The organism is Flavobacterium pectinovorum, assembly GCF_006438875.1.
GTDB classification, from domain to species: Bacteria; Bacteroidota; Bacteroidia; order Flavobacteriales; family Flavobacteriaceae; genus Flavobacterium; species Flavobacterium pectinovorum_A.
In genome coordinates, this window is record NZ_RCZH01000024.1 from 1 (window position 1) to 57,671 (window position 57,671).

General features: G+C 33.3%; 53 protein-coding genes, 2 tRNA genes and 1 pseudogene (1 of these 56 running past the window's edge). 24 read left to right on the plus strand and 32 right to left on the minus strand.

From position 1 onward, the window contains the following. Positions 1-232, minus strand: a pseudogene (locus tag EAH81_RS24775) (DDE transposase); the annotation flags it as partial. A 335-nt stretch (positions 233-567) separates the two neighbouring features. Here EAH81_RS24775 and EAH81_RS24780 point away from each other — a divergent pair. The 6 genes from EAH81_RS24780 to EAH81_RS24805 all read left to right on the plus strand — a co-directional run bounded on the left by EAH81_RS24780 (position 568) and on the right by EAH81_RS24805 (position 7,413). Further along, positions 568-641: transfer RNA gene (locus tag EAH81_RS24780), tRNA-Asp, on the plus strand. Positions 642-913: 272 nt separating this feature from the next. Continuing rightward, complete coding sequence (locus EAH81_RS24785) at positions 914-1,735, plus strand: helix-turn-helix transcriptional regulator (protein WP_140511678.1); 822 nt, start codon at positions 914-916, stop codon at positions 1,733-1,735. Positions 1,736-2,405: 670 nt separating this feature from the next. Next, complete coding sequence (locus EAH81_RS24790; RefSeq protein WP_140511679.1) at positions 2,406-3,764, plus strand: TolC family protein; 1,359 nt, start codon at positions 2,406-2,408, stop codon at positions 3,762-3,764. A 100-nt stretch (positions 3,765-3,864) separates the two neighbouring features. Further along, positions 3,865-4,917, plus strand: coding sequence for an HlyD family secretion protein (locus EAH81_RS24795; protein WP_140511680.1), 1,053 nt, complete (start codon positions 3,865-3,867; stop codon positions 4,915-4,917). Position 4,918: 1 nt separating this feature from the next. Then, complete coding sequence (locus EAH81_RS24800; protein ID WP_140511681.1) at positions 4,919-6,502, plus strand: MFS transporter; 1,584 nt, start codon at positions 4,919-4,921, stop codon at positions 6,500-6,502. A 251-nt stretch (positions 6,503-6,753) separates the two neighbouring features. After that, the gene (locus EAH81_RS24805) at positions 6,754-7,413 is read left to right on the plus strand and encodes an HAD family hydrolase (protein WP_140511682.1); all 660 of its coding nucleotides are present in this window, start codon (positions 6,754-6,756) and stop codon (positions 7,411-7,413) included. Positions 7,414-8,096: 683 nt separating this feature from the next. On the opposite strand, the gene EAH81_RS28180 is transcribed toward EAH81_RS24805, so the two are convergent. After that, on the minus strand, positions 8,097-8,258 hold the full coding sequence (locus EAH81_RS28180; protein WP_140511741.1) for a YcxB family protein: 162 nt from the start codon (positions 8,256-8,258) through the stop codon (positions 8,097-8,099). 341 nt (positions 8,259-8,599) lie between these two features. Beyond that, positions 8,600-8,830: a helix-turn-helix domain-containing protein gene (locus EAH81_RS24815; RefSeq protein WP_140511683.1), complete on the minus strand. Its 231-nt coding sequence runs from the start codon at positions 8,828-8,830 to the stop codon at positions 8,600-8,602. A gap of 86 nt (positions 8,831-8,916) precedes the next feature. On the opposite strand from EAH81_RS24815, the gene EAH81_RS24820 reads away from it, so the two are divergent. After that, on the plus strand, positions 8,917-9,150 hold the full coding sequence (locus EAH81_RS24820; protein WP_140511684.1) for a hypothetical protein: 234 nt from the start codon (positions 8,917-8,919) through the stop codon (positions 9,148-9,150). A 27-nt stretch (positions 9,151-9,177) separates the two neighbouring features. Next, on the plus strand, positions 9,178-9,417 hold the full coding sequence (locus EAH81_RS24825) for a hypothetical protein (protein WP_140511685.1): 240 nt from the start codon (positions 9,178-9,180) through the stop codon (positions 9,415-9,417). Positions 9,418-9,713: 296 nt separating this feature from the next. Here EAH81_RS24825 and EAH81_RS24830 read toward each other — a convergent pair whose 3' ends face one another. Together EAH81_RS24830 and EAH81_RS24835 are read right to left on the minus strand one after the other, a co-directional pair. Then, positions 9,714-10,025 (minus strand): hypothetical protein, encoded by a 312-nt coding sequence (locus tag EAH81_RS24830; protein ID WP_140511686.1) that lies wholly within the window; start codon positions 10,023-10,025, stop codon positions 9,714-9,716. Positions 10,026-10,315: 290 nt separating this feature from the next. Further along, a tRNA-Leu gene (locus tag EAH81_RS24835) sits at positions 10,316-10,397 on the minus strand. Between the two features lie 109 nt (positions 10,398-10,506). On the opposite strand from EAH81_RS24835, the gene EAH81_RS24840 reads away from it, so the two are divergent. Next, positions 10,507-11,895, plus strand: a complete 1,389-nt coding sequence (locus tag EAH81_RS24840) for a dipeptidase (protein ID WP_140511687.1) — start codon at positions 10,507-10,509, stop codon at positions 11,893-11,895. Positions 11,896-12,447: 552 nt separating this feature from the next. Next, the gene (locus tag EAH81_RS24845) at positions 12,448-12,867 is read left to right on the plus strand and encodes a hypothetical protein (RefSeq protein ID WP_140511688.1); all 420 of its coding nucleotides are present in this window, start codon (positions 12,448-12,450) and stop codon (positions 12,865-12,867) included. Between the two features lie 82 nt (positions 12,868-12,949). Here the strand turns inward: EAH81_RS24845 and EAH81_RS24850 are convergent, their stop codons facing one another. Then, positions 12,950-14,314, minus strand: coding sequence for a saccharopine dehydrogenase family protein (locus EAH81_RS24850; RefSeq protein ID WP_140511689.1), 1,365 nt, complete (start codon positions 14,312-14,314; stop codon positions 12,950-12,952). Between the two features lie 193 nt (positions 14,315-14,507). Between EAH81_RS24850 and EAH81_RS24855 the strand changes: the two genes are divergently transcribed. From EAH81_RS24855 to EAH81_RS24865, 3 genes are all read left to right on the plus strand, one after another. Beyond that, positions 14,508-14,894: a DUF423 domain-containing protein gene (locus tag EAH81_RS24855; RefSeq protein ID WP_140511690.1), complete on the plus strand. Its 387-nt coding sequence runs from the start codon at positions 14,508-14,510 to the stop codon at positions 14,892-14,894. A 300-nt stretch (positions 14,895-15,194) separates the two neighbouring features. Further along, a complete protein-coding gene (gene pckA / locus EAH81_RS24860) occupies positions 15,195-16,799 on the plus strand; it encodes a phosphoenolpyruvate carboxykinase (ATP) (RefSeq protein ID WP_140511691.1) in 1,605 nt (534 codons plus the stop codon). 190 nt (positions 16,800-16,989) lie between these two features. Further along, positions 16,990-18,090, plus strand: a complete 1,101-nt coding sequence (locus tag EAH81_RS24865) for a DUF4407 domain-containing protein (RefSeq protein ID WP_140511692.1) — start codon at positions 16,990-16,992, stop codon at positions 18,088-18,090. Between the two features lie 112 nt (positions 18,091-18,202). Here EAH81_RS24865 and EAH81_RS24870 read toward each other — a convergent pair whose 3' ends face one another. The 8 genes from EAH81_RS24870 to EAH81_RS24905 form a co-directional block, all read right to left on the minus strand. After that, on the minus strand, positions 18,203-18,907 hold the full coding sequence (locus EAH81_RS24870) for a PH domain-containing protein (protein WP_140511693.1): 705 nt from the start codon (positions 18,905-18,907) through the stop codon (positions 18,203-18,205). A gap of 70 nt (positions 18,908-18,977) precedes the next feature. Continuing rightward, positions 18,978-19,349 (minus strand): MmcQ/YjbR family DNA-binding protein, encoded by a 372-nt coding sequence (locus EAH81_RS24875; RefSeq protein ID WP_140511694.1) that lies wholly within the window; start codon positions 19,347-19,349, stop codon positions 18,978-18,980. An 8-nt stretch (positions 19,350-19,357) separates the two neighbouring features. Continuing rightward, positions 19,358-19,708, minus strand: a complete 351-nt coding sequence (locus EAH81_RS24880) for a DUF4260 domain-containing protein (RefSeq protein ID WP_140511742.1) — start codon at positions 19,706-19,708, stop codon at positions 19,358-19,360. Beyond that, positions 19,708-20,106 carry a GNAT family N-acetyltransferase gene (locus tag EAH81_RS24885; RefSeq protein WP_140511695.1) on the minus strand — a complete coding sequence of 133 codons (399 nt, stop codon included), beginning with the start codon at positions 20,104-20,106 and terminating at the stop codon, positions 19,708-19,710. Before EAH81_RS24885 ends, EAH81_RS24880 begins: the two co-directional genes overlap by 1 nt. Positions 20,107-20,212: 106 nt before the next feature. Continuing rightward, entirely contained in the window at positions 20,213-20,992 is a 780-nt protein-coding gene (locus tag EAH81_RS24890) for a cyclase family protein (RefSeq protein WP_140511696.1), read from the minus strand. Positions 20,993-21,070: 78 nt separating this feature from the next. Further along, entirely contained in the window at positions 21,071-22,207 is a 1,137-nt protein-coding gene (hemW, locus tag EAH81_RS24895) for a radical SAM family heme chaperone HemW (protein WP_140511697.1), read from the minus strand. A 200-nt stretch (positions 22,208-22,407) separates the two neighbouring features. Continuing rightward, positions 22,408-22,962, minus strand: coding sequence for a crossover junction endodeoxyribonuclease RuvC (gene ruvC, locus EAH81_RS24900; protein ID WP_065449180.1), 555 nt, complete (start codon positions 22,960-22,962; stop codon positions 22,408-22,410). A 5-nt stretch (positions 22,963-22,967) separates the two neighbouring features. Next, positions 22,968-24,638: a WG repeat-containing protein gene (locus EAH81_RS24905; RefSeq protein ID WP_161595856.1), complete on the minus strand. Its 1,671-nt coding sequence runs from the start codon at positions 24,636-24,638 to the stop codon at positions 22,968-22,970. Between the two features lie 205 nt (positions 24,639-24,843). Between EAH81_RS24905 and EAH81_RS24910 the strand changes: the two genes are divergently transcribed. Continuing rightward, positions 24,844-25,788: a lysylphosphatidylglycerol synthase domain-containing protein gene (locus EAH81_RS24910; protein WP_140511699.1), complete on the plus strand. Its 945-nt coding sequence runs from the start codon at positions 24,844-24,846 to the stop codon at positions 25,786-25,788. Further along, positions 25,785-26,888, plus strand: coding sequence for a glycosyltransferase family 2 protein (locus tag EAH81_RS24915; protein WP_140511700.1), 1,104 nt, complete (start codon positions 25,785-25,787; stop codon positions 26,886-26,888). The genes EAH81_RS24910 and EAH81_RS24915 overlap by 4 nt, the downstream gene beginning before the upstream one ends. A 258-nt stretch (positions 26,889-27,146) precedes the next feature. On the opposite strand, the gene EAH81_RS24920 is transcribed toward EAH81_RS24915, so the two are convergent. Together EAH81_RS24920 and EAH81_RS24925 are read right to left on the minus strand one after the other, a co-directional pair. Then, the gene (locus EAH81_RS24920) at positions 27,147-27,632 is read right to left on the minus strand and encodes a hypothetical protein (protein ID WP_140511701.1); all 486 of its coding nucleotides are present in this window, start codon (positions 27,630-27,632) and stop codon (positions 27,147-27,149) included. A gap of 49 nt (positions 27,633-27,681) precedes the next feature. Continuing rightward, a complete protein-coding gene (locus tag EAH81_RS24925; RefSeq protein ID WP_140511702.1) occupies positions 27,682-27,912 on the minus strand; it encodes a hypothetical protein in 231 nt (76 codons plus the stop codon). Positions 27,913-28,113: 201 nt separating this feature from the next. Here EAH81_RS24925 and EAH81_RS24930 point away from each other — a divergent pair, with 201 nt between their 5' ends. Next, positions 28,114-28,614 (plus strand): DUF456 domain-containing protein, encoded by a 501-nt coding sequence (locus EAH81_RS24930; protein ID WP_140511703.1) that lies wholly within the window; start codon positions 28,114-28,116, stop codon positions 28,612-28,614. Between the two features lie 271 nt (positions 28,615-28,885). Then, on the plus strand, positions 28,886-29,491 hold the full coding sequence (locus EAH81_RS24935; RefSeq protein WP_140511704.1) for a DUF937 domain-containing protein: 606 nt from the start codon (positions 28,886-28,888) through the stop codon (positions 29,489-29,491). Positions 29,492-29,556: 65 nt separating this feature from the next. Here the strand turns inward: EAH81_RS24935 and EAH81_RS24940 are convergent, their stop codons facing one another. The 7 genes from EAH81_RS24940 to EAH81_RS24970 all read right to left on the minus strand — a co-directional run bounded on the left by EAH81_RS24940 (position 29,557) and on the right by EAH81_RS24970 (position 35,044). Further along, positions 29,557-30,465, minus strand: a complete 909-nt coding sequence (locus tag EAH81_RS24940; protein ID WP_140511705.1) for a pseudouridine synthase — start codon at positions 30,463-30,465, stop codon at positions 29,557-29,559. A gap of 314 nt (positions 30,466-30,779) precedes the next feature. Beyond that, entirely contained in the window at positions 30,780-31,736 is a 957-nt protein-coding gene (locus EAH81_RS24945) for a geranylgeranylglycerol-phosphate geranylgeranyltransferase (RefSeq protein WP_140511706.1), read from the minus strand. A gap of 63 nt (positions 31,737-31,799) precedes the next feature. Beyond that, entirely contained in the window at positions 31,800-32,390 is a 591-nt protein-coding gene (locus EAH81_RS24950) for a DUF502 domain-containing protein (protein ID WP_140511707.1), read from the minus strand. A gap of 73 nt (positions 32,391-32,463) precedes the next feature. Then, entirely contained in the window at positions 32,464-33,402 is a 939-nt protein-coding gene (locus EAH81_RS24955) for a mevalonate kinase (RefSeq protein ID WP_140511708.1), read from the minus strand. A 2-nt stretch (positions 33,403-33,404) separates the two neighbouring features. Further along, on the minus strand, positions 33,405-33,710 hold the full coding sequence (locus EAH81_RS24960; RefSeq protein WP_140511743.1) for a type II toxin-antitoxin system RelE/ParE family toxin: 306 nt from the start codon (positions 33,708-33,710) through the stop codon (positions 33,405-33,407). Further along, on the minus strand, positions 33,710-33,928 hold the full coding sequence (locus tag EAH81_RS24965; protein ID WP_140511709.1) for a hypothetical protein: 219 nt from the start codon (positions 33,926-33,928) through the stop codon (positions 33,710-33,712). The genes EAH81_RS24960 and EAH81_RS24965 overlap by 1 nt, the downstream gene beginning before the upstream one ends. Before the next feature lie 30 nt (positions 33,929-33,958). Then, a complete protein-coding gene (locus EAH81_RS24970; protein ID WP_140511710.1) occupies positions 33,959-35,044 on the minus strand; it encodes a diphosphomevalonate/mevalonate 3,5-bisphosphate decarboxylase family protein in 1,086 nt (361 codons plus the stop codon). Positions 35,045-35,199: 155 nt separating this feature from the next. Between EAH81_RS24970 and EAH81_RS24975 the strand changes: the two genes are divergently transcribed. Next, positions 35,200-35,676, plus strand: coding sequence for a TspO/MBR family protein (locus EAH81_RS24975; RefSeq protein WP_140511744.1), 477 nt, complete (start codon positions 35,200-35,202; stop codon positions 35,674-35,676). Between the two features lie 88 nt (positions 35,677-35,764). Continuing rightward, positions 35,765-36,733 (plus strand): tetratricopeptide repeat protein, encoded by a 969-nt coding sequence (locus EAH81_RS24980; RefSeq protein WP_140511711.1) that lies wholly within the window; start codon positions 35,765-35,767, stop codon positions 36,731-36,733. Between the two features lie 10 nt (positions 36,734-36,743). On the opposite strand, the gene EAH81_RS24985 is transcribed toward EAH81_RS24980, so the two are convergent. Beyond that, on the minus strand, positions 36,744-37,907 hold the full coding sequence (locus tag EAH81_RS24985) for a xylose operon transcription regulator XylR (protein ID WP_140511712.1): 1,164 nt from the start codon (positions 37,905-37,907) through the stop codon (positions 36,744-36,746). A gap of 375 nt (positions 37,908-38,282) precedes the next feature. Between EAH81_RS24985 and EAH81_RS24990 the strand changes: the two genes are divergently transcribed. From EAH81_RS24990 to EAH81_RS25010, 5 genes are all read left to right on the plus strand, one after another. Next, positions 38,283-40,895: a glycosyl hydrolase 2 galactose-binding domain-containing protein gene (locus EAH81_RS24990; RefSeq protein ID WP_140511713.1), complete on the plus strand. Its 2,613-nt coding sequence runs from the start codon at positions 38,283-38,285 to the stop codon at positions 40,893-40,895. A 140-nt stretch (positions 40,896-41,035) separates the two neighbouring features. Continuing rightward, positions 41,036-42,295: an MFS transporter gene (locus EAH81_RS24995; protein WP_140511714.1), complete on the plus strand. Its 1,260-nt coding sequence runs from the start codon at positions 41,036-41,038 to the stop codon at positions 42,293-42,295. 18 nt (positions 42,296-42,313) lie between these two features. Continuing rightward, positions 42,314-43,171, plus strand: a complete 858-nt coding sequence (locus EAH81_RS25000; protein WP_140511715.1) for an ROK family protein — start codon at positions 42,314-42,316, stop codon at positions 43,169-43,171. A 239-nt stretch (positions 43,172-43,410) separates the two neighbouring features. Further along, positions 43,411-46,452, plus strand: coding sequence for a SusC/RagA family TonB-linked outer membrane protein (locus EAH81_RS25005; protein WP_241676654.1), 3,042 nt, complete (start codon positions 43,411-43,413; stop codon positions 46,450-46,452). Positions 46,453-46,463: 11 nt separating this feature from the next. After that, complete coding sequence (locus EAH81_RS25010; protein WP_140511716.1) at positions 46,464-48,023, plus strand: RagB/SusD family nutrient uptake outer membrane protein; 1,560 nt, start codon at positions 46,464-46,466, stop codon at positions 48,021-48,023. 138 nt (positions 48,024-48,161) lie between these two features. Here EAH81_RS25010 and EAH81_RS25015 read toward each other — a convergent pair whose 3' ends face one another. The 8 genes from EAH81_RS25015 to EAH81_RS25050 all read right to left on the minus strand — a co-directional run. Further along, positions 48,162-48,899: a hypothetical protein gene (locus tag EAH81_RS25015; RefSeq protein WP_140511717.1), complete on the minus strand. Its 738-nt coding sequence runs from the start codon at positions 48,897-48,899 to the stop codon at positions 48,162-48,164. Positions 48,900-48,924: 25 nt separating this feature from the next. Then, the gene (locus EAH81_RS25020) at positions 48,925-49,674 is read right to left on the minus strand and encodes a hypothetical protein (protein ID WP_140511718.1); all 750 of its coding nucleotides are present in this window, start codon (positions 49,672-49,674) and stop codon (positions 48,925-48,927) included. Between the two features lie 167 nt (positions 49,675-49,841). After that, positions 49,842-50,504 carry an HAD family hydrolase gene (locus EAH81_RS25025; protein WP_241676655.1) on the minus strand — a complete coding sequence of 221 codons (663 nt, stop codon included), beginning with the start codon at positions 50,502-50,504 and terminating at the stop codon, positions 49,842-49,844. A 4-nt stretch (positions 50,505-50,508) separates the two neighbouring features. Further along, positions 50,509-51,717: an NAD(P)/FAD-dependent oxidoreductase gene (locus EAH81_RS25030; protein WP_140511719.1), complete on the minus strand. Its 1,209-nt coding sequence runs from the start codon at positions 51,715-51,717 to the stop codon at positions 50,509-50,511. Between the two features lie 127 nt (positions 51,718-51,844). Beyond that, complete coding sequence (locus EAH81_RS25035) at positions 51,845-52,522, minus strand: glycerophosphodiester phosphodiesterase (protein WP_140511720.1); 678 nt, start codon at positions 52,520-52,522, stop codon at positions 51,845-51,847. 191 nt (positions 52,523-52,713) lie between these two features. After that, positions 52,714-54,381, minus strand: a complete 1,668-nt coding sequence (locus EAH81_RS25040) for an alpha-amylase family glycosyl hydrolase (RefSeq protein WP_140511721.1) — start codon at positions 54,379-54,381, stop codon at positions 52,714-52,716. A 290-nt stretch (positions 54,382-54,671) separates the two neighbouring features. Continuing rightward, positions 54,672-56,546 (minus strand): glycoside hydrolase family 13 protein, encoded by a 1,875-nt coding sequence (locus EAH81_RS25045; protein ID WP_140511722.1) that lies wholly within the window; start codon positions 56,544-56,546, stop codon positions 54,672-54,674. 153 nt (positions 56,547-56,699) lie between these two features. Continuing rightward, a protein-coding gene (locus tag EAH81_RS25050) for a glycoside hydrolase family 97 protein (RefSeq protein WP_140511723.1) crosses the window boundary here: on the minus strand, positions 56,700-57,671 show its end. It continues 1,143 nt past the right edge of the window; 972 of the gene's 2,115 nt are visible here — the last part of the coding sequence; its start codon lies beyond the right edge, outside the window — the gene reads right to left on this strand; the stop codon is at positions 56,700-56,702.

A 57,671-nucleotide genomic window follows, 5' to 3' on the forward strand; every position in this document is an offset into this window, starting at 1 on the left:
TGATATGCAAATAAACTTGATGTCCACGAATAGGAAAATCCTGAACCGTTATCTCCTCAAAGAATCCTTTTGAACTTAATTTAGATTCTCTGTATTCTTTAGGTATTGAATTAATCTCTTTTAGATAAAGATGAAGTGTTTCACCTTCTTTTTTATAAGACGTGAGTTCAAAGTAGTCTACTATTATTTCAGGTAATAATAACTTAAGAAGGTCGATAAAAGAATCTTGCATTGGGGGTAATTTTAAAATACAAATATCTATATTTTAATATTTCTCCACAACAATATGTTTTGACCCAAGATTTCAACCTTGGGAGATAGATTTTGATGGATGTATTGTGACCCAATGATGGAAACCATTGGCAATGTTTTAAAAGAGTATGTATATATTTATACGAAAAACCTTTGTAAAAGTTCTAAGCTTTGACAAAGGGCGATGGATTCAGTTGGAATTTGGATTTTTAAAAGATTGGAATTTAGCTTTTTAAAAATATTTCAAATTTTATTCGCAAAAAACCTTGCAGAACCCAGTTTCTATTGTATTTTTGCACTCACAATAACGCAGTTGGTTTGGTAGTTCAGTTGGTTAGAATACATGCCTGTCACGCATGGGGTCGCGGGTTCGAGTCCCGTCCAGACCGCAATATTGGAAGAAGCCTTTCTTAACGGAAAGGCTTTTTTGTTTTTAAAGCAATTTGGAATTTACCGCAAAGATCGCTAAGATTTTTTAAAGGTATGGTTTTATAAAAAAAACACACAAAGTTCGCAAAGCTTTGTGTCGATCTAGCTTTGCGAACTTTGTGTTTTTCTATGCATAAAGTAAAATTAAATCTTAGCGATCTTTGCGGTTAAATTTTTACAATCCAGTTTTGGAATTTATTTCTTCTTATATTTATATATCATTATTACTTAAATGGAAGAATTCAATAATAAAATTGAGCAGTATTACGTCAAAAAAGTAGATGCCGATAAAAAAAGTATTTATTGTCATCACGATTTGATGGGCGAATTGTTTACTACAACTCATAAACACGATAAAGCACAACTGCTCTATGCCGAAGGCGATGTTGTTTTTGTAACAACCGAAACTAAAACCTATTTTTTACCAGCAAGACATCTTATTTGGATTCCAAATGGGGTTGTGCACAGTATTCATCCAAAATCTGAAAGTGTGATGATGCGAAATCTGTATTTCCCTGTCGAAAAAGGCGAAGATGCTTTTTATCAGAACGAAGGTATTTATCCCGTGAATAATTTATTGCTCCAAATGATGCTTTTTACCAATCAGTGGAATGGTGATTTAAAGAAAGGTTCTCCAAATTATGTGATTGCAAAAGCCATCAAAGCAATATTACCGCAAATATGTCTGACCAATTTACCTTTAGAATTGCCTTTGCCAAAAGATGTGCGATTAAATAAAATCCTGCGTCATATTGAAAATAATCTGGGAGAAACGATTCTGTTTTCTGATGTGGCACATCAATTTGGTTATAGCGAACGCTCTTTGTATCGCTTGTTTCAAAAAGACCTTAATATGTCATTCATTCAATATTATACCATCAGAAGAATTTTGAAAGCTATCGAACTTCTGCTTGACAGAAAACTTTCCGTTAAAGAAGTTGCACAGGAAGTAGGTTATAGTAGTGTGCCGACATTCAGTAATACTTTCTTTAAAATCCTCGGACAACGACCTTCTGATTACCTAAATGGTGAGAATATTTTAAAAAGCAGATAAAATTATTTCTCTCGCAGATTTTGCAGATTCGGCAGATTTTTTTTTATGTATTTTATGTGCTTGATCTGCTAAATCTGCGAGAGAAAAAAATATTTCACGCAGATTTTGCTGATTTAAGCAGATTCGCGCCAATTTATTTTTTATAATTATCTGCAATATCTGCTTAAATCTTTTTTAAATCTGCGTGAAAAAATAAAAATATAATTGCCCACGGATTTTACTGATATAGACAGGTTTTTTTTAAAATTCTACACGATCTGTTTTAATAGTTTTGAAACTGCTTAATAAAAAAAATATTTCACGAAGATCTGGCAGATTTAAGCAGATTTACGCCGATTTATTTTTATAATTATCTGCAATATCTGCTTTAATCTTTTTAAATCTGCGAGAGAAAAAAAATATTTCACGCAGATTTTGCAGATTTAAGCAGATTCGCGCCGATTTTATTTTATAATTATCTGCTAGACTCTGCTTAAATCCTTTTAAATCTGCGTGAAACCTTTGAATCATGCTGTATTTTTTAATGCACTGCATTCCAGTATTTTAATATAACGTTTTCGGAAAATATAATTTTAACATTTGTCCGAAATGAATATGTTATTGACTTTTTAGAATTATCAGTCACCAAAAAAATGCAGGAACTTTGCACTATTAAAATATTCATATATTCATGTTCCTTAAAATAACAAATTCTACAGAAGATTGTTTTCTCAAAATCGTGTTGATATTCTTAATCATATTGACATTTAATGGGTTACAAGCTCAGGAAATTCATTCGGTTTCTTTGAATGAAGCGGTGAAACTGGCTAAAGAAAACAATAAAAAAATCCTTAGATCTCAATTAGAGACGGCGCTCTCTGAGCAAAACATCAAAGAAAGAAAAGAACTCCGTTTGCCGGATATCGAATTAAACGGCGAATATTCCAGAATTACCAATATTACGGAATTCAAAGGAAATGGTTTTCTAAATGGTAAAGAAGTAACGAAGGCGATTCCGGAGATTTATCAGGTGAATTCTACTTTTAAAATGCCAATTTATGCCGGTAATAAAATCAATAACGCCATCAAAATTGCCAATCAGGAAAATGAAATCGCCAAAATAAAAACTGAAAAGACCGAAAATGATATTGAGCTCGAAGTCGTGGCAAATTATCTGGCGATTTATAAAATGTTGGAACTTCAGAAGATTTTTGAAGAAAACATCAAAGAAGAAAAAAGCCGATTAAAAGAAGTTCAATCACTTCAAAAACACGGAACGGTAACTAAAAATGAAGTTATTAGAGCCGAATTACAGCTTTCGGACCGTGAATTAAACTCGCTGACAAATTCTAAAAATATAAAAATCGCATTACATGATTTAAAAACTTTGATTCAGATTCCTGAAAACGAAGAAGTGGCAATTGATACTATCGCGACTATTGATAAAATGAACAATTTGGATCCTTATAATTTTTATTTGGAAAAAGCTTTTCAGAACGAAGAAATGCGAATCGCAAGTCAGGAATTAAACATCAAAAAAACGGAATTAAAATTGGTTAAAGCAAATTATCTGCCAACGGTAAACTTCTTTGGGAATTATGGTTTTTATTATCCTAACTATAAATTTTTTCCGCCAAATCCGTATTTGTACACTTTAGGGCAAATTGGTATCGAAGCACATTTTGATATTTCGGCTTTGTATAAAAACAAGACCAAAGTGCAACAAGCTACCACACAAATCGAATGGCAAAAAATGCAGTCTGAAATTACAAAAGATGAAATTCAGGATAAGCTGTTTAAAGAACATACGCAATATCAGGAAATCCTTGAAAAATTTGTGGTTGTGGATAAAGCTTTGGATTTAGCCAATGAAAATTACCGAATCGTAAAACTAAAATACCTCAATCAATTGGTTTTGATAACCGAAATGGTCGATGCGGATAATGCTTTATTACAGGCGAAATACAATAAGATTTCTACCCGATTGGATGCTGTTCTTAAACATTATGAATTGTTGCATACCGCGGGGATTATGCCGAATGAGATTTAGAGGTTTTAGAAGAAAGAGGCAAGAAGAAAGATGTTGCGGAAAAGATGTTGGAATCTAGAAAATAGAGTAAAGAAAATAGAAATAAAGAATATAAAATAATATGGTTAAGATAAAAAATGAAACTCGAAGAAACAGAACGTTTCATGTATTAATAACAATTATTGCTTGCGTATTGGTTGCAAGCGGAATCATTTTAGGGATTTGGTTTTATGTGTTCAATAGCAATCACGAAGAAACTAATGATGCACAGGTAGAACAATACGTAACGCCTATTATGTCCAGAATTACAGGATATGTTCAGGAAGTTCGTTTTGATGAAAATCAGTTTGTGCACAAAGGAGATACTTTGGTAATTATTGATAATAGAGAATACAAATCAAAACTGAATGTGGCTCTTGCCGATGTTCAAAGTGCGGAACAAAGCAGCGTTGTTGCCCAGAGAAATGTGGCGACAACAGCAAGTACAACTACAATTGGCGAATCGCAATTGGCGGCGGCAAAAACCAATCTTTGGAAAACGAAATTAGAATACGAACGTTATCAGGCTTTGGTGAAAGACGAAGCGGCAACATCGCAACAATTAGAGAAAGTGCGAGCAGATTACGAATCGGCGCAGGCACATTTTCAGGAAATGCGAGATCGAATTCAGTCTTCAAACTTAAGTACATCTCAGGCGCAGGCAAATGTTCCTACAACGCAAACCAATATCGCGTCAAAACAAGCTGTGGCAGACAATGCGGCATTGTTTCTTTCATACACCATAATTACGGCGCCTTATGACGGTTGGGTTGGTAAAAGAACTTTGCAGCCGGGACAAATGGTCAAAGAAGGACAATCGTTACTTTCTATAGTAAGTAAAGAAAAATGGATTACAGCCAATTTTAAAGAAACGCAATTACAATATTTAACCGTTGGACAGGAAGTTCGCATTCAGGCAGATGCTTTGAGCGGTAAAGAATTTACAGGAATTATTACTTCGTTATCTCCTGCAAGTGGTGCACGATTTTCGTTATTGCCACCGGATAATGCAACAGGAAACTTTGTGAAAATTGAACAAAGAATTCCAGTTAGAATTCAATTGAAAGAAACCAATAAACAAGCTGACTTTTTAAGAGCCGGAATGAATATCACGGTTATTGCAGAGCATAATTAAAATGGAAGATAAAAGTATTTTTAAATCCTGGGTTCCAAAATGGGCAATCATTATTATTTTGTTTGTCTGTCTCTTGCATTCCATGATTTTATTGGGAGTTTATACTTCAAACGTAACATATGCAGCAAGTTTTCTTGACATTGAGCCCGAAGATTTACAGTTTGCGATGTGCGTAACGTATGGAACTTTGTTGGCAACGATTTTGATCGAAAGTAGATTTTCGAGTTTTTTTCCCGCAAAGAATTATCTGATGGCGGTTTATTCCGTAATCGGAATTACGATAATTTCATCGGCATATATTACCAATTTTTATGTCTTTTTATTGCTTAGAGTTGCCGAAGGAATTTTAATGGCGCTTCCGGTAATTACGATCAGACAATTATTGATTGAGCAGTTTAATTCTAAAAATGCCATCATAATAGGTTTCTCCTTTTATTACGGATCATTGTTATTGTCAACGCCTTTTATCATGAATATTGCCGTTTGGTTTCTGGATCATTACGATTGGAAATACATGCTGTATGTTTCGGGCGGACTTCAGGTTTTGAATGTCTTTTTGATATTGGTGACTTTTCGCGGACATAGAATCACAAAGAAAATTCCGTTGTATCAAATCGACTGGATAAGTTATATTTTGGTTCTAACGGCGATTCTCTGCGGCGCATACTTTTTTGTTTATGCCGAAAAAAAATATTGGTTTGAGTCTTCTCATATGGTTTTAATATTGATGACTGCGTTAATTACGGGAGGTTTATTCATATTTAAAGAACTTTTGGTAAAAAGACCAACCTTTAATTTTGAAGTCTTTAAATATGCCAATCTCCGAATTGGGTTTTTATTATTTTTTCTTTTTTATATTAGTAGAGCAACGCTAAGTCTTTGTCATTCGGCGATGTTTTCAATCTGGAATTGGGATCCATCCCGAGTTGCGGGTGTGCAATACATTAACGGATTAGGAAATGTAATAGGATTAATTTTAGCTGCTTATTTCCTGATGAAATCTGTTTCGACCAAGATTATTTTCATGATCGGATTTTCGCTAATTGCGTTATTTCACTTTTGGTTTACGTTTCTTTTTGTTCCTGATGTCGCTTTATCAGATATTATAATTCCGTATGTTTTACAAGGTATTGGCGTTGGATTTTTGTTTGTTCCGTTAATTTTGTTTACTACATCTTCGGTTCCGGCAAAAATGGCGGTTTCTTCTGGTATTGTTGGGGTTTCTGGACGTTTCTGGGGAAGTACAATTGGATTTTGTGTCATGCAGAATGCAATGGTATTTCTGAATAAAAAACACTTCTTGAAGTTAAGTCAGTTCGTAACCGGAGATAATCCGCAAGCTCAGGAAACAATCGCTAAAACCGCCCAAAGTTTCGCAGCAAAAGGATATTCGCTTGACGAATCAAATACATTGGCACTCAAAAAAGTTTTTAGCACCGTTGCAAAACAATCAACTTTACTTGCAGATATGGAAATTTATACCATCGTAGGGTATAGTCTTGTCGTTTTAATTATTCTGATTGCGTGTAATCAGCATTTAAAACAAACGATGACATTGGTTAAAAGTAAGATTTGGATAGGCTGATTTAATCTCGCAAAGACGCGAAGTCGCAAAGTTTTTTTAAGCCACAAATTAGAAGATTAAAAAAGATTTTTTCACGCAGATTTTGCAGATTTAAGCAGATTTATTTTTAATTAATTATAATATTATCTGCGCATATCTGCTTAAATCTTTTTAAATCTGCGTGAAACAAAAAACTTAGCGATTCTCTGTGAAAAACCTCTGTGCAACTCTGCGGAAAAACTTATCTTGCAACCGTTAAAAAATAAAATATAATGAAGCAGCAATGTGTTATTTTTGATATGGATGGCGTGATTTCTCACACAAATCCGCATCATGTAAAGGCTTTCGAGGCATTTTTTGATAAATACCAAGTTCCGTATACAAACGAAGAGTTTGAAGAACATATGTACGGAAAACATAATAGTTATATTATGACGCATTTCTTCAAGCGCCCAATTGCGGGAGAAGAGCTTATAAAACTCGAAGACGAAAAAGAAGCCATGTTCCGTGAGATTTATAAAGACAAAGTCGATACGATTCCGCATTATTTGGAGTTTTTAGGCGAATTGAAATCTCGAGGTTTTAAAACTGCTGTTGCAACATCGGCTCCGCGCGCCAATCTTGATTTGATTATAAGCGCCTTAAATATCGCTGACAAAATGGATTCTATGATGTCAAGCGAAGACGTAACGTTTCATAAACCAAATCCCGAAGTATATCTGGAATCTGCTAGACGTGTTGGAGTTTCTCCGTCTGATTGTGTGGTTTTCGAAGATTCATTTTCGGGAGTTACAGCGGGATTAAATGCGGGAATGAAAGTTGTTGGCGTTTTGAGTACACATACAAAAGAATATTTGCCGCCCTGTAGCTTTTATATCAATGATTACAGCGAAATTAATGTCGATAAGATTTTAGAATTATTAAACAGCTAAAATTTTAAACCATTTAAGAAATATAAGTTCATTTAAGTACGATAGACCTTTGTCAAAGTTTAAAACTTTTACAAAGGTTTTTTTGTGAAATTTTGTGACCACAAAGTTTGTCATTTCGAGGAACGAGAAATCCTCGCAAGTAACTCCGCAACGAGATTCCAATTTTTGTCGAGCTTCTCGCGAGGATTTCTCCCTTCGCTCGAAATGACAAGCTTGGCGGATTTAGCTTATTAAAGTAAATGTGCATAATTTGAATAGCCTTCAGTTTTAACTGGAGGTTTTTTTATGTTTTGAAAGAAAGGCTTTAGGCGAAATTTATTCTAATAACAAGTGTTATAGAACCCCTAATGTGATTAATAATCCCATAATTAAAAAGAAAACGGATGAGCTTAACAGAAACCATAGAATTTTTGGAAGAAGCTTTATTTTTAAACCCCCAATTATTGAAATAGAATTGATAAAAGAAAAAACGACAAGTAATAAACACAAAATTAAAGCACCAAAACTTCCATATTCATATATCCATCGAAATTCCTGAGAAAATCTAAATCTCTCAATATAACGTTTTGTTAAACAGCTCAAAAGAAACAAAACAGGAATTGCAATAGCAAATTTCTGTGTTAGATCAAGATTATAATATTTTTTTAATCTACTGTTTTGCATCACTTTATTATATAGAGAATTTATCTGTTTTTAACTTTCAAAAACACTTCGTTCCTAAACCAATTTTCATCTTCCCGAGTTTCAAAAATTCGTTTTGGAAAAAATAAAGATTGACTTTTTGAAATATATAAAAGATAAAGATCTTTAGTTCGGATGCTTTTATAAAATTCTGTATACCATATGTACTCTCAGATGTTTCTCCTGAATGTGAAATAATTTTATCTGTGAAAATTTCATGTTGTGTTTCACTGAAAAAGATCTCGTTTTCTTTTGAATTTGCAAATCTCCAATATTGAAATAATGTAAGTAGTGGATATATAAAACCAAATATAATTACAAAAATATCAGAAGAATCGTTGTTGTCCTTAAAAAGAATTGCAACAGAAAGCATAAGCATAAATGCATAAAGCCACCATTTCTTTTTTAATAAAATTCTAATAATGAATGACAAGTATTCTTTTTTGGTAAGTTGAAATTTTTTGGTTTTAATCATTGAAGGTTGGTAAAATTGAATTTAAGTTTTTTATTTTAAAGGAAAATCAAGCAATTCTTTAGGTTGAATATCTAAAGCATTTGCAATTTTCACAAGCGTTTTTACGCCAGTATTTATTTTAGCAACTTCTATTCGTGCTATTTGAGATTTTGTAATATTACAGTCATCAGCTAAACCTTGTTGGGATAAGCCTTTCTTTTCACGTAATTGTCGAATGTGAATTCCAAGATTTATAATAAAAGTTTCTTCTGAAATATTCATATTTCAAAAGTCACAAGATTTAATTTGTTCATGTAGGTAAATTTGCCTACAATTTATTATATTTGGCGGATCTAAAAAATAAGACAATGGCTACAGAAGGTTTTTCTAAAGAGATTGAAATCAGAATAAAAGATTTTTTAATTGATGTTATGGATCCTCAAGATCTGGCAAAGTCAATACGAAAAGTAAATTATGTACTCACTTTAGCTGTAATGAGAGAATGTGAAACGGTCGAATCTGAAATAAAAAACATTGAAGATGATTTTTATTGGCTCAACAAATTTGCCGAAGCTTTAGATCCTTATTTGGATGTTGATTAAGATCTTCGGGAATATTATATTTAAATTATGAGCCAGAATAACCTTCCGGAACAAACAGAAAAAAAGCTGCTTTATTTTTTTAATAACGACATAGATCCAGAAAGTTTGGCAAAAGCAATAAAACAATTAAATATCGTAATTGCTTTAAGCAAGGTAATTGAAGATGAAGCGAAATATTCCCAAAAAGAGAATTTAAAACAAGGTTTACATTGGCTAAACGAATTGGCCGAAATTTTAGATCCTTATTTAGAATATAAAAAAGATTAAGATTTGTTTCTTTTGGCGTTTTATTATAGAAATGGCAAATATTGGGTTTATAAAGAGTTCCGGAAGAACGGATCATATTGTAGGGATGGATTTTAATCCATCATTCGCAAAGAATTTTACAAAGATTGGGTTTACGTTGCGTTTCAAGGGATTGATCCCGAAGCTTCGGGACCTAGCTACAAAATAAATCATTCCTTCGGGATTTTATAAAGAGTTCCAGAGGAACGGATCATATTGTAGAGATGGATTTTAATCCGTCCATCGCAAGAAATTCGACAAAGATTGACGATATTGGGCTATTTTGTAGATTTTAGCAACTCGCGCGGAACGTCTAAAAATTCCTGATAGCAAAAACTATTCGGGCAATTCTCATTTAGTTTTGAATGTTCGGCAATTCTAATTCTTATTGTTTTTTCTCCTTTGTCAATTCCTTTGTAGGTATCTCCAACTTTAAAAGTCTTTTCTGTAATGCCAACAGCGCCGCCAACCATTATAGTAGCGGAATATTCTGTGGTAAATTCAAAATTTGCAGGTGAATTTGTGCTCTGTTCAGAGCTGCAAGAGATTATTCCTAAAGCCAGAATAAAAAAACAAATAAATTTTTTCATAAATATCTTTTTTTATTAGATGCCTAATTTTTAAATAAGTTGCGTCAAATTAAGTGATTTTTTAAACAATAAAAAAAGTTGCTTTTGGATAGATTAAACCGCAAAGGCCCCAAGGAATTTATTAAAAATTGTATAGCCATGAATTCACGAATTATTTTTTGATAATCTTTGCAAATAAAAATTCGTGAATTCGTCGCTAAAGAAAGTTTTTTTTGGTTAATTTTTCTTAGTTCAAAAATCCAGAAATATATAAAACAAAAAAGCTTCTGATTTCTCAGAAGCTTTTTCAGTGCGGATAATAGGACTCGAACCTACACGCCTTGCGGCACCAGATCCTAAGTCTGGCATGTCTACCAATTTCACCATATCCGCTCAATTGTGGGTGCAAAGATAAACATAACTTCTAGATTTCAAAACATTTTTTGCAAAAAAATATTAATTCTCTTTTTTGTATTTTTGAATTTCTATAAAAATAATTTAAATGGAAAATATTAAGTCATACGTTCAACAACATAAAGATCGGTTTATCAACGAATTGATCGAATTATTAAAAATTCCGTCGGTAAGTGCTGACACTGCATATTCGCAAGATGTTATCGATACTGCAGAGGCTGTTAAGGAAAGTTTAACAAAAGCAGGCTGCGATTTAGTCGAAATTTGCGACACTCCGGGCTATCCAATCATTTATGGAGAGAAAATAATCGACCCAAATTTACCTACAGTTCTTGTTTACGGACATTATGATGTTCAACCACCAGATCCTATCGAATTATGGACATCGCCACCATTCGAACCCGTAATTAAAAAAACCGAAATTCATCCAGAAGGCGCAATTTTCGCTCGTGGAGCTTGCGACGACAAAGGACAGATGTACATGCACGTAAAAGCGTTGGAGCTTATGGTGCAAACGAATACTTTGCCTTGTAACGTAAAATTCATGATCGAAGGCGAAGAAGAAGTAGGTTCGGCAAGTTTGGCTTGGTTTGTAGAACGCAATCAGGAAAAACTCAAAAACGACGTAATTCTAATTTCAGATACCGGAATGATCTCTAACCAACAACCGTCGATCACGACAGGTTTACGTGGTTTGAGTTATGTAGAAGTTGAGGTTACTGGTCCAAATCGCGATTTGCACTCCGGTTTATACGGAGGAGCAGTGGCGAACCCAATCAATGTTTTGGCAAAAATGATCGCTTCGATGCATGACGAAGACAATCATATTACGATTCCTGGTTTCTACGATAACGTACAGGAATTATCTCTTGAAGAAAGAGCCGAAATGGCAAAAGCGCCTTTCAGCTTAGAAAAATATAAAAAAGCCTTAGACCTAAACGATGTTTATGGCGAAAAAGGATATGTAACCAACGAACGCAACTCGATTCGTCCAACATTAGACGTAAACGGAATTTGGGGCGGATATCAAGGAGAAGGAGCAAAAACGGTTATTGCCAGCAAAGCATTTGCCAAAATCTCAATGCGTTTGGTTCCTAATCAGGATTGGCATGAAATCACAGAACTTTTCACTAAACATTTCATAAGTATTGCACCGGCCGGAGTTACCGTAAAAGTAACGCCACATCACGGAGGGCAAGGTTATGTTACGCCAATTGACAGTATTGGATATCAGGCGGCAAACAAAGCATATACAGAAACTTTTGGCGTTCCTGCAATTCCGGTTCGCTCAGGCGGAAGTATCCCAATTGTGGCTTTGTTCGAAAAAGAACTAAAAAGCAAAACCATTTTGATGGGCTTTGGTTTGGATTCTGATGCAATTCACTCGCCAAACGAACATTTTGGAATCTTCAATTACCTTAAAGGAATCGAAACTATTCCGTTGTTTTACAAATATTTTGTGGAATTAAGTAAGTAAGGTTTTGCCGCGAAGGCACTAAGACACAAGTTATTTAAGGTTTAGATCTTTTTCAAAGTTTAAAACTTTGACAAAGATGAATCTAATAAATATACAAATTCAAAATCCGTTTATTCTTTAAGAGTAAACGGATTTTTTTATGGGCGTTCCCTTCGGGTCGTCCCGATAGCTATCGGGATTCGGCTATATTCCCGATTAACAAAAACTACGGCAAAAATGCCTTGTTTTTCTAAATCGGGAGATACCGCCTCTATCCCTAACGCTTAAAGAAGGTTCAGAGGTGCAGAGGTTCAAAGCGACAAAGGTTTTAGCACCGAAATTAAATAGCCCCTAGCTTTAGCTAGGGGATTTTAGGGAAAAGAAATTGGCTTTAGCCGAATAAATACATTCTAAGAGATTAAAAAAATTTCGGCTAAAGCCAATTCATTCTCATTTATTGTGAACTCCAGCTAAAGCTGGAGCCTGTTTAAAACCTTTGTCGCTTTGAACCTCTGCACCTTTGAACCTAAAAGAAAAAATCCTACGTTTGTAAATCACTTCTAGATAGTACTTATGAAAAAACTTTTTTTATTATTATTTTGTGGAATATTGCTTTTGGGCTGTAAAAGCAAATTGGTTAATCAAAAAATTGATCATAAGAGAGAAGGCGTTTGGATTGACGATTATACTGAAGATGGTATGAATATTAAATCATATGAATATTATAAACACGACAAACCTGTCAAAAAATGGAAAACCTACAATCAGGGAAAAATTTATAAAACAGAAAAATATAAAAACGGAATTTGCATTGTAAAATATTATTATGAAAACGGAAAATTACAATCAAAGGGAAAAACCAGAGTTGAAGTTGATTCAGTTGAAACACATTGGTTTTATTTTGGACAATGGAAATTTTATTCGGATAAAGGAAAATTAACCGAAATCAAGCAGTACGACAATGGTAAATTGATTTCGGAACAAGAAATTTGAAAAAAAAATCCGCTTCTGGATTAAAGAAGCGGATAAATAAAAAACTAAAAAAAAAAATTCTAAAAAACAAACAATCCAAATCTTAGAACAAATCTGGATTGTAACCAAAATAGGGCATAACCTGTTCGTTAAAAACCACCCCATATTCTTCTAACTCCTTCAAAATTGGTTGATACACTTCTTCTTTTATCGGAAGCTGTACACCAGGAGTTGTAATTTTTTTATTCAAAATCAATAATGTCGCCATTGCAACCGGTAATCCAACCGTTTTTGCCATTGCTGTATACGTTTGATCGTCGCCAATACAAACCATTTTTGAGTCTATTTGTTTTTTCTCGCCGTTGAGTTCATAACCAAACTTATGATACATTACAATCATATCTTTATCGTTTGGTTCCAGAGTCCAACTGTCCGAAAGTATTTTTTCTAATATCTGAGCTGGAGTTGCATTAGGCAAATTCACTTTTTTGTCAGGATTAAACAAATCCAGTTCAAGAAGTTTATCCCACATAATATCGTCCTGATCGATTTTTAAAAGCAATCTCATTTTAATTTCTACAGAATCTGTTGGGTGATACGGCAGGAAAGAGTTCACAAACTCGCGATAACTCATTTTTTCTGAACCTTCCATGATATAACTATCATCCGTCATACCCAATTGTACAAACATATTCCAGGCTTTCGAATATCCAACTCTTCTGATAGTTCCTCTATATAAAGTCAGAATATCGTCTAAGCCATAAATCGATCTGTATTTAAGAGAATCGCGATTCGAATAAGCTTCAAACTTGCCATAATCTTCTACTTCTAGAAATTCGGTTCTGCGGAAGACAGTTCCGTATGGAATGTATTTATAAGTTCCTTCCTGAATAAATTTTGCTGCACCGCCCTGACCGGCCAAAACAACGTTTCTAGGCGCCCAGGTAAATTTGTAATTCCATAAATTATTGTCAGATTCCGGAGCGACTAAACCACCACAAAACGATTCAAAAAGTAACATTTTACCGCCTTTTGCTCTAATTTCGTCAATAACTTTCATGGCACTCATATGGTCGATACCTGGATCAAGACCAATTTCGTTCATAAAAATCAAATTGTTTTTCTTCGCTTCTTCATCAAGAGCTTGCATTGCATCACTTATATAAGAGGCAGTAACAAGATGTTTTTTAAATTCAAGACAATCTTTGGCAATTTCAATATGCAAATGTGCCGGCAGCATCGAGATAACTATAGAAGCTTTTTCGATGACAGCCTTTCTTTGGGGAGCATTAAAAATATCTAAAGCTATTGGAGTTGCATTGGGATGTTTCTGAGTCTTTTTTTCGGCTAGGGCCAAAGATAGATCCGCTACAATAAGATGTAGATTTTCAGTCTCAGATTTTGATAACAAATATCGTATTAACGACGATGCAGATCTCCCTGCTCCAATAATTAAAATGCTTCTCATGTTTTAAATTTATAACACAAATATATTAAAATGTTATATATGTAACAATTTTAATTTACTAAAAATACATTATTTTTTATTTTACTATTAAAATGTGGCGGATTTCCTTTTAATGAAAGATTTTTAAAAAGAGAAAAGCTTTTTCAATTCTATTGAAGTATTTTTGTTTGAAAAATAGAAAAGTATAGAAACTATGAAAAGAAGAATTGTTTTAACAGGAGCTTTTATCGGAATGGTAGCTATTATTTTGGGTGCTTTTGGAGCGCATTTATTAAAAAAATATTTATCGTTCGAAGAGTTAAATACTTTTGAAGTTGGAGTTCGTTATCAAATGTATCATGCTTTCTTTTTATTCTTTTTGTCTACCAGAAAAGACATTGCCGAAAAAACCTTAAAAACAATCTATAATTTAGTTGTTGCCGGTGTCGTTCTGTTTAGCGGTTCAATCTATTTATTGGCTACAAAAAACTTCACTTTGTTCGATTTTAAAATTATCGTATTCGCAACACCTTTAGGCGGTTTCTTATTAATTATTGCTTGGGCGTTATTATTTGTTACGATTTTGAGGAGAAAATCATAAAATCCCGAATAAAAAATTCTATCTAAAAATTAATCTTTAATTTTGTCACATAAATAACATATAATCTTGTTTATGTGAATTTATTTTGTTTTTTACTTTAAAAAGAAAAAAATGTAACAAATTCATTTATAAGGTTATAAGAAAACAAATTAAAAGCGGTTATTTTTTTGTTTTATTAATTTTAAAGATCAAATTTTACTTTATTGATATAAATCAAAGTGAAATTGAAATATTTTTAAAGGTTTAATAATAAATTCTATAATTTTGCTTTTTACTAATATCACACACAACTAAAAATTTATGGACAGTCACACAGTTTTCACGCAATCGATTTCGCTAAAGGATTTAGGAATTGAAAATGCAAAAGTTCGCTACCAATTATCTGCAGATGAATTGCATGCGATTACTTTGCAATCAGGCCAAGGTGTTGAGAACTCTACTGGAGCTTTGGCAATTAATACAGGCGAATTTACAGGACGTTCTCCACAAGATCGTTTTATTGTAAAAGACAGTATTACTGAAGACAAAGTTTGGTGGGGAAATGTCAATATTCCGTTTTCAACAGAAGCATTCGAAAAATTATACAATAAAGTAACACAGTTTTTATCAGACAAAGAAGTTTTTGTACGTGATTCTTATGTTTGTTCAGATGCAAACTATAGATTAAATGTTCGCGTTGTTACAGAAACAGCCTGGTCAAACTTGTTTTGCTATAACATGTTTTTAAGACCTGAAGAGTCTGAACTTGCAAACTTTACTCCGGAATGGACCGTGATTTGTGCTCCAAGTTTTATGGCAGATCCTGCTGTAGACGGAACACGTCAGTCTAATTTTGCTATTTTGAATTTTACTAAAAAAGTAGCACTTATTGGTGGAACTGGTTATACCGGAGAAATGAAAAAAGGAATTTTCTCTGCTTTAAATTTCATTCTGCCGGTTTTCGAAAATACTTTACCAATGCATTGTAGTGCAAATGTTGGAGAAGCTGGAGATACTGCAATTTTCTTTGGATTATCAGGAACAGGAAAAACAACTTTATCAGCAGATCCTGCACGTAAGTTAATTGGAGATGATGAACACGGTTGGACTGCCGAAAATACTGTTTTCAACTTTGAAGGTGGTTGTTATGCAAAGGTGATTAACCTGACAGAAGAAAATGAACCGGACATTTTTAGAGCAATCAAAAAAGGAGCGCTTTTAGAAAATGTGGTTTTCAAACCGGGAACAAACGAAGTGGATTATGATGATGTTTCGATCACTCAAAATACTCGTGTAAGTTACCCAATCACACATATTGATAATATTCAGCCGGGATCTATTGGACATAATCCTAAAAATATATTTTTCTTAACGGCAGATTCTTTCGGAATTTTGCCTCCAATTTCAAAATTAACGCCAGGGCAGGCTGCTTACCATTTTATCTCTGGATATACAGCAAAAGTTGCCGGAACAGAAGCGGGAGTTACAGAACCACAACCTAATTTTTCTGCTTGTTTTGGAGCACCATTTATGCCTTTGCATCCAACACGTTACGCTGAAATGCTGACTAAAAAAATGAAAGATGCAGACGTAAAAGTTTGGTTAATCAACACTGGTTGGACAAGTGGAGCATACGGAACAGGAACTCGTATGAAACTAAAATATACTCGTGCGATGATTACTGCTGCATTAAACGGAGAATTGGATAATGTAGAATTCAAAAATCATAAAGTGTTTGGAATCGCAAAACCACAATCTTGCCCGAACGTTCCTAGCGAAATTTTAAATCCTAGAAATACTTGGGAAGATCCTGAATTGTACGATAAAAAAGCAATCGAATTAGCTCAGAAATTCAAAGCTAATTTTGCCAAATTTGAAGAATTTGCTAATGCCGAAATTTTGGCTGGTGCACCGATTATAGAATAAGGAAAGTTACTAATTCAAATTTAAAAAAGCTGTTCAGTGATGAACAGCTTTTTTGTTTTTATGATGTTAGAATAATTAGCATGATGGTTAAATAATATAGACGCAAGTAAAAACAAATCAACTATTTACCTCAGAATTAAATTTTTGGCGCTAAATTTGCCCTATCAATCACAATCAAAAATCATCAATCATGTTAAAACAATTTTTTATCCTATGTTCCGGGACCGATCGAGACCTGCTCGAAGGCTGCTCAGAAGGCGAACAAACCAAATATGTTGGTATTGGCGCCACCGTTTTTTTTACCGCAGTTATGGCTTTTCTTGCCAGTGCTTATGCGCTTTTTACTGTTTTTGACTCTATTTATCCAGCCATAATTTTTGGATTTGTATGGAGTTTACTAATCTTCAATTTAGACCGATTTATTGTTTCGACTATCAAAAAGAGAGATCGTTTTATGGATGAATTTCTGCAAGCGACACCTCGAATAATGTTGGCGATTATAATTGCAATTGTCATTTCGAAACCATTAGAAATTAAAATTTTCGAAAAAGAAATCAATACCGTTTTGTTGAAAGAAAAAAACGAAATGGAATTGGCAAACAAAAAGCAAGTTGGTAATTATTTCAAATCAGATTTAGATAAAAACAAAGCCGAGATTGCAGCTTTGAAAAGCGATATTCAGAAAAAAGAAAAAGAAGTAAACGCCTTATATTCTACTTATATCACAGAAGCGGAAGGAACAACAGGAACTAAAAAACTTGGAAAAGGTCCCGTTTATAAAGAGAAACGCGAAAAACACGATGCCACTTTAAAGGAATTTGAAACTTTAAAAACGACTAACGAAGCTAAGATTGCCGAGAAAGAAAAAACAGGGAAACAACTACAAGCCGATTTAGATAAAAAAGTATCGCAAACGCAACCAATTATCGAAGGCTTTGATGGTTTAATGGCACGTATTAATGCATTGGATAAATTGCCTTGGCTGCCATCATTTTTTATAATGCTGTTGTTTTTGGCGATCGAAACCTCTCCAATTATTGCTAAATTATTAGCTCCAAAAGGCGAATTTGATTTTAAACAAGAAGAAGCCGAAACCGCAATGAAAGCAACTTTGTCACAAAACAAATACCAGCGTGATTTGTTAATTAAAACTAGTGCAGAAATGCACGATAAAGTGTATGCGGATATTGCCGAAGATAAAAGTCTATACGATTTGCAGCGCAAAAACGCAAAAGAGTTATTAGAACTGCAATCCAATAGTTTTGTAGAAAAACAGAAAGCTACATTATAGTCTGAAAGTTTGAAAACCCTTTGAGATTAAATAAAAGTAAAAGCCAGAAATAGAATTCTATTTCTGGCTTTTTTACGTTAAAAACTTTATGACTTTAGACTTTCAGACTAAATTACATATAGCTCAATATTTCTTTTTTATAAGCATCATATTCACCTTGCATGATTAGACCATTGTCAAGTAATTTTTTGTAATTCTGTAACTTATCAAAAAGTTCTTCTTTAGACAATTCACTTAATTTACGATCTCCTGTTGAAGGTTGCGTTTGTTGAATTGGCTCATAAGTTTCGTAAGGAGTTGTTGCAGGCAAAATTTCGGCATAATTTGTTACCTCTTCCGTTTCAACTTCTTCGATTTCAAGATCATCATCTTCTTCAACAGCTTGCGCAGTTTCCACAATTGGCGTTTCAGCAACAACTGGATTTTTAATTAAATCTAACTGTTCTTTAGCGTACGTATAGATTTTTCTAGCCTGAGTTTTCGGAATATAATCTATCGAAATAGTCAAGTCAGTTGTAGTTCCAAAAGAAAATTCAGAACCCAAAATGTTTTCTTTTACAAAAGTGCTTGCAATATCATCCCAAGTATAATCTGTAAAATCCATAGAAAGACCTAAATTCTTAGGTTTGCAAATAATGATACGTTTGTTGGTTAAGATTATGCTATCTGGAAAAACAGTAATTGCCGGTTTTTTTTGAACCGCGATATAACCAATTTCTTCGTTTTTCATCAATAAATCGTTGAGTTTCGAAGTGATTTTTTCAATCGCTTTTGGATCTTGTTCTTCGTTCAGAAATTTTTTAAATTGTTCTTTCATATTCTATAAGTTGCTAAGTTGCAAATTAATTGAGTGGTTAAGTTTATATCTTACGTTGCAAATGTAATGCCTAATTTTCTAATTCGATAATTTCATTCTGAATTTTCTTTGTCAAACTTTTGAAAACCAATTCATACGAGTGATCAATCAATTCTTTGACAAAAGCAGTCGACAAATTTCCGTTTAAAGCAATCGTGTTCCAGTGTACTTTGCTCATATGAAAGCCCGGTTTTATCTCATCATACTCTGCTCGTAATTCCTGAGCGCGTTCCGGATCACATTTTAAATTGACCGAAGGTGCACTTTTTTCCCATTGAGATAAGGAAGATAAAGCAAACATTTTTCCGCCAACTTTAAAAACCAAAGTATCTTCATCAAAAGGAAAATGTTCGCTAACGCCTTTTTTAGAAAGACAATATTCGTAATACGTTTCTAGATTCATATCAATTTTTATTTACCAATTTCACCTAAATGTGTGTATTTAAAACCCTTTTCATATTTCAAACCATAACCAAAAATTCGATCCATTGCTGAATGCGAAAATAAAATAATACCAATAAGCTCAACAATTTCAATTTCTAAGTAGCAGCCAATTATATAAAGCAAAACGGCAATTCCTTTATGATGAAATAAATTGTAGAAAAAAGCACCAGATTTATTACCAAAAGCATAACCAAGCATAGAAAGATCCGGAGCTAAAATCAAAACCAAAAACCACCACCATTGGTAATGTAAAAGGCTGAATAAATAGATTCCGAGAACAAATAAACCTAATTCTTCGAGTTTAATAACTGTTTTCATCATAGTTTTTTTTCCATTAATTTTTCAGGATGTTCCAATTGGGTAAAACCAAATTTACGATATAAAAAGTGAGCATCAGTCGTTGCCAATCTCCAAATTTTAATGTCTTTCAAAATAGGTTCATTCATCATATTTTCAATTAAAATAGAGGAATATCCTTTGCCTCGATGTTCTTCTGTGATAAAAACATCCATTACATATCCAAAAACAACATAATCAGTAATCACTCTGGCAAAGCCAATTTGTTGGTCGTTTAAGTAAATTCCGAAACAAACCGAAGCATCAATTGTAGTTTGAACTTCTTCGATCGTTCGTCCGGCGGCCCAATAAATATCCTTTAAAAAGTGCTGAATAAATGGAACATCAAGTTTAGTTTTATCAGTAGAAACAGTTATCATAGGTTGTTTGTTTTTTCGCCACGAATTTCACGAATTTGCACTAATTTTTTTATAACTGGCTTGCAAAATATTAATTCGCGAAAATTTGTGAAATTCGTGGCGAACTTTAAATTTTATATAGAATTGGTTTTGATGGACTTGCGTCGTTTTCAAACGAAGTAATTTGTAAATTTAGTATATAATTGCCATCCTGAATTTCATCAGAAACAAAAATCATTTCCGTAATTGTTGCATTCAATCTCGCATCAGAATTTAAGTTTAAAGTATCTTTTACATTCCAAAAGGCTTTGTGTGCCAATAGTTTTCCTTCATCATGTTCTTTGTCGACACTTGGTAAATCGATTAATAAATGCTGAATTTCGCTTTCACGGATGAAAATCGCAGCTTCTTCAGACAAATAAGGCGGATTTGTATTGGAGTATTTTCGGGACTTTTTGTCTTTTTGATTTGGAAGCGTTCTTATAATTAAAGCTTCGGTTGTCACATTGAGCGATCCCGAGACTTTGGGAGAAGTGCGCATTGCTTTTTCAACTTGACTTTTCGTAATCACCAAATCATCACCAACTTTTTCAGGCTCAATCGTAATCAGTTTTGCAAAAAAGAAAAACTGTTTTAAACATTGATTGATGCTGTAAAAATCATTCGTAATATGTCCCAAACATTCTGTATGAGTTCCGTGTCCATGCGGATTGAAGAAAATATTATTGAAATTAGTCGAGGATTTCCCTTCAGAAACTTTGCCGATCCATTCTCCAAAAACTACAGGTTCAATTACAGGTTTTTCAATATACCAGGCAATCGGGTTTTCGTCTGTATTCGTTAAAGGAATTGAAATATCAATGGGTATTGATAAGTCAATTTCGAAGTTGTTGATTTTTGCTAACACAAATTAGGTTTTTATGCCGCAAAGTCGCTAAGTCACAAAGTTTAGATAATTTGCGCCTTCGTGCCTTCGTGGCTAATTTTATTCTTCCAAATTTAAATAAAATAAATCTGAAGCAATTCCATCCGTTAAAAATTTTCCTTTTGTGGTTGGTTTTAATATATTGTTTTCAATTGAAAGTAAATCATCATCTAAAAATTTCTGGATTTGTTTTTTTAGATAATTCAAATATTCCAAACCAAACTCGGTTTCTATTCTTTCTAGCGAAACACCCCAAATTGTTCTCAAACCCGTCATAATATATTCATTATAACGATCCGACTTTGAGAGAATTTCGGTTTCCATAGGAAGAATATTATCTTGAATTGATTTGAGGTAAAGAGAATTATTGGCGATATTCCAGCCTCTTTTTTCGCCATCATAACTATGTGCCGAAGGGCCAATTCCGATGTATTTTTTACCTAACCAATACGCCGAATTGTTTTTGGAGAAATAGTTCTCTTTCCCGAAATTGGATAATTCGTAATGTATAAAACCATTTTTTTGAAGTGTATCAACCAAAATCATAAAATGGTTCGAAGCGACTTCGTCTTGCGGTTCGGCAATTTTTCCCGTATCGATTAATTTTCTTAAAGTTGTTTTAGGTTCAACAGTCAAAGCATAACTGGAAATATGCGGAATACCAAATGACAACGCTGTTTCAATATTTTTCTTCCACATCTCATCCGTCAATCCCGGGATTCCGTAAATCAAATCAAGCGAAATATTATCAAAATATTTAGTGGCTTCTGTCAAACAATTTATGGCTTCCGCCGAATTATGAGCACGATTCATCATCTTTAAATGTTCTTCATAAAAAGACTGAATTCCAATGCTTAAACGGTTTATTGGACTTTTTGATAATTCAATAATTCGTTCTGTAGATAAATCATCAGGATTTGCTTCGAGCGTAATTTCAGGGTTTTCTACAACTTTATAATTTTTATAAACTTCTGAAATTAAAAAGTTTATTTCTTTATTTGACAATACAGAAGGAGTTCCGCCGCCAAAGTATATTGTTTCTACAACATCATCTTTAAACTCACTTTTGCGCATGATAATTTCTTTGGCTAAAGCCAAAACCATAACGTCTTTCTTTTTCATTGAAGTAGAAAAATGAAAGTCGCAATAATGGCAAGCTTGCTTGCAGAATGGTATGTGAATGTATATTCCGGACATTTTTTTAATTAGATAATTTGTCAATTAGAAAATTAGATAATGTTATCGTTGACTAAATAAGAGAATAGAGAAATTAGAAAAAAATATGCGCAATACGAGAATTATCTAATTGACTAATTATCTCATTGCCTCATTTTTTTAGTATTCAGTCTCAGTTTTTCAGTCTCAGTTTTACTGTAAACTGCCACTGCGACTGAAAACTATTTTTTTACGCGTTCCTCATTTTGTTTCACAAAAGCATCCCAGCCGGTATAACTTTTTCCGGCAACGATTTTTCCAGAGTTGAAAAAGTGGCAAACTGCCGCTGCCAAACCATCTGTTGAATCGAGGTTTTTAGGTAATTCTTTTAAGCCTAAAAGCTGTTGAAGCATTTTGGCAACTTGTTCTTTGCTGGCATTTCCGTTTCCGGTAATCGCCATTTTTATCTTTTTTGGTTCATATTCTGTAATGGGAATATCTCTGGAAAGTCCCGCTGCCATTGCAACGCCTTGCGCGCGACCTAATTTCAGCATCGATTGTACATTTTTACCAAAGAAAGGCGCTTCAATCGCAATTTCGTCTGGATGATGTGTTTCGATTAACTCGATCGTACGTTCAAAAATGATCTTTAGTTTTTGGTAATGATTGTCGTATTTGGAAAGTTGCAATTCGTTCAATTGCAAAAATTCCATTTTTTTATTGATGACCTTAATCAATCCAAAACCCATAATCGTCGTTCCGGGGTCAATACCTAATATGATGCGTTCTTTTGTCAATTTCTTTAATTTAAATAAGAGAATTTATCTTCCACTTCTTTCTTAGAGAGATTCGCTTTAATTATTTTGTTTTTATTGTCTACAATGAAATACTTTCCGTTTTTTAAAACATAAAATTCATTTGCGTTCCTATCTGGTACAAAGGCTAAATCGCTGTATATTTTTTCATATTCAAAAGGAATTACATTTTTATTATGAATGGTTACGACGCCATATTTGCCATTTTTAGAGAGAATAATTGTGTTGTCATCGTTGTAAAATAAAGAATCGTAGATAGCCGGAATGACAATTTTCCCTTCTTTAGTTATCAAGCCATTTTTATTGTTTTTGATTACAAAGTGATAATTCGAACCAGGACCATATTCTACCCAATTTGACATTTCACTATACTCAAAAGGAATAATTGTTCGTCCTAATCTGTCTATAACACCATATTTATTATCTTTTTTTGCAATAAAACGATTTTTATCATAAAAACAAGGTGACAAATCCTGATAGTCAAATTTTAGAATTGATTTTAGATTTTTATCAATAATTCCAACAGTGTTATTCTTATTTATAATATAATAGTCTAAATCCTTCCATGTCGTTATTGATTCACATTCAATAGGATAAACAATTTTATTATCAGAGTTGACTAAGCCAAATTTCTTTTTGAGTTTAACTATTGTATTTACTGTTCCGTTAAAATCCTGAATTTCATCATAAATAAAAGGAATTATTACTTTTCCTTCACCATCAACTACACCGCATTGGTTTTTTAAATTCCGAATGATATAAACCCTTTTAACTGTATTTCCCAGACGACTAAAATCAAAAGTATAACCTTTTATTTTATCGTAAATTTTGTTTCCATGTTTATCCAGTAAAGTGATATAATTTTTATTCTTTCCTTCAAAGATTTCAGATTCATGATAATCTTCTTCGGGATGTTCCAAAGTGTCATATTCAGGTTTAAGGATTTCTTTTCCAAATTCATTTATGATCCCATATTTATGATTTTTAGAAATAATTGCAATTCTATTTTGATTGAATTTTTCTCCTGAGTCATATTTTCCAAAAGGAATTGCTTCTTTTAAATTTTTATCTAAATATCCGGTTTGATCATTTTTTCGAACTAAAATTAATCCATTTTTCCAAAAAGTATCTCCCTCTATTCCTTTTAAATTAATATCGGTTAAAGCAATTTCATCGTATATAAAATCTGTTTTTTGTTTTCCAAAAGAATCATAGAAAGCCCATTTTTGATTTTTACACAAAATGACCAGACTGTCAAAAGTGGTATTGTGTGCATTTTGATAAATTATCGGAATTATTTCTTTCCCTTTTTTATTAATAAAACCTTGGAGATTTCTCTTTTTAACTAGTGCCAATCCTGTTTTTTGAAAATAACTCTCGTTGTCAAATTGAGTTGGAATTATAATTTCGCCATTTCTGTTAATATATCCGTATTTGTTGTTTTTCTTTGCAAAAGCTAGTTCTTCAGAAAAAATACCTAAAGCATCATACTCAAAAGGGATAACTATATTTTCATGAATGTCAATATAACCATATTTAGTGCCTTTTTGTGCATAAATCATTCCTTTCTCATCAATTAGATTTAGAAATTTATATTTTCCTAAAGGGATAATAGAATTCCCTTTCTCATCATTATATCCCCAGGAATTTTCCCCCATGATTCTGATGTACAGTTTTGGTGAGTCAGTGTTAATCTTATTGCAAGCAGCCATCAGCAAAAGTAGAAAGTACAATATGATGCGTTCTTTTGTCAAAGTTTTTGTTTCAAGTTTGAGGTTTCAAGTTTAGAAAATTAACTCATTTTCTAATTTTCTAATTGGCACATTTTCATTGCCACATTTTGAAATTGATTACTTTTGCGGCATGATTTCAATTCCTCACAAAGCTAAACAATTCCTAGTTCTTCTGGTCAAACTTTTGATTGTAGGTGGTGCATTTTATTTTATTTATGATCAATTGGCGCACAACGACAAACTTGATTGGCAAAAGTTCCTCACATTGTTTCGTAAAAATCAATCGGTTTTAGGGATTGGGTTTATATTGCTTTTGAGTGTTTTGAACCGTTATTTTGAGATTTTGAAATGGCAGAATCTGGCTAAAGTTATTCATGAAATTTCTTTAGGCGAAGCTACAAAACAAGTTCTGGCAGCACTTACAGCGGGAATCTTCACGCCAAACGGAGTAGGCGAGTATGCTGGAAAAGCATTGTATTATCCCAAATCTGAAGCTAAAAAAGTGGTTTTCCTAAACTTAATCTGCAACGGAATCCAGATGATTCTAACAGTGATTTTCGGAATTTTCGGATTGTTGTATTTCAATGCGCAACATGAAGTAATAACGGCACAAACGGTTACAATTTTATTCGGAGTTTTTGTGTTGCTTTTTGTTATTTTATTCTCTTTAAAGAAGATAAAAATCAAAGGATATTCAATCGAAAAATTGTTGCATAAGATCAATGAGATTTCAAAACCAATTCATCGTAAAAATATTCTTTTAGGGACTTTACGTTATTTGGTTTTCTCACATCAATATTATTTTTTGTTTTTGGCTTTTGATGTTGATTTACCTTATTTTACTTTGATTGCTACGATTGCAGTAGTTTACTTTTTAGCGTCATCATTACCTACTTTCCAGTTTTTGGACTTTGCCGTAAAAGGAAGTGTTGCCATTTATTTCTTCGGAAAGTTAGGCGTAAACGAATGGATTGTGGTTTTTATAAGCACTTTAATGTGGTTTCTAAATGTGGTTTTACCAGTAATTATAGGGGCTTATTATGTGCTGAATTTTAAAACGAAAACAGTAGAATGATTTTGGTTTTATTTCTCATATTGATCCTTTATATCTTTAGTATTTCTTTACTTATTTATGGTTTTGCCAAAGTCAAAAAATATCAGATAATAGACTTAAAACCTCAAACAAGTTTTACCATTATAGTTCCGTTCCGAAATGAAGCGGAGAATTTACCAAACCTTTTGAAGAGTTTCTCACAACTCAATTATCCGGATGATTTGTTCGAAGTGATTTTGGTTGATGACAATTCTAGTGAAAAATTCCAAATTTTAAATTCCAAATTCCAAATTTCGATAATAGATAATATTCGGGTTTCGAATTCTCCTAAAAAAGACGCTATTTCAACAGCAATGCAACAGGTAAAAAACAATTGGGTAATTACAACAGATGCAGATTGTGTTGTGCCTGAAAATTGGCTTTTAGCGTTTGATAATTATATTCAGCAAAATGCTGTTTCGATGCTTGCCGGTGCAGTTACTTATGAATGTGAGAATTCTTTTTTGCATCATTTTCAGCAATTAGATTTAACAAGCTTACAAGGCGCAACAATTGGTAGTTTTGGGCTTAAAAAAGCTTTTATGTGTAATGGAGCCAATTTTGCTTACACAAAATCATTGTTCGAAAAACTAAACGGATTTGATGGAAATAATAAAATTGCCAGCGGCGATGATGTTTTTCTATTGCAAAAAGCAGCTAATTTATTTTCTGATGAAGTTCATTATCTAAAATCTGATGAAGCAATTGTTGTGACAAAACCAACTGAAAACTGGAAATCTTTGTTTTATCAGCGAGTCCGTTGGGCGGCAAAAACAAGTTTGTATCAAAGTGGTTTCGGAAAAATTTTAGGTATAATTGTCTTCTTTGGGAACCTGAGTTTTGTTGTTGGTTTTTTCTTTTTAGTTTCCAATATTTTACCTTATCCATTTTTCGTTTTGTTTGCTTTTTTAAAATTTACAGTTGATTTTGTTTTACTTTATATTACAAATCGATTTTTGACTAAAACGAGAATTAAGAGTTTGCTTTTAAGTAGTTTGCTTTATCCTTTTTTCAGTTCGGCCGTGGCTTTATACAGTTTGTTTGGTTCTTATGAATGGAAGGGGAGAAGGTTTAAGATCTAAATTCTAAATTTTTAAGTCCTAAAATATTAGGAACGTTAATATGTTACGCGGATGACGCTGATTTGCCTTGCAAAGACACAGATTTAAGCGAATTTTTTCCATTGTTTTTCTTTACAATCTACTATTCTCAGGGTGACATAAAATGAGAATAATAATCTGCGTAAATCCGTTAAATCCTTAAAATCTGCGTGCCATAAAAACAACAATTGACAGGGTAATTTAAATGAACTTATATCACTTAAATGGTAAAAAAAACTACTATTCTTTACCTTTTGCTTTAAGTATAACTGGTAAAATAAATTGCGTTTTTACGGGAAGTCCGCGTTTAAGAGCAGGATTTATTTTTGGAAAATCTACCAAACGAGCATGCAAAATACTGTCGATTTTGATCGTGTCATATGCAACAGAATCTTTAGGAAATTGCGGTTCGAATTTCATGGTTGCATTTGGGAAAACGGTTACTTTTACTTCGATTGTATCCAATTCCGGATATAATATTGAAAGGGTATCAATGTCTAATTTCTCCTGAATAAGTTGCGACATTACAGAAAAAAAACATTGCTGACGTTGCTTTTTGTCGGCGATTTTTTCACAATTGGCAACGGATGGATATTCATCAACTTCTTTCCAGTTGATTGTTTTTAGTTCTTTTTGAAGTAATTCTTTTTCAGACGGAACCTGCTTATCAATATATTGACAAGAATGAAAGGCCAAAAAAGCTAAAAAAAGGAAAGACTGCTTCAAGATTATGAATTTGAATTGGGTAAACTAAATTATTGGTATAAAAATACGATTATTTTTTTTGAGAAGCTTTGAATTCTAAATATTCTTCATAGCTTTCTGAGAGCCATTGCTCTTTATTTTTTGCTGCAACTTCCTTTTGCTCAGGATATAATTTTGCAAGGCGATCAGAAAAAGTGGCAATTTGAACTGTATAGTTATAAAACTCCGTCTTTGTTAAAACAATATTTGGATCATTTTTGCGCTTAAAATATTCAAAGAAAAGTACATCAAATTCTTTCATAGAGAAATTTAGTACTTTTTTCTTATTACTTTTATAAATACTGTCTTGTAATAATTGATCGTCGATCGAAAGTTTTTTAGATTGCGCGTGCATTGTATCACTGATCTGGAAGGTCAGGAATAAAAAGAATATAAGTTTAAAAAAAACTACACATTTACTAGCTTTACTAAATGATTTGTAGGTACAAATTTACAAAAATATATGGATCTATTACTGTTTACGCTTGGTTTTGTATGTATGATTATTGGTGTTTTTGGTAGTTTTCTTCCGGTTTTACCTGGTTTGTCCAGTTGTTGGGTAGGTTTATTGTTGTTGTATTTAACGAAAGCGGTAGAGAATAATTACTGGATTTTGGGCATCACACTTTTGCTGACTATAATTATTACCGTTCTTGATTATGTAATTCCAGCCAAAGGAACTAAGAAATTTGGTGGAAGTTCGTACGGAATTTGGGGAACCAATATTGGTTTAATAATTGGTATTTTGGCACCTATACCTTTTGGAGTTATAATTGGTCCTTTTCTTGGAGCATTTGTTGGGGAGCTAATTTACGATTCAAAAAATCATAAACGCGCGTTAAAAGCTGCAACGGGATCGCTACTTGGTTTTTTGGCTTCAAGTTTTATTAATTTCCTTTTCTGCATCATTTATTTGGGTATTTTTCTGAGTATAACATGGAAATATCGAACAATATTATTTTAATTGTGTAACATACATTTAAGCTTTTTCTTATGTTTTTAAAATTTTAGGAAAACAATGAAAATTTTACGAAAAAACTTTTTTGTATCTTTTGATAACTAAGGGGTTATGTTTACTGGTAATTTTAGATTTTCACCTTTAACAACTGTTAATTTCGTTGTTATTATTTTAACTTCTTTTTTGGAAATGTTAAAATATTTTATATTTTTATCCTGATAAACGATAAAAAGCCTCACTTTATCGGTTATTTTGAACTAATTTAAATAGTAAATTTATGACTCCAAACCTACAAATTGAACTTAGACGTTTTATTTCTTCTAATGTTGTCTCAAAATTGAATAAATTTTATTTTGAAAATGATGCTCTTTTAATCAAGGGAATTGATGTTTCAATAGGAACAATTTTAATGGGATTGTATAATAGGGCGGAGGAGTCGGGTTTTTACAAAGAAATTACTTCATTAATAACAGACGATTCAACATTTTATCAGGAAGTTGATTTTACTTCCGGAAGGATTTTATCAGTCGATGACTGTTACAGGTTAGAAGGAAACGCAATACTAAAAGAAATTTTTACCACAAAAAAAGGCAGAATTTCTGAAATGATTTCTAACGAAGTCGGAATCAAAAGCGAAACGGCAAGAGAAATCCTTAACTTCTCAGCACTACTGGTCGTTTCTTACTTAAAGAACAATATCCAATTATTAGACAGTTTAAAATTATTGCTTGAAGAGCAAAAACGAGATATTTTAAACAGCATTCATCCCGGAATCAAAATTATATTAGGTTTCTCTTGTTATGAATCATCAGTCGAAGATAAAAACCAATCCATCGGAAGATCAATTTTCACACTTTTCGGTCATAACTTTTTCAGTTTTTAGATAAAAAAAATCCTATCTTACAAAAGTAAAACAGGATTTATATTTAAGTCTGATTTGAAGTGTTTTTAAACGTTCTTCAAATTGATAATTTCTTGCTCGGTCAAAAAGCGCCAGTTACCTCTAGGTAAATTCTTTTTGGTCAAACCAGCAAATGATACACGGTCTATACGTAAAACATCGTATTCAAAGTTTTCGAAAATTGCACGAACAACTTTTACATTCGATGAGCGTAATTTAAGACCTACCTCGCTTTTTGCTTCTTTTTCAATATAACTTATTTCTTCAACAAAAACGCGGTGTCCGTCAAGAACTAAACCTTTACTAATTTTTTCAAGATCCTCAAATTTCAAGTTTTTATCTAACGAAACCTGATAGATTTTTGACGATTTCTGACTTGGTAAAGTAAACTTACGAATCATATCAGTATCATTCGTAAACAATAATAAACCAGTAGTGTTTTTGTCCATTCTGCCAATCGGAGCAATTTTTGCCGTTGTAGAACCACGAACAAGTTCCAGAACGTTACGGTATTCCTGACCTTCGTCAAGAGCAGTCGTAAAGTTTTTTGGTTTGTTCAACAAGATATATTCTTTCTTTTCAGGAGTCAAAACAACACCATCAAAGTTCACAACATCATTCAATTTTACTAAATAACCCATTTCAGTTACCGGAACGCCATTTACTTTTACGTTTCCAGACTGAATGTATATATCGGCATCACGACGTGAACAAACACCAGAATTAGAGATGTATTTGTTCAAACGAATTTCGTCTGCGGCTTTTTGTCTTTTTGGAGCCTGATTCTGTTTTTTGATTTTTTCAGCCTTTTCTTCTTCGGCAGCCTTAACAGCAGGTTTCACTTTTTTTGGCCCTTGAGCGCGCTTCGCCATAGGAGGTTTTGGCTTGTTAGAGTTTGGCCTAGAGCTATTTGGTCTAGATCCGCCTCTTTTATTATTGCCTTCCTTATTGTTCATAAATTCTGTAATTTGTGCAAAGATAGTTTATTCTTGCTAAATAATCCTAAGTTCATTGTTCTTAGATTAATAGCTATTAATTTTTGAGGTTATAGAAGCATCATAATTGGCTTTTTTTCAGACATAATTTCCCGCTTTCGGCTTTATCTTGTTCCGTAAACTACACAAGGATATCACCTCTATCGGGGCTAGATTCAAACAATTGGCTTTTTTTAAATATTTCGAGAAAAAAATATTAAATACTGAGATTCACAAAATTTAGAAGTAAAAAATCTGCAAGAATCTGCCTAAATCTTTGTCATCTGCGTGCAATCTTAAACCTTTAAAAGTAAATTTTTGCCGTGCCATAAAACACTTGGATTAATCAGGACGATGCAAAAAACGCCCGAAACAATAAGAAATTTCAAAACATTATGAAGTATTAAATATTGTTCCTTCGAATTTGATTTCCATAAATAAAGCAAGAAAAACAAAAGAAAAATAAAACAAACATAAAAGTAAATATCCATATAACCCACATCATAAATGTCGATTAAGATATAAACCGGAATCACCGTTAAGAATGTTAGAATCGTAATTATTTGCTTAGAAACCGTTTCGTTATAACGAATGGGAATTGTTTTGTAATCATTGGCTAAATCTCCTTTTAAGTTTTCTAAATCCTTTATCATTTCCCGAATCAGCAATAATAAAAACAAGAAAACTGCATGTGCCGAAATAACTGCAAAATGACTCATATGATCTTCAATTTCTTCAAACGAAATCTTGTTGTAGAAATACAACAGAATCGCAAAAAAAGGCAAAACTGCCAGAAATGCAGCAGTTAGATTGCCAACAATTGGATATTTTTTTATTTTATGAGAGTAAAACCAAATCAGAAAAATATAAGCCGAAAAAAACAAAAATGCACGCCAGGAAACAATCAAGGCCATTAATGCTGCAATGAAATTAAGCGTAAAATAAACCGAAAGTTTTGTTTTCTGACTTACCAATCGATCCAGCATCGATTTGTTTGGACGATTTATTAAATCTTTCTGGCTGTCGTAAAAATTATTAATAATATATCCAGAAGCAATTGTAATAGCCGATGCAAAGACAATCAAAAATAAATTGAAATCGAGTAAAATATCGAGGGCCCTTTTTTCAGGAGCCAATATAAAAATGGCTGATAAATATTGTGCCAAAACAATAATCGGAATGTTGTAACCTCTTACCACAGAGAACAAACTGACAATTTTCATCACTAAAAGTTTGTGCTGTCTGCTTAACATTTTTTAATTATAATTTTTGAAGTTGAGGCGAAATTTAAGGTTTTTTGTTGAAGGAACCTCAAATTAAAGTTTATTTTTTAGTAATTCCTTAGCGCCAAAGCCTAATTTGCGGATACAAGCCAAAGCTTGTTTTTGAGTCATACCAACTTCTTTGATGTCTTTTTTCTCTACAAAAACAACAGAACCACTCCAGGGATTTGGAGCATCCGGAATAAAGACAGAAAAATTATTCTCGTTTATTTGTTCTATCAAAAAAGCAAATTGTAAGCCTGCATCTGTCGGAACCAGAACAACTTTTAAATCTTCATTAGATTCAAAACCCATTATATTTTCATTCGTTTTTTTCATGAATGAATAACCGGGAACAAAACTCAAAACTCCGTCTTCTAATTTTTGAACCAGTTTTTGAGCCTTAGCTGTTCTTGCTAATATACCCGCTGTAAGACAAAGGATAATTATAATTAATATGCCTATAATATCTTGAAAAGCAAGTCCTAAGATGCTTACACGTGGTAAAATACTAACAATTGGATGTGTGATTTTTTGAACGATAGCCAAGCCTTTTTCCAGAAGAACCAGTAATAAAATTAAGGGAGCTAAAAAAAATATTCCTCCTAAAAAAGTTGCTTTGATAATCTGTAAAATACTTTTCATATTCAATAACTTTTTAGGATTAAGATTTCAGGAAAATGTATTCAAATAACCAATTTTTAGAAAGGTTTTAAACTTAGAACTGATAAACTACTTCTAATTTATAGTCTTTCAAAGAAGCTTTAGCACGTTCTAAATCCTCAGTAAAACCAAGAATATATCCACCACCGCCAGAACCACAAAGTTTTAAGTAATAATCGTTTGTATCAATTCCGTTTTGCCAGATTCCATGAAATTGCTCTGGAATCATAGGTTTAAAGTTATTTAAAACGACTTTCGAAAGCTTTTTAGTATTTGTAAACAACGATTTCATGTCACCATGTAAAAAGTTCTCGACACAAGCATCCGTATATTTTACAAACTGATTTTTAAGCATTGCACGGAAACCTTTATCTTTTAGGTTTTCCATAAAGATGTTTACCATTGGAGCCGTTTCTCCAACAATTCCTGAATCTAATAAAAACACAGCGCCTTTTCCGTCAAAACTTTGAGTGGGAATACCTGTTGCTTCAATATTATCTTTAGAATTGATTAGAATCGGAATACTCAAATAACTGTTTAAAGGATCTAAACCAGAACTTTTTCCGTGGAAAAAACTCTCCATTTGAGCAAATATATTTTTTAATTGTAACAGTTTCTCGCGAGTTAAATTCTCTAAAACTGTAATTTTATGTGTAGCATATTTGTCATAAATTGCAGCAACAAGAGCGCCACTACTACCAACTCCGTATCCTTGCGGAATACTTGAGTCAAAATACATTCCGGTTTCAACATCATTTCTTAAAGCTTTCAAGTCAAAAGCAACCAATTCCGGTTGTTCTGTTTGTAAAGTTTCAAGGTAAGATGCAAAACGTTTTAAACTTGCATTTGATGCTATTGCTTCTGTCGAAGGATCTTCGATTTTCTTCAACGCACCATTGTAAAAATTATAAGGAATAGAAAGTCCCTTAGAGTCGCGGATGATTCCGTATTCTCCAAAGAGTAATATTTTTGAGTAAAATAATGGTCCTTTCATATTTATTTAATGTCTTTCTTTATTTTATTTGGGTCTTGTCGTGTGTCAAAAAATGTAATTATTTCGACTCTTTTTGTATTGAATTTATAATATATTGTTGTTTGTTTTGACACGACGCATTTGTGATAGTTTTTATTTAGTTCCGATTTAGGAAAAATTTCAGGATATATTTGTATTAGATAAATTACTTTGTCCAGATTTGATATAAATTTGTTTTTTACTTTTTTTGACCATTTAATTTCTAGGTACTCAAATAATTCAAATAAACTTTTTTCTGCATTTTTTGAAAAGATTATTGTTCTTTTGATTAACGATACTTTTTCATCATATCTTCATACAAAACAAATTCACCTCTTTCAATTTGTCTTTCACCTTCTTTAATTTCCTCTTTTTGCGCCTCAGTTAAATCATCCCACCAATCTTTTTTCTTTTTGGTTAACAATTTTTTGACCGCTAAAATGATTGAAAGGTCATCTGTTCCTTCCAGAATATCTATCACTTCACGTTTTTCTAATTGAATGTCCATAACCTAAAAATTTAATTAAAGATACGAAAATTATCTCTCCATCGCACCATCTCCAATATGGTCACAAATGTACTGACCATTCTGACAAAATACAACTAATTCGCTTTGAATAAATTGTAATACTTTTTCGCTAACGTTTTCGGGATATAAAACATGCACATTTGCTCCGGCATCAAGGGTAAAACAAACCGGAATTTGCGTTTCATTTCTGAATTTCCAAATAGCATTTATGATCTGTAAAGTATTTGGTTTCATTAAAATAAAATACGGCATTGAGGTCATCATCATGGCGTGCAAAGTCAAGGCTTCACTTTCGACCACTTTAATGAATTCGTCTAAATTTCCACTTTCAAAAATGGTAATTAACTGATCCAGATTTTCATGTGCCTGAGCAAAACGTCTTTCTGCATAGGGATGATTGTGCATTAAATCATGTCCAACAGTACTTGAGACTTGTTTTTCGCCTTTGTCAACTAGTAAAATCGTATCCTGATAATTCTTGAAATTTTCATGAATTGTATATGGAAATTCAACTCCAAATAAATCTGAACTTCCTGCAATGTTTGCTTGACTTCCCCAAACAACAACATTTCCTTTTACACTTCTACAAGCACTTCCGGAACCTAGACGCGCAAGAAAAGATGCTTTTTGATAAAAATATTCGTCCGTCATTTCGGGGTTTAAAACTTTCTCTAAACTCATGAAATTCATTGCCAAAGCTGCCATTCCTGAAGCCGAAGAAGCAATTCCGGAACTGTGTGGAAACGTATTCTGAGTGTCAATCGTAAAATGATAGTCTTTCAAAAAAGGTAGATAAACTTCAATTCGCTCTAAAAACTTCTGAATTTTTGGTTTAAAATCTTCCTTTGGTTTTCCTTCAAATAATAAATCAAACGAAAAATTTGTCTCAGAACTGGTTCTTTTCTCAAATCCTAACTTGGTAATCGTTTTGCAATTATTAAGCGTAAAACTCACCGAAGGATTTGCCGGAATTTGATTGTCTTTTTTCCCCCAATATTTGACTAATGCAATATTGCTGGGAGCGCTCCACTCAAAATTTCCATTTTCGATGGTTGAAGTATATTTTTTAGGAATAAAATCAGTTGTTGTAAACATGAAATATAAAATTTTGGCAAAGATAGTTTTTAAAATATTTCACCATATAAGTTATATAAGAAAATATAAGTTTGGCTCTGACTAAAATGAACTTACATGACTTATATGGTTTAACCTTTCTTTTTGATTATTTTTGAAAAAAAAAGATCATGAAATTGAATAAGATAGCCAAAATTGCAATTGCTCTAATCGTTTGTTTAGCAGTAGGATATTCTGCAAGCACTGTTACAAGACCAAGTGTTGAAACGTGGTATCCAACGATTATAAAACCAAGTTTTAATCCGCCAAATTGGATTTTTATGCCGGTTTGGACCCTACTTTATGTTTTTATGGCTGTTGCGGCAGGATTAGTTTGGGACAAAATAAAAGAACAAAACGAAGAGGTAAAAAAAGCATTAGGTTTCTTTTTGATTCAATTGACGCTGAATGCGATTTGGTCGTATTTATTCTTCGGATTAAAAAACCCGATGTTGGCTCTGGTCGAAATTGCACTTTTATGGTTGATGATTTATGAAACTTATTTCAAATTTAATAAAATCAATAAAATCGCCGGATATTTACTGATTCCGTATATGGCTTGGGTTGCTTTTGCCGGGATTTTGAATGCCAGTATTTGGTGGTTGAATAGATAGAATTTTTGTTTCAGGTTTGCTTCGCCAATTCGGCTAAAGCCTCGTGTCAGGTTTTCTTTGTTTCAGGTTAATCAATACGTTTTACTTTATGAATAGATTTAAGGTTTTTTTTGTTGTTGTGTTGGTTTTGTTTTCGTTTAAGAGTTTTGCTTGTTTGAATGGGGATACAAAGCTTTTGAAAAATGGAGTTGTACTTTATTATGATGAACACAAATCAATTCCTATTGGACATACGTTTAATGTAGAAAATTTTCCAAAACTAATTCAAGATCTCGAATATCAATACAAAAAAACGAATGATATTGATTATTTGTCTGATAAAGGATATGTATTAATTATAAGCGGAAAATATCAGGAAGCTTTAAAATTATATTTAGAAATTGAAAAATTAAAACCAAACAGATATTCTACAGCTTCAAACCTTGGAACTCTTTACGAATTAATGGGTGAAAATCAAAAAGCGTATGATTGGATTAAAAAATCTATCAAACTAAATCCAGAATCTCATAAAGGTTCAGAATGGCTTCATTTGAAAATATTAGAAGCAAAAATTAAGAATCTGAAAGACGTTTCAGGAGCGTTTTTAATAAATACTTCTTTTGGTTCAGAAACAATTCCTAAAACAAAATTATCTAAAAAAGAGTTAGAAGAATTAGAACATGCGTTGTATTATCAATTAAACGAACGTGTTACTTTTATAAAACCAAAAGATCAAATAATTTCTGTTTTACTTTTTGAGCTAGGCAATATAGCATTGCTAAATAAAGATTATCTCTCTACTTCTGATATCTATCAATTTTCAAAGAAATATGGGTTTCAAAATGAATTGATAAACAATAGAATAGTTCTCTGTTATGAGAATTGGTTGCGATACTACGGAAATGAAAATGAAAAACTTCTTATGGAAAAAGGTGGTTCATTTAGATTAGAAGGACATCAAATAGATACTGTTGTTATTAGTTTGATTATTGTTTCAGTTCTTTTTCTGGGCTTATTAATTTATTGCATTTTCCTTTTTAGAAAATTAAAAAAGATTGCCTTAGTTTCAAACCCTTAATTAGTATTCATTATTTCGATTGCCTTAATTTTCTAAATTCTAAAGGATTAACACCTTCATGTCTGCTGAAATATCTCGAAAGGTTTTTGATGTCGGTATAGCCGCAAACATCGGAAATTTCGGTAATTGATAAATCTGTTTCGATCAAAAGCTGTTTGACTTGTTTAATTCGTAATGTGTTGATTTCGTCGAGAATACTTCGTTTTAGAACCAATTGAAATCTCTTTTCTAAAACCCTTCGTGAAAGTGCCGTTGCATTGACGACATCATCTACAGCTATTCTTTCTTTATAATTATAGTAGATAAAATGCAGTGCTTTGCTTATTTCTTTGTCATTTACGGCAAGGAAATCGGTTGATCTTCTGGTGATTATTTGTAAATGTTCTACATGAATATCGTTATAAATACCTTCCTTGTTTGTCATCATTTTGCTAAGAAGCTGCGCTGTTTCAAAACCGGCTTTTTCAGTATTCAGAGAAATGCTCGATAAAGGTGGATCTGATAAATTGCAAATACTCAAATCGTTATCGACGCCCAGAACAGACACTTGTTCTGGAACATTAATGCCAATCGCTTTACAAGCCTCTGTTACATGTTGTCCCTGATTGTCGTCGCATGTCATAATTGCTATGGGTTTGGGTAAAGCCTTAAGCCAATCTGCAAGTTGAGATTCTTTGTAACTCCATAATGGGGGTGTTTCTTCTTTTTGATGTTGATATATGTGAACATTAAAATTGAATTCTGCTGCTTTTTCACAAAACCCTTCACATCTTTCACGTGACCAGACAATATTATCGAAACCATAAAAGCCAAAGTTTTTAAAGCCTTTTTCGATAAAATAGGATGCCGCCATTTGTCCTGTTTCTTTATAAAGTCCCGTAATATTAGGAATACCGATAAAACGTTCGTTTGTGTCCTGTGCAATGATTGGAATGTTTAACGAAAGTAACTTTTCGAATACCTGATCATTTTCAATTTGAGCAATAATACCATTTGCGCCCCAGGTTTTGGCCCACGAAATGGCATTTTTTAATTCCTTCTTATTTCCACTTACAATTGGAATTCGGCAAAAGTTAAAAGGACCAAATAGTCGCGAGTATTTCGCAATTCCGTTCAAAAGTCCGCGTCCATATTCTTCAGAAAAGTTAACTAATAGCAATACTTTCGGTGTCATTTTTACTGGATATTAATTGGTATAGAATGTTTTACATTAAAATGGAATAGGGAAATAATAAACTGCATACTTTGAATATCCGACTTATAAATATTCGCAAAATGAAGATTAATTATCGCAAATATACCATTATCAATTCAATTACAAGTCTACTTTTGTTTTGTGGTTTTTAATAAAAAACATAAAAATGCTTTAATTATTGGTTTTTTTAACTTTTTTTCAAAGCATTTAGTTCTTTTTACTGCATTTGGTAAATTGTGTAATTTGTAGTTTTGTAGTAAAAAAATGATGAATTTTTAGAATAAACCGGAGAATTTAAAATATAAATTTTGTTAACCAATATATTAATCTCTTTAGAAAGATTAAAAGAAAATTATGAAGAATACAAATTATACTAATGGTACTTTAATTTCATTCCTTTTCTGGGCAATGTGCAGTGTAAGTACTGTTAATGCTCAAAGTGTAAAATTTGAACAACAGTTAAAAGAAGGATGGAATATAGAATCATCAGAAAAAATAAGTACTACAGGAGATAAAATTTCTCAAACCAGTTTTGATGTTTCAAAATGGTATAACACTTCGGTTCCGTCGACTGTGATGGCATCTTTAATTGCGAACAATGAGTATTCTGATATTTTTATGGGAGAAAATATCAGTAAAGTTGACACAACAAGATTTAGAGTTCCGTGGTGGTATCGCAATGAATTTGTTATTGCTGATGCTTCGAAAAACACAGAATTGATATTTGAAGGAATCAATTACAGAGCAAATGTTTGGTTAAATGGTAAACAAATTGCTTCTGCAGATAGTTTGTTTGGAGGTTTTAGAATATTTGCTTTAAACATTTCGAAAAATATAAAAAAGGGAAAAAATGTTTTGGCTGTCGAAGTTTTTAATCAAAAAACAAATGAACCTTCAATTGGTTTTGTCGATTGGGCACCTATGGCTCCGGATCGTGAATTGGGACTTTGGAGGCCTGTGAAACTTAAAATTTCAGATAAAACGAGTCTGAACAACATTTTCGTTACTTCAAAAATTGACAAAAAAGGCTATAAAACTGCTGAGTTAGAAATTTCTGCGGAAGCGGTAAACAATACGAATGAAGTTATAGAAGCAGTTGTAAAAGGAAAAATTGAAAACATTATTTTCGAAAAGAAAGTTACGCTTCAACCTTTAGAAAAACGTGTGATTGTTTTTAACGCTTCGGAATTTAAACAGTTAAAAATTAAGAATCCTCGTTTGTGGTGGACGTATGAATTGGGAAAACCTAATTTGTATGAATTGACAATGTCTATTGAAACCAATAATAAAGTTTCGTATTCAAAATCAACTCATTTTGGAATCCGTGAAGTTGAAGATTATTTGACAGCAAAAGGATACAGAGGTTACAAATTAAACGGTGTTGAAGTTTTGATTAAAGGTGGCGGTTGGGTAGACGGAATGTTCTTAAATGACACCGAAGAAAAAGTAAAAGCGCAGTTAGAATATGTAAAACAAACTAACATGAATACGGTTAGGATGGAAGGTTTTTGGGGAAATAGCGACAGAATCTACGAAATGTGCGACGAAATGGGACTTTTGATGATGGTAGGATGGAGCTGTCAATGGGAATGGAAAGGTTATCTAAACAAACCGGAAGATGATTTCATGTCAATCAAAACCCCGGAAGATATGGATCTGATCATAAATTATACCCGTGATCATGTGAATTGGCTACGAAATCATCCAAGTATTTTTGTTTGGGTAATGGGAAGCGATAAGTTACCGCGACCGGAATTGGAAGCAAAGTACAATGTTCTGTTTAAAGAAGTTGATCCTTCAAGACCTCTTTTAATGTCTTGCAAAGGAATGAATAGCTCTATTTCCGGAAAAACCGGTGTAAAAATGAATGGTCCTTATGAATATGTTGCTCCAAATTATTGGTTTGAGGATACAGAGAATGGAGGCGCTTTTGGATTTAATACCGAAACAGGTCCTGGTCCACAAGTTCCTTCGCTTGAAGTTGTAAAAAGTATGATTCCTGAAGATAAATTATGGCCAATAAATTCGACTTGGGATTTTCATTGCGGCAGAAATGAGTTTCAGACATTGGAACGTTTTACAAGTGCATTCAATATTAGATACGGAACACAGGATAATGTCGAAGATTTTACTTTTAAAAGTCAGGCATCAAATTTAGAATCTATGCGCTCTATGTATGAAGCTTTTGCCATAAACAGAAGCAATACTACAGGAATCGTTCAATGGATGTTTAACTCTCCGTGGCCAAAATTAATCTGGCAGTTTTGGGATTATAATTTATTGCCAAATGCTGCTTTTTATGGAGCAAGATTGGGCGCGCGTCCGGTAAATATTGCCTATAATTATGGAGATAATGCAGTTTATGTAAGCAATCTAAATCCTGGGAAAACTAAGAATCTCAAGGCTAAATTAGAAATATATGATTTTAATGGAAAAGTAATTTTCGAAAAAGAAGAAACAGTTTCTGTTAACGGAAATGCTTCGCTTAAAACAATTGATTTACCTGATAATACAGCCTATTCCAGAATATATTTTCTGAAAATGAATTTATTAGATGAGAAAGGAAAATCAATCGCAGACAATTTTTATTGGTTATCGACTAAAAAAGATGTGTTCGATTTTAAAAAATCAGATTGGATACATACGCCATTAATGGAACACGCTGATTTTACTGATTTAGACAAATTGCCAAAAGTAAAAATTGAAGCCCAGAATACCATTAAAAAGGAAAATGATAAATATGAAGTTACAGTAAAACTTAAAAATCCATCAAGTTCTGTTGCATTTTTAATTGAATTAAATATTGTTGGAGATGTTTCAGGAAAATCAATAGTCCCGGTTTTATGGGACGACAACTATATCTCATTAGTGCCAAAAGAAAGCAGAACAATCAAGGTTACTTTTCCGGCTTCTGCTTTAAAAGGCGAAAAACCTGTTTTTAGATACAAAGGCTGGAATGTAGATTAAAAACATTAAAGATCATTTATATCAATAGCCACATTAGAGCTATTTAAGAATAAAAGGAATTAGAAGTTCAAAAAATTGGATTTCTAACTCACAAGGAAAACTCATGTCTAAATCTAAATTTTTAATACATAAACAAACAAATGAAAACGAGTAAGTTAACAGTGGGATTGGTGTTTTTGACCTTTTTTGTTATTTCTTTTTTGACTAACATTATGGGGCCATTAATTCCGGATATTATCAATAGTTACCATTTATCACTTGGGATGGTTGGTTTTCTTCCGTTTTCGTTTTTTGCGGCTTATGGCGTAATGTCGACCTCAGCGGGAGTTTTGCTCGAAAAATACAGAGAGAAAAAAGTAATGGCATTTTCGTTTCTGATAGCCGCATTAGGTTCGTTGTTATTCGGCTTGTTTCCGTACTATTCTATGGCGTTGGTTTCACTGTTTTTAATCGGAATTGGGATGGCGGCTTTGCAAGTAGCGATTAATCCGCTGCTAAGAGTTTCAGGAGGCGAAGAACATTTTGCATTCAATTCTGTGATGGCACAATTGTTTTTTGGATTGGCTTCTTTTTTAAGTCCGCTAGTTTATAGTTATTTGGTAACCAACATCAAACACGACAAAACAAATTCAAACGAATTTTTGGAAATCTTGTCAAAACTCGTTCCTGCAAATCTAAATTGGGTTTCCCTTTATTGGATTTTTGCCATAACAGCGCTGGCAATGGTTTTTATTATTCTGCTTTTTAAGTTTCCAAAATTTGAATTAGAAGAAACAGAGAAAGCAGGAACCTGGAGTGTTTACAAAGATTTGCTTAAAAACAAAACAGTGCTTTTATTCTTCTTCGGAACATTTGCTTATGTCGGAACAGAACAAGGAATTGCCAATTGGATGTCGAAATTTCTAAGTGATTATCACGGATATGCACCGCAAACTGTTGGTGCCGAAGCTGTAGCATATTTCTGGGGACTTTTGACTGCGGGATGTATTCTCGGTTTGGTTTTGCTTAAATTTTTGGACAGCCGCAAAGTACTTATTTTGTTTGCAGCCGGAGCTGTTATTCTTCTAACACTTGCCTTATTTGGTTCGGCAGAAATTTCGCTTTATGCATTTCCTCTTTCCGGTTTTGCCCTTTCGGTAATGTGGTCTGTTGTTTTTTCATTGGCATTAAACTCCCTTAAAAATAATCATGGCGCTTTCTCCGGAATTTTATGTACTGGTATTGTTGGCGGAGCAGTTATGTCGTTAATAATAGGGAAACTAGGCGATGTAATTGGGCTTAAATATGCCATGACCACTTTGTATATCACTCTTGGATATATCCTGAGCATTGGTTTTTGGGCAAAACCATTAGTAAATAATGCCACAATAAATTTAAAGAAAACAAAAGAAAATCAATAATTATATAAAGTCATAAAAATGTCGGAAAGAAAGATCATAGGCGTTGACATGGGAGGGACAAAAATCCACACTAGCCTTATTTTGGGGAAAGAAATAATTTCCGAATGCATAATAGATACACCCGCAAAAGAATCTGAAAAAGTAGTTTTAGACCGATTAATCAGAGCCATAGAACAGGTATATCAACCCGGCTGCGAAGGTATTGGTATTGGCGTACCAAGCGTAGTAGACTGGAAAGAAGGAATTGTATATGATGTGGTTGCAATACCTTCCTGGAAAGAAGTTCACTTAAAAAAAATACTCGAGGAACATTTTAAAATACCGGTTTATGTCAATAATGATTCGAACTGTTTTGCCTTGGGCGAAAATTTCTTCGGAAAAGGAATTAACACTAGAAATTTTGTTGGAGTAACCATAGGAACCGGTCTTGGAAGCGGAATCATTATCGAAAACAAATTATATCAAGGCGTAAATACAGGAGCCGGCGAAATAGGAAGTATCTCTTATAAAGAGGGAATTATAGAGCAATATTGTGCCAGCGAATTTTTTATTTCCCGCGGATTAGATGGAGAAGAACTCTATTTGAGAGCCAAAAAAGGAGATCCCGAAGCCTTAGAAGTTTTTAAGGATTACGGAAAAAATCTCTCAGAGGTTGTAAAAATAGTTTTATACGCATACGATCCTGAAACCATAATTCTGGGAGGATCTATTAGCAATGCTTATGAATTTTTTATTGATGCCGTTTGGCAGGGACTTCAGGATTTTATGTTTCCTGTCGAGCTAAAGAAACTCAAAATCGAAAAATCAGAACTTAAAAACAGTGCTGTATTAGGTGCAGCAGCATTAGTTTACAATTTTAACCTCGAAACAGCTTAGAGTAATTCCTAAATAATCAATTTAACACATAGAAACATAGGTTATGGGCGCAAAAAAGAATGCAAAAAGAAACACATTTCTTTCACATAGCCAACTCTGTGTGTTTTAAATAAGTGAAACGCCTTTTTTGAGAGACTAAAGTCTATGTTTCTATGTGTTAAAATTAATTACAACCTGTGGATTTCTATTATAAAAATAACTAAACAAAAACCAAAATTATTAACCAAAAAAATATTACGATGAAAAATAGTCTACAAAAAGGCTTAATGGTTATTATAACCATGCTATGTACTAGTTTGATGTATTCGCAAGATGTGTCAGGGCTGGTTTCAGATTCTAATGGCCCGCTGCCAGGCGTTTCAATATTAGTAAAAGGAAGCAAAAATGAGGCTCAAACTGATTTTGACGGAAGATTTACGATTAAAAATGTAGGCAAAAGTGCCGTTTTAGTTTTTAGCTACATCGGTCTTAAAAATCAGGAAGTAAATGTTGACGGACGAACCAAGATCAATGTAGTAATGTCTCAGGATCGCAGTGAACTAAATGAAGTTGTAGTTGTGGGTTACGGAACTTCAAAAAAGAAAGATTTAACGGGAGCCGTAGATGTACTTTCTTCAAAAGATTTTGACGGAGTTTCCAATACTTCGCCGGCTTTATTGTTAAGAGGTAAAGTTGCCGGAGTTCAAATTACCCAAACAAGCGGAGAACCAGGATCGGCAGTTACGATTCGAGTACGTGGTTCGTCTTCTGTTCGTTCAGGAAATGGACCTTTAATTGTGGTAGATGGAGTTCCGTTAAGTGGAGGAGATGTATCTGCAGAAGGAACTGATTTGTTGGGATCGTCTTCGGCAAAAAATCCTTTAAATTTTATAAACGAAGCCGATATCGAATCTATTTCGGTATTGAAAGATGCTTCATCAACAGCAATCTATGGTGCACGTGGAGCAAATGGAGTAATCGTAATTACAACCAAAAAAGGAAAATCTAACGTTCCAGAATTTAACTTTAGTACTTCAACACAATTTAGTACAAAAGCAGGAAATTTTAATGTAATGAATCCTGATCAGTTTGTTGCAGCAAGTAAAGCAGCCGGAGTACCTTCTATTCCTGCAGATCCGGTTGCGGGAACTCCCCAAATCAATAATCAGGATTTTGGAGGAAGAAATTACAATTGGGAAGATGCTGTTTTACAACAAGGAATCGCTGTAAACAATAATTTATCTTTTAATTCGTCAAGCGAAAATTCAAGTACCAGAGTATCTTTTTCTACCAGTAATAATAAGGGAATTGTAAAAAACACAGGATTGGACAAATACACGATTTCGTTTTTTAACTCAAATAATTTCTTTGATAAAATATTAAAAGTAGATACAAAATTACTTTATGCAAGTATAAACGACCAAACGACTTTAATAACTAATAATGCGAGTTATATTGGTAATGTTATTGGATCTGCATTATATTGGAATCCGACGCGACCAATTTACACCGCAGATGGACATTATAATGTGGTAAGTGATACCTATTTAAATCCGGTACAATTGTTAGATTCTTATAAAGATTATACCAATACAAATAAATTATTGGGAAGTATAAATGCGGTACTTAGATTAGGAAATCATTTCAAATATAATTTCTTATTTGGTGTAGAAACTTCAGGATCTACCAGAAAAAGTCAAATTTTGCCAACAATGCAAATTCAAGGAGAAGCATTTTTTGGTACAGTTCCGGGATCAGATCCTGCCGTTACAAAATACGGTACAGCATCTATTCAAGGACTTAATAACTTCAATAAAACTTTCGAAAATAATTTAAATTACACCAATAAATTTAGTGACAATTTTAATGTAAATGCGTTAGTAGGATATTCTTATTACTATTATTTGGCAAGTGGTTTTGTAACTTCGGGAAAAGGATATGATTTGGCTCAAACCAATTTAATAGATAATATTGAAGGTGGACTTCAAAATGAATTTAGAACCAGTTCTTTTAAAAATGCTTCTGAATTGCAATCTTTTTATGCCAGAGCCGATGCTACTTTTTTCAAACAATATGTAATTACTGCGACTGTTCGTACAGATGGATCTACAAAATTGGGAGCGAATAACAAATATGGAACGTTTCCGTCTGTAGGTTTTGCCGATAATTTATTTCAGGATAAAGAAGGAATACTTAATAATTTGAAAATTCGTGCCAACTGGGGGATTACCGGAAATCAGGAATTTGCTCCAAACTCCGCTATCGGAAGAGCGAGTTACGGCAATAACGGAAATTTAAATATTGACACCAATGCAAATGATAATCTAAAGTGGGAAACTACAGAATCATGGGGAATTGGAACAGATTTTACATTATTAAAATATAGATTGACGGGTACGGTAGATTATTTTTACAGAAACACAAAGGATTTAATTTTTCCTGTTCCGCAAGCTTCTACACAACCGGGGCCAAACTCACCACGTAACAAAAACTTACCCGGAAATTTAATCAATCAGGGAGTTGAAGTTAGTTTGGATTATAAAATAATTGAGACTGAAAATGTTTCCTGGGAAATTGGTGCCAATGCTTCATTCCTTAAAAATGAAATGAAAAACTTTAGCGGAACTGTTGGAACTGGAGGTTTAAACGGACAAGGATTAGACGGTGCTTATACACAAGTTATAACGAATAACAAACCGCTTTATTCGTATTATTTATATGATTTTAAAGGATATGATGCCAGCGGAAATTCTATTTATACAAATGCTGCAGGACAGCCGGCAGGACTTGGAGACGCTTCAAAACAATTACTGAATAAACAGCCATTGCCAAAAATAAATTATGGTTTTTCATCAACCTTCAAGTACAAAGGATTTGATGCCGTAGTATCATTCTACGGAGTTGCAGGAAATTATATTTATGATAATACACAAAATGCTTATTTCTTTAAAGGAGCTTTTTTAGGAGGAAGAAATGTTACTGAAAAAGCCGCCTATTCTGAGCAGGCACAAGGAGATCCAAACTCGCCTTCGACAAAATTTTTGCAAAAAGGAGACTTCTTAAGAATGGGTGAATTAACCTTTGGATATACGTTTAGAGGAGCTTTGATCGAAAGAATGAAATGCAAAAATGTGCGTGTTTATGCAAACGGTTCAAACCTGCTATTGTTTACAAATTATACAGGATTTGATCCAGAAGTAGATATTAACAAACAAGTTAATGGAGTTCCGTCTGCAGGTATGGATTATCTGGCTTACCCAAGATCAAAAGGTATTGCTTTTGGACTTAACGTAACATTTTAATTTTAAAAACTATGAAAACTATCAATATTATAAAAAGTATCTTTTTCGTAAGTACACTGATTTTAAGTGTTAGCTGTACGAATTTAAATGAAGAAGTTTTGGACGGAATCCCTACCGGAGGAGGAAATGAGCCTGTAAATACAGCAGCTTTATTGCGAACTGCTTATCAGGGTTTAAGAAATTTTCAGGTTCAGGAACAAATGCATACACTGAACGAAATGTCTACAGATGCATTAGTTGGTCCAACGCGTGGAGGAGATTGGGATGATAATGGTACGTGGAGACAATTTCATACCCTTACATGGACTCCGGATAATGTAGAAATTCGAAATGCATGGAATAGTTTGTTGGCAAGTGTCTACGATTGTAATACAATTGTCGAAAATTCTAAAGATGCCTCAGAGATTGTTCAGGCGCGTTTTCTAAGAGCCTTTTATTATTATAATGTGCTGGATTTATACGGACAAGTGCCTTATAGAGAAAAAGGAAGTCCATTGACAAATGATCCTAAAGTATGGACAAGAGCTCAGGCAACTGATTTTGTAATTAGCGAATTGGAAGCTGTTTTACCAAATTTACCGGCGCGTGTTGCAGGAGATGCAAGTATTGTAAATGCAGATGCAGGTCATTTTTTATTGGCTAAAATTTATTTGAACCTTGGTGTTTTCAAGGCTGCAAATCCTGCAGGACCATACACTTTTGAAGCCGTAAATATGAATAAAGTTATTGCTCATGTTGAAGCTATACATAGTAGTTTAGCCGATTCTTATTGGGATAATTTTGTTCCGGAGAATAATAATTCGCCAGAGATTTTATTCTCTTCAAAAAATGTATTGGGCGATGGTGGAGCTCTTGGAGATTACTGGAGATACGGAATGCATTACAACCAAACACCTGATGGATACAATGGTTTTTGCACTGTAGGAGAATATTATGATCGTTTTAATGCATTGGATGAACGTCGTCAGCATTCGACACCTGAAATTATTGCACATTTTGGAAACCCAATCGGATTTCAATACGGACAAATGTATGCGCCTGAAACAACAGATGAGGTTACGGGGGTAATTACTCCGGGAGGAACAATTCCGTTAAAAGACAGAAACGGAAACCCGTTATTCTTTACCAAAGAAGTGACACTAATTCTTTCAGGACCAACAATTGAAACAGCCGGAATTAGAACTCAAAAATACCAACCGGATGTTAATAATCTGGATAATCCTGAAAACGACTTTATCTTAATGCGTTATGCTGATGCTTTATTAATGGAAGCCGAAGCAGTTCTTAGAGGCGGAACAGTATCCGGAAACGGATCAGCTCAAAGTATTATGGATAAAGTTGCCGTGAGAACAGGCGTTCCTGCACCAACTGCAACTTTAGAAAACTTATTGGCAGAAAGAGGTCGGGAATTATGGTGGGAAGGATGGAGAAGAAACGATATGATTCGTTTTGGAACTTTTCTTGGTCCGAGAGAATTGAAAAAGAACGTTTCACCAGAGAAATATTTATTGTATTGTCTTCCGTCTGATGCTTTATTTAATTTGAACTTAAAGCAGAATCCGGGATATTAATTAGAGTATTTTGTTAGTTATCAGTCGCAGTTCTCAGTGCCAGTCGCAGTATTTAGTCACAGTTTTCAGTCACAGTTTGGAAACTGAAAACTGAGACTGCGACTGAATACTGAAAACTGCGGCTGAATACTCTATATTTTAATTGTTTTTCAGCTTTTTGAATTCTTCGTTTTTAAGCGTTAGAAATTCCATTGTAGCGAGAATATTGCTGTGATTTAAAAGTGTTATTGATTTTGGATCAGCATCACAGAAATCAAGAAATAGTTCTTTTTCCTCTTGGTTTAATTTCAAATCCCTTGTAAAAAAGACATTAGGAATCGATTTTGCTACAAGTTTTTTGAAGCCATTATTAGGAGTTTTTGTCTTAGATCCATCTTTATCTTTTTTAAATAAATTACGAAGTCCGGTTACCATTCTGCCCAAGTCAAGACCGCCTGCAATACTTCCGTCATTAACGCCGGTATATTTTTGCAAAGACGCAGCATCTTTTTCCACTTTTACTGCATCTAAATCTTTCTGAGAAATCTTAAACGGATTCATTTTTAGATCAGTAATTATCACTTCATCCAGTTCTTCAGGTTTTATACTCATGTTTACTTCAAGATTATCAGCGGCAATATATTCTTTGGTAACTCTTAATCTTTTGAAGAAATAATCTTTAGAAAAGAAAATCAAACTATCTCTTACATTTACTACAATCGAAAATTCTCCTAAATCATTTGTAGTTGTACTTGTTTTGCCTGTTTTATTAATAACCTCGACATTTTTAAGTGCATTATTCTGAAAAATAACTTTTCCGTGGAGAACTTTTCCGGTTTGAGAAATAGAAAGCTGGCAGGTTAAAAAAGAAATTGTGGTGAGTAATTTTATTTTCATTTGGAAGAATTGGTTAAATCTTTTTTTAATTTTTGGATTCCGATTTTATTTGCTTAAACAGCTCATTTTTAGAATATAAAAAATCCATTGTCGTTAATATATTATTGTTTTCTAAAAGGTTTTTAGATCTTGGATCAGCGTCGCAAAAATTCAGAAACAGTTCAACGTCTTCAGGAGGTAATTTTAAATCCTTGGTAAAAAAAGTGGAAGGAATTGATGCCGCTACAAGTTTTCTGAAAACAGTTTGTTCCGTTTTTATTTTTAGTTCTTTGCCTTTATCTTTTTTGAATATACTTATAAGTCCGGTTCCCATTCGACCGAAGTCCGCACCATTTGTAATCGTTCCGTTATTAACCCCCGTATATTTTTGAAGAGACAAGGCATCTTTTGTGAGCTTTATGTCATCCAAATCTTGTTGAGAAATCTTATAAGGATTAAGTTTTACAGAAGTTACTATAACTTCATTTAACTCTTCGGCTTTGATAACCATGTTTATTATAAGATTGTTTTTAGCAATATCTTCAGACGTTATTTTTAATCTTGTAAAAAAGTAATCCTTAGAAAAAAACAGTAAACTATCTTTCGCTTTAACCAAAATTGAAAAGTCTCCTAAATAATCTGTTGTTGTGCTGGTTTTCGCTGTTTTATTAATAACCTCTACTTTTTTAAGAGGATAGTTGTTAGACAGGACTTTTCCATGAATTAATTTTTCAGTCTGAGAAATAGAAAGTTGATACGTCAAAAAAGAAATTGTGGTAAGTAGTTTTACTTTCATGAAGAATTAATTTGTTGAAAGTAAAATTATTAGAATAGTCTTAACTAAAACTTAGCAAATATGTAAATTCTTGTTAATAGATATTTTGGTCAGTAATCAGTAATCAGTCTCAGTTTTCAGTTAATTAGATTGTGCTGATAACTGAAAACTGAGACTGAAAACTAAGACTATAATATAAGAAGCAGATCCGAAGGATTGTTTATGACCACTTTTGCTCCGCTTTCAGTTAATTCTTTTTCTGTTCGATAGCCCCACGAAACGCCAACAGGAAACATATTAGCATTATTGGCAGTAAGCATATCAATATCAGAATCTCCGATAAAAATAATTTCTTCCGGTTTCAAATTCCAGTTTTTGCTTATTTCTATTGCTTCAAACGGATTTGGTTTTTTAAGTGATTCAGTACTTAATCCAATTGCAGCATCAAAATAATCAGGAAATATTTCGGCTGCTATTTTTTTGGTAAGCTCATCTGCTTTATTCGAAAACACAGCCAATTTAAAATCTTGCGTTGCCAAATGATCTAGTAATTCGACAATTCCGTTATAAGGTTTTGTTTTAAAAGTGCAAATCTCACGATATTCTTTTATCATGCTTTCAAAACAAGTTTCAATTTGTTGATCAGTATTATTAGATGCAGGCAAAGCTTTACTGACCAGATTTCGCAAGCCACTTCCAATAAAATATTGATAAGCATCATAAGAATGAGTAGGGAAGTTCAGGCTTTGAAGTACTGTATTCATTGCATCTGAAATATCTTCTAATGAATTGACTAAGGTTCCGTCTAAATCAAAAATAATTCCTTTAAATTTCATTCCTTTAAATTTCATTCTGTTAAATATTATTTGCCAGAATAAACCCGCTTGTCCAGGCATTCTGAAAATTAAATCCTCCTGTAATTGCGTCAATATTTACAATTTCTCCGGCAAAATAAAGGTTTTGATGTAATTTGCTTTCCATTGTTTTAAAGTTGATTTCTTTTAAATCAATTCCGCCAGCCGTAACAAATTCTTCTTTGAAAGTACTTTTTCCGTTAACCTGAAATGTTGCTTTTGTCAATTGAGAAGCTAAATTTTGTAACTGAATTTTAGATAAATCTGCCCATTTTGTTTCGGCTTCAATAGCTGAAGCTAAAACCAGACTTTCCCATAAACGATTTGGGAAATCGAAAGGTGATTTTTTTGAAACTGCTTTTTTAGCATGTTCTTGTTTTAAATCTTTCAGGATTTTTTCAGCATCTTCTGTATCCACATCATTTAACCAATTTACAAAAATGGTAAACTGATAATTTTTATCGAATAAAGTACGTGCGCCCCAAGCCGAAAGTTTCAAAATTGCTGGACCACTCATTCCCCAATGTGTGATTAATAATGGTCCGGTTGATTCTAGTTTAGTATCTTTTACATGTACGGTTACTTGAGCCGCAACGCCAGGTAATTCTTTTATACGTGGATCTTTTATATTAAAAGTAAATAGGGAAGGAACAGGGCTTACAATCGCGTGTCCTTGTGTTTGCAGCATTTCCCAGATTTTAGGATTACTTCCCGTGGCAAGAACTAATTTTTCTGTAGCATAATTGGTATCCTGAGTATCAATTTTCCAATGATTTTCAGCCTTAAAAATCGATTGTACGCTTTGTCCTGTCAATACTTTAATGCCTAGTTTTCCTGTTGCTTCAAGGAAACAATCAATTATAGTTTGAGAGGAATTTGAAACAGGAAACATTCGTCCGTCGTCTTCGATTTTTAATTCAACACCATGTTTTTCGAACCATTCAATAGTGTCACCAGAGCAAAACTGATGAAAAGGTCCACGAAGTTCTTTTTCGCCACGCGGATAAAATTTGACCAATTCATTCGGTTCAAAACAAGCGTGAGTTACGTTGCATCTTCCGCCACCGGAAACACGAACTTTAGAAAGTACTTCTTTCCCTCTTTCTAAAATGGCAATTTTCAGTTTCGGATTTTTCTCTGCAATATTAATCGCTGTAAAAAAACCTGCAGCGCCTCCGCCAACAATAATTATGTCGAAATTTTTAATCATATTATTTTTTTTGCCACGTTTTTTTTGCCACGAATTTCACAAATTAGCACAAATTTTAAATGTGGTAGTTTCTCTAAGTTATCTTTGTCAAAGTTTTAAACTTTGACAAAGATTCTCAGAAAGGATTTTATAGTCTATCCGGAAAATCAGAGATAATTCCGTCTACGTTATAGTTTTTTATTCTTTGAATATCTTCGGGAGAATCTACTGTCCAAGGCAAAATCTGAAATCCTTTTTCCTGTATTTCTTTAGTGTTTTCGGGATTCAATAATTGATAATCCGGATTAATAGCTTTTGCTTTTATGCTTTCACCGAAAGCCAAAGCTTTATCTATATCTTCTTCAGTTAAAACTCCGATCGCAATATTTGAATTTAGATTGTGAACTTCCTCAAGCATATTCCATTCAAAACTGGAAATAATGAAATGTTCATAATTCCAGTTTTTATCCGAAATATATTCTTCAATCAAAGCCACAACTTTACTTGCTGTTCCAACACCTTTTAATTCGACATTGATCAGACATTTTTTGTCTATCAAATCAAAAACCTCAATTAAAGTTGGAATTTCAAGCTGATCTGCAATCAAAAAAGACTTTAATTCAGACAAAGATAAGTTATTTACAAGACCTTTTCCGTTGGTCGTTCTGTCGATGGTTTCGTCATGCATTACAATGATATGTCCATCAGAACTCAAGTGAACATCGAGTTCGATTCCGTCTGCGTTTAAGTCTAACGCTTTTTGGAAGGCCTTTAAAGTGTTTTCCGGTTCGTATCCTCTGGCACCGCGATGTCCTATTTTTAGCATTGTTGAGAGTTTTACCGCAAAGATCGCAAAGTTTTACGCAAAGTTCACGAAGTTTTTTACATACTTGATTTTATAAAAAATGCAAAGCTCGCAATCCCGAAGCTTCGGGATGTATTGATTTAGCTTTGCGAACTTTGTGTTTACTAAGATATTACCAGATAAAAAAACTTGCGGGCTTTGCGGTTAAATTTTTATATTTTTTCCAATAGAACAAAATTGAAATCACTATCAATAGAAACTTTCCCATCTATAACTTCAACTTCCTGATTAGAATAAGTATCTCTTAATTTTGTTCCGTTTTGAAAAATTGAATTTACAGAAAGTTCTTTTCTGCCTTTTGGTAAATCAAGACCAATAATAACTTTATCAGTAAAAGTTTCTTTGGTAAATGTTCTCGAAAAAACATAAGGTTCACTGCTAATTTGCGAATGAATTCCAGCACCAACCGCAGGATGATTTCTTCTAAACTGACCTAATTTCTGCCAGTGTAAAAGGGTATTTTTAGTTTCAGAATTGTTTTGAATATCGTCCCAATTCATGTTCGAACGGAGCGTTGCATCACCTTGTGTTCCTTCAACTACTAAAGAACGATTCGATTCATCACCATAATACACTTGCGAGATTCCAGGTGAAAGCAATAGTTTGGTTCCGGCTTCGATACCTTTCACTCTATTGGCATCAAAAGGCTGACCATCGTCGTGTGATGACATATAATTAAGAACAGAATAGCCTTTTAATTCATTATGTAAAGCGTTCGAATATTTCGAAAACAAACCTTCGTAATTGTTTTGAGCAGCATTCCATTTAAATTCAAAATTAATCATGCTGTTAAAACCATTCTGAAAGTAGTTTACTTTTCGATCTCCAAAATCATAATCTTGTCCACCACTAATTCCATAACCGTAAACTTCGGCAATTGTATAAAAAGGGTTTTGATCTAAAACTTGTAGCGGATGATGCTTCTTCCAGGTTTCAAAAGCATAATCACATTCTTTTTTAAAATCGGCCCAAACGCTTTCTTCGGTATGTTTTACAGTATCTCCGCGATAACCATCAACCCCAAATTCTGTAATATAATCCGTTAGCCATTTTATAATGTAATATTTTGGAGTTCTTGGATAATTTGTTCTTTTGAAAAATTCATCTAGTGAAGCAATTTCTTTTTCATAACGACCTTCTTTTTTCCATTTTTCGATTAAAAAAGGCGGTAATTCTACTTCCTGAATACTTTCTGTTCTTACATCCGGAAGATTATCTACCAAAGTACACATCGTTGTATTTTCGAATGATTTATAATCGCAGACAACGCCGGTTCGAACCCAGTCTGAAGGCCAAACAGGATCTTCGGGAGTTACTGGACCAGTATGATTAATAACGCCGTCCAACATAATTCGGATGCCTTTTTCGTGTGCTTTTTTGACTAGATTGGCAAGATCTTCCTTAGTTCCAAAGTTTGGATCTAAAGCTGTCCAGTCTCTTGCCCAATAACCGTGAAAACCATAACTGAGACCTGTTCCTTCGTCAACGCCGTCGTGAATTTGTTCTACAATCGGCGTAAGCCAAATAACGTTTATACCTAATCTATCAAAATACCCGGATTCAATTTTTTTCGTAATTCCAATGATATCACCGCCTTCAAAACCACGCAATTTTCCGGGAGTTTTAGTTCTGTTGAAGTTTAAATCGTTAGAAGTATCTCCGTTATAAAAACGATCGGTAAGTAAAAAGTAAACATTTGCTCCTTCCCAAACGAAAGGTGTTTTCGAAGTATTTTCGTGATTCATTGATACTGATTTTGAGCCAGAACAACTCATGATTAAGAATACTAAAGATAAAGAAAGGAAAGTGTATTTTTTCATTTATTTTAAATTTAACAAGCATTTATAATTTGACTAATAAAAAAAAAATCGCCACGAATTCACGAATTATTTTTTGACAATCTTTGATGATAATAATTCGTGAATTCGTGGCGGAAATAGTTGCCTATATTTAAACACATAGAAACATAGATTTGATTCTCCTGAAAAGATTATAACAAATGACTCGTCATTTTCACATAGTCCCGAAGCTTCGGGATGTGTTAATGCAAGTGAAACGCCTTTTTTCAACGTTCCAAAAATCTATGTTTCTATGTGTTTAAAAAAAATATTTATTCCAATTCTAAAACCACAGCCGATTTTGGTTCTAAAGTAATTTCAGTAGCTAAATCGAATGTTTTTCCGGTAAGAATATCTTTTCCGGATTTAAAATTTTTGATGTTTTCTTTAAAACGATTGGTTTTAATAACTTGTTCTTTTGCGTTGTTATTGAAAACCACCATTACGGTTTTAGCATCTGTATATCTGAAATAAACATAAGTGTTGTTTTCCGGAATATAATGTGTCATTTTTCCGAAATGAACGGCTTCATTTGATTTTCTCCAGTTGAATAATTTTGAAGTAAAATCGAAATATTTGGCTTGTTCAGCGGTTCTTCCTGCTGCGGTTAAAGCGTTGTTTTTGTCGCCATTCCATCCACCAGGGAAATCCTGACGAATATCAGCATCACCTTTGCCTTTGTCACCGCCCATTCCAATCTCTGAACCATAATACAATTGCGGAATTCCACGAACGGTTGCCAATAAAGTCATTGCCAATTTGTATTTCGTAAAATCGTATTTATAAGTATGATTAATGCGATCTGTATCGTGATTTTCGGCAAAAACCAAAATGCTGTTTGGGTTTGGATATAAATAATCCAACGCAAAATTGTTGTAGAATTTAATCATTCCGTTATCCCAAGTTGCTTCACTTTCATAAAAAGCAGAACCAATTTGGTCTTGCAGCGTAAAATCCATTACACTTGGTAAATTCGAATTGTAGTTTTCGATTGCACCAACTTTACTGTCTTTTTGCCAGTAGGCTAAATTCGCCTGATTGTGCATCCAGATTTCACCCACAATATTAAAATTCGGGTATTCATTGGTAATTGATTTTGCCCAATTTGACATTGCCGTTGGATCCGAATAATTATAAGTATCAACTCTAAATCCATCAAGATTGGCAAATTCTATCCACCAGATTGCGTTTTGAGTTAAGTATTTTGCAACTAGAGGATTTTTCAAATTCAAATCTGGCATAGAAGGAACAAACCAGCCATCAATACAAATTTCCTGATCTAATTTTGAGGCGTGAATATCTGTAATTACTTCACGACGATGATGTGTTTGTGTGAAGTTTTCGAATTGATTGAACCATGTTTTGGTCGGGATATCACTCATCATCCAGTGCGTAATTCCCCAATGATTGGTCACATAATCCATAACTAATTTCATGTCTTTTTTGTGCATTTCTGCAGAAAGACGAGCATAATCATCATTGGTTCCGTAACGCGGATCTATTTTGTAAACATCAGATTGTCCGTAAGTATGATACGAATGTTGTTTGTCGTTGTCTTCGCATAAAGGTGTGCTCCAAATTGTAGTTGCTCCTAAAGACGAAATGTAATCTAAGTTTTTGATAATTCCTTCGATATCTCCGCCGTGACGTCCGCTTGGATCCTGACGGTTTCCTTTTTCGGTTAAAGCTGCATCACTGTCGTTTTTCGGATTTCCGTTAGCGAAACGATCCGGCATGATTAAGTAAATCATATCCGATGAATCGTAACTTTTTCTGTCTGCCGAATTTGCTCTTCTTTCTTTAAGAGAATATTTTTGTGTAAAAGCGACTTTGTTTTTGGTCTTGAAAGAGAAAACCAATTCAGAAGCTTTTAGATTTTGTGTGTCAATTGTAACAAAAAGGTAGTTTGGATTTTCTGTTTTCTCTACATTTTTAATCACGACATTGTTTGAAACCGAAGCTTCATATTGTGCAATTTTTTTTCCGTAGAACATAATCTGTAATTCCGGATTTTTCATTCCTGCATACCAGAATGGAGGTTCTACTTTCTGGATTTGCGCTTTCGCGGAAGCGGAAAATAATAAAACAAACAGGATTATTTTATAGAGAAAATGGGTTGTTTGGATTGTTGTTTTTTTGGTGTTCATAATCTAATGTGTATTAAATACCTAACAGGTTTAAAAAACCTGTTAGGATATTGTGAGGTTTCCTAACAGGTCTCGAAGACCTGTTAGGTATTATTTTAAATCTTAAAAAAAAAGACAAGTAATTCTGGGGAAAATTACTTGTCTTTAAAAAAATTATTTAGTTTCGATTATGCTGATTGCATAACCTCCGCCCGGAGCAGATAACTGCGATAATTTTGATTTGTTTGTTACAGCAACTTTCTTGATCGTATAAGCTTGCGGATTTGTTTTGTAATGCGCATCTTTTGCATCAGCATAAATTGTAGCCGTGTATTTTTTGCCTTTTTCAAGGAAACTGAAATCAATGTTTGAGGTACGAGGTGTTTCTCCGTTTACGTTTCCAATAAACCAATTGTTAGTTCCTTTTGCTTTACGGGCAACAGTAATAAAATCACCTGGCTCAGCCTCGATATATTTGCTTTCTGACCAATCTACAGCCACATCTTTAATAAATTGGAATGCATCTGGAAAACGGTTGTAATTCTCAGGAGTATCAGCCGCCATTTGCAACGGGCTGTACATTGTCACGTATAATGCCAATTGATTACAGATTGTACTGTTTACGTGAGATTTATTGTCAGGATTCATTTTACTGATGTCCATTTCGAAGATTCCAGGCGTGTAATCCATTGGTCCGCCAATTAAACGTGTAAATGGCAAAACAGTTACGTGATTTGGTTTAGAACCTCCAAAAGCTTGGTATTCTGTTCCTCTTGCTGCTTCGTTTCCAATTAAGTTAGGGTATGTTCTGCAAATTCCGGTTGGGCGAACTGCTTCGTGAGCATTCACCATAATTTTATAATCAGCCGCTTTTTCAATTGCATATTGATAATGATTTACAATCCATTGATCGTAATGATTTTCGCCGCGAGGCAAAATATCTCCAACGTATCCGCTTTTTACAGCATCATATCCATTGTCTTTCATGAATTGGTATGCTTTGTCCATGTGGCGCTCATAGTTACGAACAGAACCTGAAGTTTCATGGTGCATGATAATTTTGATTCCTTTAGATTTTGCATATTCGTGCAAACCTTTTACATCAAAATCAGGATAAGGCGTTACGAAATCAAAAACATAATCTTT

Bases quoted from the DNA above. Each gene is read 5' to 3' on its own strand.
- EAH81_RS24910 (WP_140511699.1), top strand. From the start codon at position 24,844: ATGATTTCAATTCCTCACAAAGCTAAACAATTCCTAGTTCTTCTGGTC.
- EAH81_RS25015 (WP_140511717.1), bottom strand. From the start codon at position 48,899: ATGAAAATAAAATTACTCACCACAATTTCTTTTTTAACCTGCCAGCTT.
- EAH81_RS25040 (WP_140511721.1), bottom strand. From the start codon at position 54,381: ATGAAAAAATACACTTTCCTTTCTTTATCTTTAGTATTCTTAATCATG.
- EAH81_RS24870 (WP_140511693.1), bottom strand. From the start codon at position 18,907: ATGAAAGAACAATTTAAAAAATTTCTGAACGAAGAACAAGATCCAAAA.
- EAH81_RS24930 (WP_140511703.1), top strand. From the start codon at position 28,114: ATGGATCTATTACTGTTTACGCTTGGTTTTGTATGTATGATTATTGGT.
- EAH81_RS24970 (WP_140511710.1), bottom strand. From the start codon at position 35,044: ATGTTTACAACAACTGATTTTATTCCTAAAAAATATACTTCAACCATC.
- EAH81_RS25030 (WP_140511719.1), bottom strand. From the start codon at position 51,717: ATGATTAAAAATTTCGACATAATTATTGTTGGCGGAGGCGCTGCAGGT.
- EAH81_RS24855 (WP_140511690.1), top strand. From the start codon at position 14,508: ATGAAAAGAAGAATTGTTTTAACAGGAGCTTTTATCGGAATGGTAGCT.
- EAH81_RS25045 (WP_140511722.1), bottom strand. From the start codon at position 56,546: ATGAACACCAAAAAAACAACAATCCAAACAACCCATTTTCTCTATAAA.
- EAH81_RS24935 (WP_140511704.1), top strand. From the start codon at position 28,886: ATGACTCCAAACCTACAAATTGAACTTAGACGTTTTATTTCTTCTAAT.
- EAH81_RS24830 (WP_140511686.1), bottom strand. From the start codon at position 10,025: ATGAAAAAATTTATTTGTTTTTTTATTCTGGCTTTAGGAATAATCTCT.
- EAH81_RS24800 (WP_140511681.1), top strand. From the start codon at position 4,919: ATGGAAGATAAAAGTATTTTTAAATCCTGGGTTCCAAAATGGGCAATC.
- EAH81_RS24825 (WP_140511685.1), top strand. From the start codon at position 9,178: ATGAGCCAGAATAACCTTCCGGAACAAACAGAAAAAAAGCTGCTTTAT.
- EAH81_RS24865 (WP_140511692.1), top strand. From the start codon at position 16,990: ATGTTAAAACAATTTTTTATCCTATGTTCCGGGACCGATCGAGACCTG.
- EAH81_RS24990 (WP_140511713.1), top strand. From the start codon at position 38,283: ATGAAGAATACAAATTATACTAATGGTACTTTAATTTCATTCCTTTTC.
- EAH81_RS24850 (WP_140511689.1), bottom strand. From the start codon at position 14,314: ATGAGAAGCATTTTAATTATTGGAGCAGGGAGATCTGCATCGTCGTTA.
- EAH81_RS24805 (WP_140511682.1), top strand. From the start codon at position 6,754: ATGAAGCAGCAATGTGTTATTTTTGATATGGATGGCGTGATTTCTCAC.
- EAH81_RS25035 (WP_140511720.1), bottom strand. From the start codon at position 52,522: ATGCTAAAAATAGGACATCGCGGTGCCAGAGGATACGAACCGGAAAAC.
- EAH81_RS24965 (WP_140511709.1), bottom strand. From the start codon at position 33,928: ATGGACATTCAATTAGAAAAACGTGAAGTGATAGATATTCTGGAAGGA.
- EAH81_RS24845 (WP_140511688.1), top strand. From the start codon at position 12,448: ATGAAAAAACTTTTTTTATTATTATTTTGTGGAATATTGCTTTTGGGC.
- EAH81_RS25005 (WP_241676654.1), top strand. From the start codon at position 43,411: ATGAAAAATAGTCTACAAAAAGGCTTAATGGTTATTATAACCATGCTA.
- EAH81_RS24915 (WP_140511700.1), top strand. From the start codon at position 25,785: ATGATTTTGGTTTTATTTCTCATATTGATCCTTTATATCTTTAGTATT.
- EAH81_RS24950 (WP_140511707.1), bottom strand. From the start codon at position 32,390: ATGAAAAGTATTTTACAGATTATCAAAGCAACTTTTTTAGGAGGAATA.
- EAH81_RS24795 (WP_140511680.1), top strand. From the start codon at position 3,865: ATGGTTAAGATAAAAAATGAAACTCGAAGAAACAGAACGTTTCATGTA.
- EAH81_RS24985 (WP_140511712.1), bottom strand. From the start codon at position 37,907: ATGACACCGAAAGTATTGCTATTAGTTAACTTTTCTGAAGAATATGGA.
- EAH81_RS25000 (WP_140511715.1), top strand. From the start codon at position 42,314: ATGTCGGAAAGAAAGATCATAGGCGTTGACATGGGAGGGACAAAAATC.
- EAH81_RS24885 (WP_140511695.1), bottom strand. From the start codon at position 20,106: ATGATAACTGTTTCTACTGATAAAACTAAACTTGATGTTCCATTTATT.
- pckA (WP_140511691.1), top strand. From the start codon at position 15,195: ATGGACAGTCACACAGTTTTCACGCAATCGATTTCGCTAAAGGATTTA.
- EAH81_RS24820 (WP_140511684.1), top strand. From the start codon at position 8,917: ATGGCTACAGAAGGTTTTTCTAAAGAGATTGAAATCAGAATAAAAGAT.
- EAH81_RS24955 (WP_140511708.1), bottom strand. From the start codon at position 33,402: ATGAAAGGACCATTATTTTACTCAAAAATATTACTCTTTGGAGAATAC.
- EAH81_RS24875 (WP_140511694.1), bottom strand. From the start codon at position 19,349: ATGAATCTAGAAACGTATTACGAATATTGTCTTTCTAAAAAAGGCGTT.
- EAH81_RS24905 (WP_161595856.1), bottom strand. From the start codon at position 24,638: ATGGGGGAAAATTCCTGGGGATATAATGATGAGAAAGGGAATTCTATT.
- EAH81_RS24940 (WP_140511705.1), bottom strand. From the start codon at position 30,465: ATGAACAATAAGGAAGGCAATAATAAAAGAGGCGGATCTAGACCAAAT.
- EAH81_RS24790 (WP_140511679.1), top strand. From the start codon at position 2,406: ATGTTCCTTAAAATAACAAATTCTACAGAAGATTGTTTTCTCAAAATC.
- EAH81_RS24945 (WP_140511706.1), bottom strand. From the start codon at position 31,736: ATGTTAAGCAGACAGCACAAACTTTTAGTGATGAAAATTGTCAGTTTG.
- EAH81_RS24815 (WP_140511683.1), bottom strand. From the start codon at position 8,830: ATGAATATTTCAGAAGAAACTTTTATTATAAATCTTGGAATTCACATT.
- hemW (WP_140511697.1), bottom strand. From the start codon at position 22,207: ATGTCCGGAATATACATTCACATACCATTCTGCAAGCAAGCTTGCCAT.
- EAH81_RS24925 (WP_140511702.1), bottom strand. From the start codon at position 27,912: ATGAAAGAATTTGATGTACTTTTCTTTGAATATTTTAAGCGCAAAAAT.
- EAH81_RS24840 (WP_140511687.1), top strand. From the start codon at position 10,507: ATGGAAAATATTAAGTCATACGTTCAACAACATAAAGATCGGTTTATC.
- EAH81_RS25025 (WP_241676655.1), bottom strand. From the start codon at position 50,504: ATGAAATTTAAAGGAATGAAATTTAAAGGAATTATTTTTGATTTAGAC.
- EAH81_RS24785 (WP_140511678.1), top strand. From the start codon at position 914: ATGGAAGAATTCAATAATAAAATTGAGCAGTATTACGTCAAAAAAGTA.
- EAH81_RS25010 (WP_140511716.1), top strand. From the start codon at position 46,464: ATGAAAACTATCAATATTATAAAAAGTATCTTTTTCGTAAGTACACTG.
- EAH81_RS24980 (WP_140511711.1), top strand. From the start codon at position 35,765: ATGAATAGATTTAAGGTTTTTTTTGTTGTTGTGTTGGTTTTGTTTTCG.
- EAH81_RS24880 (WP_140511742.1), bottom strand. From the start codon at position 19,708: ATGAAAACAGTTATTAAACTCGAAGAATTAGGTTTATTTGTTCTCGGA.
- EAH81_RS25020 (WP_140511718.1), bottom strand. From the start codon at position 49,674: ATGAAAGTAAAACTACTTACCACAATTTCTTTTTTGACGTATCAACTT.
- EAH81_RS24995 (WP_140511714.1), top strand. From the start codon at position 41,036: ATGAAAACGAGTAAGTTAACAGTGGGATTGGTGTTTTTGACCTTTTTT.